We start from the raw sequence: 55,810 nt of genomic DNA, 5'->3' as shown, positions 1-55,810 counted from the left end.
ATGGGGACGTGACCCTTATCGATCAGCTGCCGCAGACCGCAGATCCCGACGCCCTCTACGAAGCCTTCGAGTCGTGGACCGGGGAACGCGGTATCGCGCTCTACCCCCACCAGGAGGAGGCGCTGATCGAGGTGGTGTCGGGTGCCAACGTGATCGTGTCGACACCCACGGGCTCCGGCAAGAGTCTGATCGCCGCCGGTGCGCACTTCGCGGCGCTCGCCCGTGACGAGGTCACCTTCTACACGGCACCGATCAAGGCGCTCGTCTCGGAGAAGTTCTTCGAGCTGTGCAAGCTCTTCGGCACCGAGAACGTCGGCATGCTGACCGGCGACGCCTCCGTCAACGCCGATGCCCCCGTCATCTGCTGCACAGCCGAGGTCCTGGCGTCCATCGCGCTGCGTGACGGCAAGCGGGCCGATGTCGGCCAGGTCGTCATGGACGAGTTCCATTTCTACGCCGAGGGCGACCGCGGCTGGGCCTGGCAGATCCCGATCCTCGAACTGCCGCAGGTCCAGTTCATCCTGATGTCGGCCACGCTCGGCGATGTCTCGATGTTCGAGAAGGACCTCACCCGTCGGACCGGCCGCCCCACCTCGGTCGTCCGTTCGGCGACCCGGCCCGTGCCCCTCTCCTACGAGTACCGGCTGACGCCGCTCACGGAGACGCTTACCGAACTCCTCGAGACCAAGCAGGCTCCTGTCTACATCGTGCACTTCACCCAGGCCCAGGCGGTGGAGCGGGCCCAGGCGCTGATGAGCATCAACATGTGCACGCGTGCGGAGAAGGACCAGATCGCCGAGCTGATCGGCAACTTCCGCTTCACCACCAAGTTCGGCCGCAATCTCTCCCGTTACGTACGGCACGGCATCGGCGTGCATCACGCCGGCATGCTGCCCAAGTACCGGCGACTGGTGGAGAAGTTGGCCCAGGCCGGTCTCCTGAAGGTCATCTGCGGCACGGACACCCTCGGTGTCGGCGTCAACGTCCCCATCCGCACGGTGCTGTTCACTGCTCTGGCGAAGTACGACGGCAACCGTGTGCGGACGCTTCGTGCGCGTGAGTTCCACCAGATCGCGGGCCGCGCCGGACGGGCGGGCTTCGACACGGCGGGATTCGTCGTCGCCCAGGCTCCCGAACACGTCGTCGAGAACGAGAAGGCCCTCGCCAAGGCGGGCGACGATCCGAAGAAGCGTCGCAAGGTGGTCCGCAAGAAGGCTCCCGAGGGGTTCGTCGGCTGGACGGAGAACACCTTCGAGAAGCTCATCTCCTCCGATCCGGAGCCGCTCACCTCCCGCTTCCGCGTCACGCACACGATGCTTCTGTCGGTGATCGCCCGGCCCGGCAACGCCTTCGACGCGATGCGCAATCTGCTGGAGGACAACCACGAGCCGCGCAAGCAGCAGTTGCGGCACATCCGGCGCGCGATCGCCATCTACCGCTCGCTCCTGGACGGCGGCATCGTCGAGAAACTCGACGAGCCGGACGCCGAGGGCCGCATCGTGCGCCTGACGGTCGATCTGCAGCAGGACTTCGCGCTCAACCAGCCACTGTCCACCTTCGCCCTCGCCGCGTTCGAGCTCCTGGAACCGGAGTCCCCTTCCTACGCACTGGACATGGTGTCCGTCGTCGAATCGACGCTGGACGACCCCCGGCAGATCCTCGCTGCCCAGCAGAACAAGGCCCGTGGCGAGGCCGTCGCGGCGATGAAGGCGGATGGCGTCGAATACGAGGAGCGGATGGAGCGGCTCCAGGACGTGACGTACCCCAAGCCGCTGGAGGAGCTCCTCTTCCACGCGTACAACACCTACCGCAAGAGCCACCCGTGGGTCGGCGACCATCCGCTGTCGCCGAAGTCCGTCATCCGTGACATGTACGAACGGGCCATGTCCTTCACGGAGTTCGTCTCCCACTACGAACTCGCGCGCACCGAGGGCATCGTGCTGCGCTACCTCGCCAGCGCGTACAAGGCGCTTGATCACACCGTCCCGGACGACCTCAAGTCCGACGATCTGGAGGACCTGATCGCCTGGCTCGGCGAGATGGTGCGGCAGGTCGACTCCAGCCTCCTCGACGAGTGGGAGCAGCTCGCCAACCCCGAGGAGATGACGGCCGAGGAGGCCCAGGAGAGGGCCGACCAGGTCAAGCCCGTCACTTCGAACTCGCGTGCCTTCCGCGTCCTGGTCCGCAACGCCATGTTCCGCCGTGTCGAGCTCGCCGCCCTCGACCAGGTCGAGGAACTCGGGGAGATGGACGCCGAGTCCGGCTGGGACGCCGACGCCTGGGGCGAGGCCATGGACAAGTACTGGGACGAGTACGACGACCTCGGCACCGGCCCCGACGCACGCGGCCCCAAGCTGCTGCTCATCGAGGAGGAGCCGCAGAACGGCCTGTGGCGCGTGCGGCAGACCTTCGCAGACCCGAACGGCGATCATGACTGGGGCATCAGCGCGGAGATCGATCTCGCTGCCTCCGACGCCGAGGGACGTGCCATCGTCAAGGTCACCGACGTCGGCCAGCTGTGAGCACAGGAGAACCTGACACATGACGAACCCAGCGGAACGACTCGTCGATCTGCTCGACCTGGAACAGATCGAGGTCAACATCTTCCGTGGCCGCAGCCCGCAGGAGTCCCTGCAGCGGGTCTTCGGCGGGCAGGTCGCGGGCCAGGCCCTCGTCGCCGCCGGCCGCACCACGGACGGGGAACGGCCTGTGCACTCGCTGCACGCGTATTTCCTGCGCCCGGGTCGGCCGGGTGTGCCGATCGTGTACCAGGTCGAACGGGTCCGCGACGGGCGGTCGTTCACCACGCGCCGCGTCACCGCCGTGCAGCAAGGCCGCACGATCTTCAATCTGACCGCCTCCTTTCACAAGCCTGAAGAAGGGAGCTTCGAGCACCAGCTGCCACCGGCCCGCGAGGTCCCGGATCCTGAGTCGCTCCCGACCGTCACTCAGGAGATCAAGGAGCATCTGGGCGCGCTCCCCGAGACGTTGGAGCGCATGGCCCGGCGCCAGCCCTTCGACATCCGCTACGTGGACCGGCTGCGCTGGACCCCCGAGGAGATCGAGCACGCCGAGCCGCGCAGCGCCGTGTGGATGCGCGCCGTCGGCCCCCTGGGCGACGACCCACTGGTCCACACCTGCGCGCTCACCTACGCGAGCGATATGACCCTCCTGGATGCCGTCCGTATCCCGGTGGAACCGCTCTGGGGCCCGCGCGGCTTTGACATGGCCTCTCTGGATCACGCCATGTGGTTCCACCGGCCGTTCCGCGCCGACGAGTGGTTCCTGTACGACCAGGAGTCGCCGATCGCCACGGGTGGCCGGGGTCTGGCGCGTGGGCGCATCTACGACCGGGACGGACGGATGCTCGTCTCGGTCGTCCAGGAAGGACTGTTCCGCAAGCTCGAGGCCTGACGGGTCAGGGGTTTCTGCGGCGCAGCCATCCGAAGAGGCCGCGGGAGCGTTCCGGTTCCTCGACGCTCTGCCGCTCCTCGATCAGCCGTGGTTCACGACTCGTATGCGGCGTCTCGGCTCCCCTCGGTGTCGGACGCGGGGCGGGCCGCTCCTCTCGAGCCTCCTCGATCGCCTTCGCCAAGTCACTGCGGAGCCAGCTGATCTCGTCCGGGTCCTGAGCCGTCATGACCCGCGCGGCGACGTGGGTGGCGGGTGAATCGGGTGCGCCGTGGGCCGTCTGCTCGGGGTGAAAGCGGTTCAGATAGGCGCGTTCGTACGGGTCCTCGACGATCTCCGCGACCTGCACGGGATCCAGCAGGGACGCCACGGCCGCGGCTCGCGCCCAGGGATCCTCGGTCTGCCGCAGCAGAAACCCCACGTGCCGTCCCCGCCAGTTGCGTGCCCGTAGATCCACACCCGCGTCCAACTGGTCGCGCAGCCCCTCGGGCGTACGGCCGCTCAACAGCGGGGCGTTGTCCTCGCTCGCGGCGAACTGCCGCAGTTCCTCGGCCAGATACAGCCAGACCACAGCCCTGTAGCGGTTCAGGTACCACTTGACGGGCGCGATCAGGCCGAGGCGCGCGAACCGCGTGAACCGGGCTGCCGACACCCCCATGAGGGCCGCACCCTCCGCGGTGCCCACTGCCTTGACGCGCTCGCGCAGCGCGTCGGGAAAACCAGTTTCGGAACGCACCCGGTCGATTTCCGCGCGGGCCACGCGACGGCCTCCGCCCCCTTCGTCGGTAAGGATCCTGATGCATCCGAGTCGGACGGCGAGGTCGAACTCGCCTCGCTTGAGGCCCAGTTCACGCGCGGCGCGGCTCGGCGCGAATGACGGCCGGACCGTCGCCGCGGCGGCCGCGGCGGTGGTGGGCAGGGCGGACTGCGTGATGGTGTTGCCGGACATGATGGTTCTCCCCCGTACAGCGACGTGCACTTGCGTGCGTTGTCTTGCTTGCGCTGTGTGCGTGCGCTTGCTTCGGGAAAACCGTAGCCGGTTTGCCGCGTCTCCCGCCCGGCCTGTGGATAACTTGGAGCAGGTCAGCGTCTTTGCAGGTCAGGAGTCTATAGAGGGTGCGTGTTCCGGCTGTCGCGCATCGATGTCGAGGTGTTCACCGACGCGGTTGACGAGAAGCGTCATCTCGTAGGCGACCTGGCCGATGTCGGCTTCGGCCGCGCTGAGCACGCACAGGCAGCTGCCGGTGCCCGCCGCCGTGACGAACAGCACCGCGTCATCGAACTCGATCATTGTCTGGCGGACTCGGCCGGCGCCGAAGTGCCGGCCCGAGCCCTTGGCCAGGCTGTGCAGCCCCGACGAGACGGCGGCGAGGTGTTCGGCGTCCTCGCGCCTGAGTCCCGTACTGGCCGCCGTGACCAGCCCGTCGTTGGACAGCACGAGCGCATGTCGTACGTGTTCGACGCGCTCGGTCAGGTCGTCCAGCAACCAGCCGAGTCCCTGGTTCGGCTCCATGATCCGTCTCCCCGTGTTGTGAGTCACCTCTGGCCTGAGGGTCTGACGAGCCAGCCTTCCCCACAGCCGCCGTCCGAGCAAGCAGGATGGGTGTATGGCACAGAAGATGACCGATGAGGAATGGCGGAAGTTCGTCTCGTACGGCACCCGCACTGGCAAGCTGTCGACTATTCGAGCGGACGGAAGTCCGCATGTGGCACCGATCTGGTTCGTGCTCGACGGGGACGACCTCGTCTTCAACACCGGGAAGGACAGCGTCAAGGGGCGGAATCTGGCCCGGGACGGCCGGGTCGCCCTGTGCGTGGACGACGACCGGCCCCCGTACGCCTTCGTGGTCCTGCGGGGGCGCGCCCGGATCTCGGAGGACCTCGATGAGGTTCGGCTCTGGGCCGGACGGATAGGGGCGCGCTATATGGGCGAGGACCGAGCCGAGGAGTTCGCCGCCCGCAACGGCGTGCCGGGCGAACTCCTGGTGCGGGTGAGCATCGAGAAGGTCCTCGCTCAGGCCGCTGTCTCGGACTGAGCGAGCCGAAACGTCAGCCGACGGAATCGAGCAGCCGGGCGGTGTGCATCCGCCCGGCGTACTCGACGAGACGTATCAGCACCTCCTTCCCCGAGTCGCGGTCACGGGCATCGCAGAGCACCACGGGTGTGCCCCGGTCGAGGTCGAGGGCGCGTGACACCTCGTGGGCGCCGTAAGTACGCGCATCCGCGAAGCAGTTGACGGCCACGACGAACGGGATGCGCCGGTGCTCGAAGTAGTCGACCGCGGGGAAGCAGTCCCCGAGCCGCCGGGTGTCCGCGAGGACGACGGCACCGAGGGCGCCCTGCGACAGCTCGTCCCACAGGAACCAGAACCGGTCCTGTCCCGGCGTGCCGAACAGGTAGAGCGACAGACCGGACCTGATGGTGATGCGGCCGAAGTCCATGGCTACGGTCGTCGTGACCTTCTGGTCCACACCGTCGGTGTCGTCGACCGACTGGCCCACCTCACTGAGCAGTTCCTCGGTGCGCAGCGGCCTGATCTCGCTGACGGCTCCTACGAGGGTGGTCTTGCCCACGCCGAATCCGCCGGCGACCAGGATCTTCAGGGCCAGTGGGGCCGTCTCGCCGTTCGGGGCGTCGGAGTGCTCGGAGACCATCGATCACTTCTCTCGGGAGTGCCGGCAACCGCCGGCGTGGGTTCGGGTCCGTCTTCACAGCGCTCTCAGTCCCTCGATGACCTCGCGCAAGATGCGTTCGTCGGGCAGTTGGGCGGGTGGCACCGGGCGGCTGACCGTGACGCAGCCCAGCTCCAGGAGGTCTCCCAGGAGCACTCGGACCACGCCGACGGGCAGGTCGGCGCCTGCGGCCAGTTCGGCGACGGACTGGGTCTCCGCACGGCAGAGGTCGATGAGGGCCAGGTGTTCCGGGCCGAGCGAGGTGTCGTCGCCGACGTCCGGGGCGCCCGTGTCCAGCGTGACGAGGGCGATCAGGTCGAAGCGCACCCCGGTGGGTCCGGGTTTGGTGCGTCCGCCTGTCATCGCGTACGGGCGGACGAGCGGCCCGGCCTCGTCGTCGTACCACTGGCTGCCCGGCTGCTCAGGAGGGCCGGTTCTGTCCTCGGTCATGTCTGCCGCCCTTCGCTCACCCGGACGGGGCCGGTCGCGCGGCGACACGCGGCGCCGTGGAGAGGTGCTCGCCCACCCGCTTGACCAGGAGCGCCATCTCGTAGGCGACCAGCCCGATGTCGGCGGTCACGGCGCTGAGGACGGCGAGGCAGGAGCCGTCGCCTGCGGCGGCCACGAACAGGAAGCCGTCGTCCATCTCCACCATGGTCTGGCGTACGCCGCCGACGCCGAAGTGGCGGCCCGCGCCTTTGGCCAGGCTGTTGAAGCCCGAGGCGACCGCGGCGAGGTGCTCGGCGTCCTCCCGCGCGAGGTCGCCGGATGCGCCCATCGCGAGCCCGTCGTTGGACAGCACCACGGCATGGCGTACCTCACCGACGCGCATCACCAAGTCGTCCAGCAGCCAGTCGAGTTCACCGGTCCGCTGCGTGGTCCCCATATCCCGGTCGTGGATCATGCGAGGTCTCCTTCGCTGCCGTCGCCGCCCGAGGCGGGGTCGGGAATTGCGCCGAGGCCGGGCGAGCGACCGCCGCCGCGGGCCCAGCCGGCGCGGTAGGCCGCCATACGGTCCCGTACCAGCTCGGGGGTGCGCTCCTCGTCGCCCTGAGGGTCCGCCGCTGCCGCGGGCTCGGCGGGGCGCTCCTCACGCAACTGCGGGGCGAGGCTCGCCTGTCGTACGCGCCGTGGGAGCCCTTCGGATTCCTGGGCGTCGTCGGCTGGTCGGTGCAGCCGCAGGGTCGTGACGCCGGGCGGTGGGGCGTCGTGCGGGCCGTTCCCGGAGGCTCCAGGGAGGTCCCCGGAGGCCTGTGTGGCCGCCTGTGCGGGGGCCACCAGAGCGGGCCGTTCGCTCAGGGTCTCTACGGAGTCCTGTTGCAGGGCGGCGGGCACGCGCGCGTACTCGCGTTCCTCGGACGGTCCGGTCTCCTCCCGGTTGGCACCGGAACGTTCCGCGGCCGTTGTGTGAAGCAGTGCGGTGGGCAGCAGGACGACCGCGGTGGTGCCGCCGTAGGGCGAGGTCCGCAGGTGCACCTTGATGCTGTGCCGGGCGGCGAGCCTACTCACCACGAAGAGCCCAAGCCGGTCGCTGTCGAACAGGTCGAGAGCCTCGGACTGCTCGATGCGACGGTTCGCTTCGGCGAGGGTCTCCTTGCCCATGCCGAGGCCCCGGTCTTCGATCTCCAGCGCGTAGCCGTTGCCGACCGGCTCGCCGGTGATGCGCACCTTGGTGTGGGGCGGCGAGAACTGGGCGGCGTTCTCGACGATTTCGGCAAGGAGGTGCGTGAGGTCGGCGACCGCGGCTCCGACGACCGACGTCTCCGGGAGGTGTCGTACCTCCACGCGCGCGTAGTCCTCGACTTCGGATACGGCGGCACGGACCACGTTCGAGAGCGACACCGGCATCCGCCAGGCCCGGCCGGGAGCGGCTCCGGAGAGGATGATCAGGCTCTCCGCATGCCGGCGCATACGCGTGGTCAGGTGGTCGAGCCGGAACAGGTCGCTCAGTTCGTCCGGGTCCTCGGACCGGCGCTCCATGCTGTCCAGCAGGTTCAGTTGGCGGTGCACGAGGACCTGGCTGCGGCGGGCGAGATTGACGAAGACTCCGGAGATGCCGCTGGCGAGTTCCGCCCGTTCCACCGCGGCGCGCAGGGCGGCGCGGTGCACGGTGCCCAGGGCCTCCGCGACCTGGCCTGCCTCGTCCTCCGCGGGCGGGCCGGGAGGAGCCTCGGCATGGACATCGATCTCCTCCCCCGCCCGCAGTCTGCGCATGGCGTGCGGGAGTTTGCGGCGGGCGATCTCCAGTGCGCTGTTGCGCAGGCTCACCAACTCGACGACGAGGCCGCGTCCGATGCGTACGGAGATGACGAGGGAGGCCGCCACAGCGACGAGGCCCAGGAGGACCGCGGCACCGGCCGGCGAGAGCAGGCCGCGCCGGAACGGGTCGGCCCGGTCCGCGACGCCGTGGCCGGCGCCCGCCTCGATCGTCCGCATGGCGTCCTGCACGCGCGCGTGCGCTGCTTTCCAGTCCTCCTCGGGCGCGGCCTGGACCGCCCTGGAGCCGTTTCGGCTCGCGAGCACCTTGTCCTCGGCGGCGCGTATGCCGACGTACGCGCTCCCCTCCGCGAGGCCACCCCACGCGGCCCGCTCGGGTCCGCGCAGGTCCGGGACAGCGGATTCGGTGAGCAATCGGCGTGTGTGGACGGCACCGTTGAACAGTCGCAGCCGCTCGCCGTCGAGGGTTCCGGTGAGCCGGGCGCCGGCGAGCACCGTGTCCTCCTGGGCCAGGGCCTCCCCCGCGCGGGCGAACTCGAGCACCACGCGCGCGTCGGAGCCGAGCTCGGCGTCCTGGATGCCGGTGAGCGCACCGCCCACTGAGAAGGCCGTCGAAATGGTCTGCGTGTACTGCCCATACGTCTCTCTCCATCCCGTCCGCCGTTCGAGCACCGCGGTCCGCAGGGAACGCAGTTGCTCAGCACGGGTGACGAACGTTTCGAGACGCTGTGCCACTCCGGAGGGCAGCTCTTGGCTGTCGGCGACGGTGTTGTGCTCCCCGAGCCGCAGCTTCGCCACGGTCCGGTCTGTGCGTGCCGCCAGTTGCTTGAGGTGGCTCTCCTGCTCGGCGACGGGGTCGGTCGCCCGGCGTACGGCGGCGGTGCGCTCGGCCTGGAGCGCGGCGACAGCGGCAGCCACCGGGGCACGTACCTGGGAGTCCACCCGCTGCAACTGCCGCAGGCGTGCGACGTCCTGGGCCGTGGTGACGGTGGCGTACGCCCACAGCGCGAGCAAGGAGATGACAGGCACCATCAACAGGCAGACGATCTTCGCCCGTACGGTGCGGGGGCGCGGACTCCAACGTCCCGCGCGCGTGGGTATCTCACTCGGCGCGGAGCCGGCCGGCTCTTCCGGGGCGGAGCCTTCGTCGGCCGGTGGTCCGGCGTGCGCGCGGCGGCCCCGTGCGGGAGTCGGGGGCGGCGGCTGGGAGCCGCCTGCTGGGGTCCTACGGGGTGTACGCATGGCCTCCTCGCTCGGAGTGGTTCGGGGCGCGCCTGCAGGTCGCGGTCTCTGCGCTAGCGGGCGGCGCTCTCGACGGGTCGCTGGGCCGATGCGGATGCCTCGCGTTCTCCAGCGGTCGGAGAGAGCGCGACGAATGCCGACGTCAGGAAGAGATAGGACCCGAGGCCGACGGCGAGGGGGAAGATGAACTGCATCGCCGTGGCCCCGGGCAGAGCCTCGCCGGAAGGGGAGACACGCACGCTGACCGCGATCATTCCGGTGTAGTGCATGCTGCTCACCGCCACTCCCATGACGAGGGAGGCGACGGCGACCGCGATGGGCGACTTGATGTTCAGTGCCGCCCAGAGTGCGGCGGTCGCCGCGACCACGGCGATCACGACGGAGATCCCGACAAGCACCGGGTCGTAGTTCACGTCACCGTGCAGCCGCAGAGCGACCATGCCCAGGTAGTGCATGCTCGCCACGCCGATGCCGGTGGTGAGGCCGCCGAGGACCAGTGCCTTGCCTCGGTCACGGCCGTAGCCGACGGCGAAGACACCCGCGCCGACGACGACCATGGCGACGAGCAGGCTGAGGATGGTCAGTGGCACGTCGTAGCGGATCTCGGTGCCGCTGACACTGAAGCCGAGCATTGCCACGAAGTGCATGGTCCAGATGCCCGTGCCGATCGCGGAGGCTGCGGTGAGCAGCCAGTTGCGGCGCGACCGTCCCGAGGCGCCCAGCGCGCGGACCGTGCAGCGCAGCCCCAGGGCGGCGCCTATGCAGGCCATCACGTACGACAGCACGGGGGTCAGCCAGCCGAAGGTGGCGTGGTCCAGGTGTCCCATGGGTCCGGGACGCTAGCCCGGCCCGGAGTGCATGAAGGGGGCGCATTTCGAAAGGTGTTGGAATATGACGCCAAGGTGCACCTGAACGATCGCGTCACGCTCGAACGTGTGCACCGTCTCGCGGTTCACGTCGGTGCCGATCATGCGGCTCGGTGCCGGTGCGAGATCATGCGGAGTATGAGCGACGACCACGCACATGTGCAGGAGTTCTTCTCGGCGCGCGCGGCCGAGTGGGACGCCCGGTTTCCCGACGACGGTCCTGCGTACGCTGCGGCGGTCGCCGAACTGGGCCTGCGGAAGGGCGATCACGTACTGGACGCGGGCTGCGGCACGGGACGGGCTCTGCCGCCGCTGAGGGACGCCGTGGGGCCCTCCGGGGTGGTGCTGGGCGCGGACCTGACTCCCGCCATGCTGGAGGCCGCGGTGCGGGCGGGACGAGACGGTGCGGGACGGCTGCTGCTGGCCGATGTGGCCGCGCTTCCCCTGCGCACGGCCTCGCTCGACGCGGTCTTCGCGGCGGGCCTTGTCGCACACCTGCCGAACCCTGCCGAGAGTCTGCGGGAGTTGGCGCGTGTCGTACGGCCCGGCGGGAAGCTGGCGCTCTTCCATCCCATCGGCCGGGCGGCGCTCGCGGCCCGCCAGGGTCGGCAGATCACACCGGACGACCTGCGCGCGGAGGCCAACCTCGGCCCGCTTCTGTCCGGCTCCGGCTGGCGCATGACGTCGTACGCCGACGAGGACGCCCGGTTCCTCGCACTCGCTGTACGAGACTCCTGAGGACGCTCCGGCGAGGCTGCGCCGGTAACCCCGGCTTGCGGTGCCATGCCGGTTCACCGCACCGTCCCTCTTCTGGTGCCGGGACTTCAAATCTACGTTGATGAGAATCATCGCGGCGCTACCACCTGCGCAAACATGCAGGATGACCGGCTCGATGGCTACTTTGGCGGCTACTTACGTTTCCACCCCGCTCCATGCCTGGCATGGCGGCACCGCCCCAGGCACAGTACCAACGGGGCGCCTGGGCCCGTCGCCTTCCAGGGAACAGGGATGAGGACCCATCATGCAGGCGTGTCATCCCTCGTTAGCGGGCATCCAGCATGTAGACACCATCCGTGGTGTGTGTCACACAGCCGTAGCGACCGGTGCCGTAGGCAGGAATTCCCGGGCGGGGCGTCTGCGGAATTCAGAGCCCCAAGCTGCACCAGGCCATAATTCATCTTGGACGAGCTACCGCTTGACATCGGCTCACGCCGCCTGAACGCAGACGGGTTGATTCGATTCCGGCCCCTGATAGACGCTTGCGGGTCTGCCCTGGAGCATTCCCGACAGTGGGTCACCTGGCTGGACTTTGAGCCGTAGTTGGCGGCGAGGCCGATGAAGTCCGCAAGTGAGCAAGGTTTGTTCGCGCGCTGCAGGACCCTTCGCACAAAGCTGGCCCACACGGGCGATTGGGCAAGTCGAGCGAAGAATCCACACACTACTGAGAACGGACCGACACCCCGCAGCTCTGGCTGAGGGGGCGTCGCTGCGGCCGACTACTCGTTCGGTACGCCCGGCTCCGGCAACTCCGCCCACATCTGCGCCGCCAACAGTTCCGCATCCTCCTGCGACGTGCCGGCCTTGACTAGGATGATCCCGCGTGAGCCGTCAGGGAACGTGACCTTCCGCATCGCCGTGCCCAACGGGCCCGACGTCGACTCATCCGGCACAGTGGCACTCTTCGTTGACCAGGCCGCCAGGCTAACGAGGTCACGGCAGGAAGCGCGTCAACCAGGCCGGGATATGACGGCACGGCGAGTGCTCGACCTGCCGCTCGCTGAACAACGCATCGCGGCATAGCGCTTCCGTTCAGCCGCGCACAGGAGGATCATCCGACCATGGCGAAGAAGAGGCGCAAGCGCCCCAAAGGCTGGTGGGTGAAAGAGCGCATCGCACGCGACGAGGCTGCCAAAGCGAAGACAGCGGAGCGCCTACGCATCCAGCGGGTTTACGGGCGCGCCACTGAGCCAACGCCGCCGGAGACCCCCTCGGAGTCAGTGCGTGCCATACCCACCGGCTTTGAGACCAGCCGCCACCGCCACTGACCACACGCAACGCCCCGCCCGGAAGCCCCTCCGGTGCGGGGAGCATTCGCGTGTCCGGCTATCCCGCGTCTGGCAACTCGCTCTCTGGCAGCACTACCGACGCCGACTCCCCAGCCGCCTGCCGCGCAGCCCGGCGCGCATTCTCCGCCCGCAGCACTGTCAGCCACGGCCACAGATCCGGCAACTGCTGCCCCGCGCACGCCAGCCGATGCTCGATTCGGCACCGCTGAAACGGATCCGGCGGACACACCCCGTACACCGTGACCCGGCCATCCGACAGGGTGATCCACCGATGCTCGGCCGGCGCCAGATGCGCGAGCACATCCAGATTCGGCTCCAGTAGCACCCAGTCGTGCTCCAGCGTCGGCACCCGCTCCTGCGGCAACCCGCAAAACGGGCACGTGAACGCTTGCTCGCCGCCTAACCGCGGCACTTCCCCATCCGCCCCCATACGCTGAGAGTGCGGGCAGAAATGCGGTCGGCACACGGCGGCAACCAGACGAGAACCTTGAGGCGTCGCGGCCAAAGCGCGCCTCCCGAGACGCCCCGCGCACTCGACAAACCCACCCGGCGCGGCAGCAGCGGCCAAGCAGGCGGTCTAGACACAGTGACGCCCCTACCCCATCCGGGCGGATTCCAGGGGGCGTCAACGTGCGTGCGGCTACGCGCTCAGCTGCTCGTCGAGGTATGCCTGCACTGGCCCGAACAACCCGCCCGGCACCAGCATTGGGATCTCCCCGAGCCGCACCCAGGCGACCTCCGCAACCTCCCGCGGACTCGCCGCCCGCACTTCACCATCCAGCAGCTGGCACGCGACGTAGGCCATCGGCTGGCCCGAGTCCGGATGCACCCGCTCACCGAGGTGCTTCACTGCTCCGACCGTCAGCCCGGTCTCCTCCAGGGTCTCCCGCACCGCGGCCTGCTCCGCCGTTTCGCCCGCCTCGACCTTGCCGCCCGGCAGTGACCACAGCAGATCGCCCTCACGCTCGCGGCGGCGGATCATCAGCAGCTGTCCGTCCTTCACGATCACTGCGGCGGCGATCGGCGGAGCATTAGACGTCATGCGGCGTCGTCCATCGGTTGCTGAAGGGTTCCACCAGGGCGGCCAACGGCTCGTCGCTCATTGCGGCTCGCAGCTCGGCAGCAGCCTCTTCGGGACGGCCATTGATCGGCAGTCGGAGCCATGCGTACTCGACCGGCGGCGGCGCTGGTGGAACTCGGTGGCCGTGGCCCCGTTGAAGGAGCCCCACATCCGCGAGCCTATCGCAGGCACTTTTAACCGTTTCTCTGCTCACGCCGAACTCGGCGGCGTATGCCGTATGGGAGACCTTGGACCCTGACGGTAACTCTCCGGACGCGATCTTCTTCCGGATAAGTTCGGCGACGCGCTTGTAGTGCTTGCCGGATTCTTCGTGAGGCAGGCTCGGTCCTCGCTGCATGAACTTGCTGAACACGCTGAATGTGACCCGGGCTACTGAGGGTTCGACCAAAGCGGCACGGACACCCAGGTCACATCTCCAGCTTCGTCGCCGCGGTACTGCCCGATGTCGTCGGTGAGGCGGTGTACGAGGAACAGCCCCGGCTCCTCCTCGGGCGCCGGTAACGGCCGGTTCATCTCTCCGACCGTGATCAGGACATGATCCTCGTCATACGAGACCCGGCCGCTCAGGTCGATGCTGGCACGGTGCCGGGCGGTGACGTCGACGAGTTCGGTCAGGACGGCAAGCGTCGCTTCCTCGACGGCTTTGGCATTGGGCGCGCCAGCGAGGAGTGCCGGCAGCACCTTCGCGACGAAGCCGCGGGCGCGGCGCATGCTCTGGACTGGGGTGTGCTCCGGGCCGAGACGGAACTCGATCGAGTTCTCTACGTCAGGCAGCCCGAGGGGCGCGGCAGTGCCTTGCCTGGCGGAGATGGTCTGTAGTCCGGAGGTCGAAAGCGGAGAGATGGCGTCGGAGATCGTCACTAGCTGTCCGTCCCGCCAAGAGACACTTATTCGAGTACTAGTTCGATGCGGCGTCGGGCGCGACAGGACACAGGCATAGTCCCGCGACGTGGGGGCGGAGCAAGGCGCCGAGGAGTGACGGCACGTCACGGCCTTCCGTTAGTCATGGCTTTGGGGTGTTGCGGAGAGAGGGATGCACCACGCTGGCCACCCAGCGCTTCCGGATGATCCCGCTCCGGGTTCGCGGGAATCCTGCTACGTTCAAGCGTCAACTGTCAACGATCGTTTAGATTTGGCAACGATCGTTTCTCGAGCGTGGGTGTGGCGCGTACTGTCGTCTCGCACCACAGCAACCGAACCCTCAACACCCGGGAGCACACTGGTGAGTGAGTCCTTCGCTCCTCTCCAAGAGACTCTGGCTCGCATCGCCGAGCAAGGTCTCGTCCTCGACGCGAAAGACCTGTCCCGTAAGACACCGTGGATCTCTGCGGAGGACATTCAGACCCTCCTCGACGGGGAAGAACTCGCAGACGAGGACGTAGACACGCGGATTCGCGAGCGCGTCCGGTTCCTGTGCAGCCGGCGCCTGGCCAAGGACGGCAAGGGCTACGACGACAGGGAGGCCGTGAACGCCCTTGCGAAGGACATCGCCAGCGGCATCGGCGTCTCCGTCGTCTGGGCACGGCAGCTGGTGCTCGGCGAGAAGATGCCGAGCATGGTGCACGGGCATGAGCTCACGCGGTACTTCGGGGTACCCGACGGTTTTCTTACTGAGACACCCGCCGCAGCACTGACCAGGGCGCTCCAGCCGTACCTCCAGCACGACCCGGACGCCAGCGGGAACTTGGACGATCCGCTCGCCGAACTGAAGTCCCGCTTCGGACTCGTGGGTCTCGCGCGCAGGGGCGAGCCGCTGAGCAGGGACGAAGCCGCCCGTTTCGCCGGAATGATCGCTGATGTGCTGGAGCAGAACATGGAGGGCAGGTCGTGATCAGTTCCGCGCTTCAGATGCGGAAGTTCCTCGCCGACATCACCAAGGCGGTGACTCAGAGGGTTGACGTGCCAGCAAACCCGCGTGACCTGTTCGAAGCGATGTGCGCGGCCGTAAGCGAGTTACAGGACAAGGAAGTGAAGCTGCGCTTCGCGGCCTTCCCGGACGACACCGGTTCAGGACTGCTGCTCGACTTCGGCGACAAGTCACTCGTCGTGATCGAGGAACGCACCAGCCCGGAACACCAGTTGGTGATCCTCGGCCACGAGCTATGGCACGAGAAGGCCGGGCACTGCTCCCACGACGCCGACGGCACGGCAATGGCCGCCCGACTGCTGTCAACCGGCGATACAGACTGGGATGAGCTGGCCCCCCAACTCTTGGCGGTCGCCGCGCGTACGGAGTTCGCCGAGAACGACGAGAACCAGGCCGAGAAGTTCGGGCTCAAGCTCGCAGGCAAGTTCCGCTCGTTGATGTCGGGCCCTCACGCCCGTGGACCGGTACGCACGGACACCGTGGAAGACCGGATGTCGGCCTCTCTCAACTACCGCGGGCAGATATGACGCTCGCTTCAGAGACCTTGATCTACGGAATCCCCGCGACCCTCTTAGGGTTCGCCTTCCTCATCAAGGCTCCCAGTATCTTCCGGTTCTGGCGTGACGTCCTGCTGCGTGCCGTGGGCGGCCTGCTGCTCCTGGCGTGCCTCGTCTTCGTCCTGCTGGACCCGAGAAACATTCACCGGATGAATGTGATCACTGGCGTTCCGAACATCGCGGCCCCCATCTGCTACACCATGGTCACGGCGTTCTGCGGCTCCTGCCTGCTGCTGATCATCGTCTGGCTCGTCGAGCCGTCAAAGAAACGCACGCACGCCCTGCGGCTCGTGATCACCGTCTACATCCTGGTGATCGCAGGCCTGTGGACCACGTTCGCTCTGGCCGATGTCCCCGTCGAGCGCATCCTGGACCTCGACACGTACTACGCGAACACGCCATTCATGCGCGAGCACATCGTGCTGTACCTGACCGGCCACTTCGTCGCCGTGGTCGCCACCTCGATCCTCATCTGGTCCTACGTCGGCAGAGTCAAGGGATGGCTGCGCGGAGGCCTCTTCCTCCTGGGCAGCGGCTACCTGCTGAACCTGGGCTTCACCGCGACCAAGGGCACCGCGGTCGTCGCCCGGTGGAACGGCCAGAACCTGGACTGGCTGAGCACCGGCGCAGCCCCGCCCATCGCGGTGCTCTCCGCGCTCCTCATCGCCGCCGGATTCATCACGCCCCACGCCGGGCCCTACCTGCAGGAGCAGCGGAAGGAACGCCGCGCGTACCGCAATCTGGGCCCACTGTGGCGCACGCTGCACGCCGCCAACCCCAGTGCGCGCCGCGTCCGTATCGGAATCTGGTCCCCCTGGGCAGTGCGCGTGGTGCAACGGGAAGCAGACATTTTCGATGGCCTCTTGAAGGTGGGCCCGCACCTGAACAGGAACATCCGCGACCGCGCACGTACCGAAGCCCTCAACGCCGGAAGCTCCGACGACAAGGCCGCCAGCATGGGCGCAGCCGTCGACATCGTCAACGCCCTCGAAGTCATGGCACAAGCACGGCTCAGCACGGGCGAAGCCAGTGCACCCGCCAAGTCGAGCCAGGAGGACCTCGAAGACTTCAAAGAACTCATATCCATCTCCCTCGCCCTTCGTGACTCCTCCGCGGTCGACGAGATCCGTCACCGCCTGCCCCTGCAAGAGAGCGTGCCTACCTCATGAGTCATCCGCCCGTCGCCGCCCACGACCTGAGACCCGCGGTCGTCCTCGGCGGAAGCCTCGCCGGCATGCTCGCCGCCCAGGCCTTATCTGAATTCGCGCACGTCACCATCGTTGAGCGCGATGTCCTCCCCCAGGGACCCGAACCCCGCAAGGGACTTCCCCAGGCGCAGCACGTCCATCAGATGTGGTCCGGTGGCGCTCACGCGCTGGAACAGCTCCTGCCCTGCACCACGGATCGCCTCAAGTCGGCTGGAGCCCGTCACCTTGCCGTACCGACGGACGTGGTCGCCTTCAGTACGCAGGGCTGGTTCCGCCGCTGGGCCGAGTCGCACTACATGATCCTGTGCAGCCGCGACCTACTCGACTGGACTGTCCGCCAGCAGGTCCTCAACTCCGACCGCATCACACTCATCGAGCGGGCCGAAGTGCTCGGACTCGAGGGCACACAAACCGCCATCACCGGCGCCCGCATCCGCGGCCACGACGCCGAGGAGCGCGTACTCCCGGCGGATCTCGTCGTCGACGCCACCGGCCGCGGATCCCGGGCCCCGGACTGGCTCCAGGCCCTCGGCATCCCGGCGGCAGCCACGCGCAGGGTCGCATCGGGACTCGTGTACGCCAGCCGCACGTACAGCGCACCCGAGCGGGCCCGCGAGAAGTTCCCCGTCGTCAACGTCCAAGCAGATCCACGGGGGCAAGGCCCCGGTCAAGCCGGCGTGCTCCTCCCGATCGAGGACGGCCGCTGGCTTGTGACGCTCGCCGGCACCCGCGGCGGCGAACCGACGACCAACAACGACGACTTCCGCGCCTTCGCACTGGGACTGCGCGATCCGGTCATCGGCCAGCTCCTCGCGACTGCGCAGCCGCTCACCGACGTCGTACGCACCCGGACCACCGCGAACGTCCGGCACTACTACGAGAACGTCCGGCACTGGCCGGAGGGCTTCGTGGCGCTCGGCGACTCGGTCGCCGCGTTCAACCCTGTCTACGGGCACGGCATGTCGGTCAGTGCCCAAAGCGCCGTCCAACTGCGCAAGATCGTCGGGCGTCATGGCCTGGGCAGCCTCGGATTGGCCGCCAGTGTCCAGAAGGCCGTCGGACGGACCGTCACCACGGCGTGGGACTTGGCCACCGGCCAAGACGTTTTCTATCCGGGCGCGACAACGACCGGCCCGACCCTCCGGGAAAGGGCGGCTGCTCGCTACGTTGACCGGCTGATGTATACCGCTACCGGAAACGGCCGAGTCGCCCGCACGGTCACTGATGTGACGTCACTTCAGCGAGGGATTCCGGTACTTCTCCGCCCGAGCATCCTGATAGCTGCCGCACGGGGACCGCTCAAACCCCAGCTCAAGGAACCGCCTCTCACCGGCGCCGAGTGGAAAGCAGCCGCCGAGTAGCCCGGATCAAGATCATTCTTGCCCAACTGGGTAACCAGTCGGGGCCCGTACGAGTGACGTGCGGGCCCCACCCCGCGTCGCAGCCGGTACTGATACGGGCTTGCTGCCCGAAACGGGGCCACGGTCTGACTCATCGTCCTCCCGTTTCCGCAATCTGCGGCTCAGAACAGCGGAGACTGCCCGGCGTCCTCGAGAACCTGCAGCTCTGCTGTAACGCGCTCCCGGGCGAGCTGACTGCGGAGCATCGCGCAGAGCGGCCCCTGACAGAAAAGGGGGAACCCACGAAAACGGAGACCGCCCGACCGGACGGCCCCCGCAGCACTCAGCTCTCGTCGGTGACCAGACGCGCCGCCGTCGTCCCGTCGTCCTCGACCACCCGCACCGAGGACGTCACGACCGCGGTCACCCTGGTGCCGTCGCTGAGGACCGTGCTGTCCGGGCCGCCCGGCCACGGCGTACGGTCCACCTTGAGCCGGATCGTCCGCGGCTCCCCTCCGCCGGCCAGCATCGCCTCCACCACGTCACCGTCCTTGATTTCCGGCAGATCGCGGCGCCCCTGCACCTGCCTCACCAGGTTGGCCATCTGGAACGGCGCGAACCCAACCGCGGCGAGGCTCCGCACGAACGTGGACCCGAAGGCCGCCAGGTCGGGCTCCCGCTCGATCAGCTTCTCAACCTCCTCGGCGGGCAGGTCCCGGCCGCGCCTCCACTCCCTCGGCGCCCACCGCTCGACCTTCGCCCGCCTGTCGAACTCGGTGAACCGCTCCGCCAGGTCGTAGCCCGCGTTCGCCCGCTCCTCCAAGACCTTGACCTGCTCCCAGGTCTCCGAACCGGGCGCCATGGGCTTCACCGCTGCGGCGGTGAGCCCCCGCAGCGCTTCAAGCTCGTCGTCCAGGTCCAGCTCGGGCTTCTTCTCGGTCATCGTCATCTCTCCGTCGTCGGATCGGTGGGGTGTCGTCTTGCAGGGGTGTTCAGCACGGGTGAAGTTCGGTGGCCGGCGCCTCGGTCTCCCGGTAGTCCAGCCTGTTGTCGGCGAGGGATGGACGAGCACCGCACCGCGCGAAGTCACCGGCCGGGTGGTCGGCGCGGCACTCCTCGGTACGGGGCTCACGGCACCACCACCGCGGCGACCGGCACGCCTTGCCGTGCCACCGGCGACAGTCGTCCGTACGGGCCGCGAAGTACAACCGCCGCCGACAGCACCTCGTACACCGCATACGGGGCCTGGTCCAGCGACAGCGCGAACGCGAACGCGTCCAGTACCGCGGTGTTCCGCCCGTCGTCCGTGAGCCGCTTCCTCAGAGATTTCGTGCCGTACAGTGCCTGCCGCTCGTTCAGGGCCTGGGAGACGTACTCCATGCGCAACACGTCGGCCGCGACGTGCGGATGGGCCCTCAGCCGCTCCTCGTGCGCGTCCCTGGAGGCACAGACGCCACTGAACGGGCAACTGTGCGCAGTAGCTCTTGCGTATGGGCTCGCCGAGCCGCTCGAGGACGTACGCCTCCACGGCGGCCCGCTTCATGCTTGTTTGCGCAGCGAGTGTGTCCCGCACTGGTCGTGTCTCGTTCAGCCAGATCAGAGCGGGGCTCCATGTCCCGCCGAAGCGGGCGTTCATGCCGCTCTGCAGGCTGTGCGCTCGGCCCGGACCGGGTCGCGGAGCTGGTCCGGGCCGAGGGCAACGAACGCCCCCTGCGCACCTTCCTGAACCAGCCCGCCCAGCAGGGCCGCACCGCCCAGCAGCAGCTGCGACGCTTCTTCGGTACGACATCGGGACGGAAGATCCATTACGGCAGGGTCCTCGTCGAAGCCCTGGCACCGGATCGCGTACCCGCACCGCTGGACGGCCTGCTCAACGGCCTCTGACCCAGCCCGGATCCGGAGCGGATCAGTACCGCCGCAGCACCGCCCGGCGCCGCCGTCGGCTCCGCCACGCCGCGACCCCGCCCACCACCGCCAGGCCCGCGGCCAGCGCGGCGAAGAGGGCTGTCGTGGCGCTGATGGCGCCGGCTCCGTCGCCCTGGGCCTTGGTCGTGGCGGACGACGACGGGACGAGGTCCTGGCCGAACGCCGATGCCTCGGAGGTGCTGCCGCCCAGCCAGGTGGTGCCGGTGTCACGGTAATCCGTCACCTGGGCACGGGAGTTGGCGGCCGTGCCCGGCATCCCTGGCTCCTCCTTGGTGAACTGGGCCCGGCTGATGTCCTGTTTCGGCGACTTGGAGAAGTCGACGCCGCCGACGGTGTACGTGTAGATCCAATTGCCGGACCGGCGCTCGAACTTGTAGTCGCCCTGGTTGAACGACTTCAGGTAGCGCTGATAAGTGTCCTGCTCCGACCAGTTCTTGTCGTGGCGCAGCGGCCAGCGGGAGACGTCGTCGCTGCCGATGATGTCGTGGTACGGGCCCGGCTTCACCTCGTCCTGCTGCGCGACCCACTCCGCGGCGACCCTGCTGGCATAGACGCGGCGCAGATCGGCGTACTCCGGCGCGGTGTTGACCCGCTTCTCGACCACCGGGCGGATCATCGTCTCCACGAGCCGCTGGTCGTGCTCGCGCTGCGCCGTCGTCTTCCGGCACTGGTCGCCGGGGATGGTGCCCTCGTACGGCACCGAGTTGACCTTCAGCGGGGCGTCGAGGATATAGATGCCGCCGTCCTGCTCGCGGACCTTGGCGGTGTTCGGCACGATCCAGTTCCGGATCACCGGCATGCACGGCTGGCCGCCGACGTGGCTGAGGGCGTTCCAGAACCGGGCGCCCAGCGCGGTCTTGGGGTTCACCGTCTTCGCGAAGTCGTGCTTCATGGAGAGGTCCGCTTCGAGCAGCACGCGCCCTGCGTCGGTCTTCGCGAACGTGGTGTCCATGATCTGGTCCGGCTGGGTGGGGTTGAGGTTCACCCAGAACTTGTCCGGCGTGAGCGCCAGCCAGGTGAAGAACGCGTCCGAGGCGAGGTGCGCCTTCGCCATGCCGCCCCAGGAGGGGTTGGTGTCCTCGTCCGGGTTCTGGGCAGCCTTGAAGGAGTAGTCCAGGCCCTTGCCGTCCTTGGACGTGCCCACGTAACTGAGCTGGAGGGTGGAGAAGTCCACACCGCCCGGGCTGCTCGACTCGCCTTCTGCGTCCGCAAGTTGCTGTTGGTTCGCGCGTGCCTCCGCCTCGGTGTCGGCGGAGCCGCGGATCGTGTTGACGCCGTCCCCGGCGGAGGGGGCGGTCTTCGCGTCCGGGCTGAAGAGTTCGAGATCCTTCGGGGCGGTGTTCTCGTTCGGCGTGAACTCCGGTATCGCGGCTGACCTGTGCACATGGACCTTGATCCCGGCCGCCTTCAGCTCGGCGGCCGTCGCCTCGTCGGGCTCCTCACCGAAGACGTACCGCACGTCCCAGCCCTGCTCGACCAGCTTCTTGTCCTCCTCCAGCTGCCCCTTCTTGTAGGACCCGTCCGACTTCACCTCGATCAGGATCCGCTGTTCGGGATTGACGAAGTCGCCTCTGCGCTTGCTGCCGGGAATTTTCTGCTCGCACTGCCACTCCGGACCGCCGATGCCGAAGTCTTCGGCGACCTTCTTGTGGAAGGCGTCGCCGCGCTGGCGGATGACCTCGTTGCCGATGTACTGCTTGATCAGCCACGTCCGGAAGCTGCCGGCCCAGGGCCTGCTGCCAATGGTCTGGTTGCGGTTCCAGGCGGCGTAGGCCCGCTCTGGGGAGTCCTCCGCGAGGCCCTTGGTGCTCCTGCCGTACTTCTCCAGCAGCGCGGCCTCATCCATGCCGGGCGGCAGGTCGATGCCCGAGACGGTGCGCTTGGGGTTCGGGTACATGTACCTGCGGTTCTCGTCGGGCGGCGAGCCGTTCGGGTACTTGTCGGACCCCGGGAGGTCGTTGTAGTCCGGGTTCTTGTCCGGTGTGCCGAAAACTTTCGAGCACGGCCCCGACTTGGGGCTGGCCAGCGCCGCCTGCTGCAGCACGGGCAGCCCTCCGGCGAGCAGCCCTACACCGACCGCGAGCACGGCCACGCGTGTCGCGATCCAGTTCCTCGTCCTCATTGCGTGTCCCCCTAGGGGCCTGAACGACCCTTCACGCAGCGGTGCGGCCCCCGTGACATGACACCGCCAAACAACACTCTAGGGGCTAAATTGCCCATATCCTGTGTCGATACGGTAAAGCCTGACCCTCAATTCGCGTACACCGAGCGGGACTTGCGGGACTTGAGCGCCGTACGGAGCGGTCGGCAACCCGAGGCCGCCAGCGGCGCCTACAGTGGCGTCCATGAGCGAGATGCATCCGGAACTGGCAGCATGGCTCGCCCGTCAAGAGGCGGACTTCCCGGCCTGGGCGGAGGCGACCGGCACCCCGGAGACGTGGGACTTCTCCCCCGCCTCCCTCGACGCTCTGGAGACGCTCGTCCGCGAACGGTACGCCGACGCAGATGCCGTCGACGACGCCCTGGACAGCACGTTCGTCCAGGGCGCCAGTTGGTACGTCGGCGAGATCGCCCGGCGCGTCAACGACGGGGCCGCCTGGCACTACCTCCCCGCGGACCCCGCGGCTCTCCCCGGGGCCCCCGGGTCGCCGCAGAGTGTCTGGACCAGAACGCCCCGCGTCGCGCAGGGACCCGAGGTCGAGACCCCCCGGGTGTTCCCCCTTAACGCCCTCCGTGCCCTCCTCGTCGAACCGGACGAAGACGACGACGAGGAGATGGCCTCCGAGTGGGGCGGACCGCTGCGCGATGCGCTGATCCTGAAGGCGTAGTGCGCTGATCCGGGAGGCGCAGTGCTCCGTCGGCCGCAACCACTCGTTGGCCACCGCCGTCGCGCACACCCCGGCTGTCCTCGAACAAAAGGTCTTCATCGACGAGGAACGCCATCCCCTAGGGAATCGTCGGCTTCCCCGACAGCTCCCAGGACTCCCAGCCCTCACTGGAGTAAAACGCCAGCTCCATGCCCCCGACCGTACGGACGAGACACAGCTCACCGCACCCCACAGGTGCGTTCGAGCCTTGGCCTCCACATCCCTTACGAGACACGGCAGATGTGCGTAAACAATCATGCGCGCGTGGATCAGCGGGTAGTACGGCTCGCAGATCGTCCGGCTGGCCTCGGTGTTCAGGCCCCGCTGGATCTCGGTGTCCTTCTCGCCCGGTCCAACTCGCCCGCGTGGTAGCCGATGACCCGGCGAAACGACGACGTGCCGAACTCGGCGGCCGCCCACTGGTTCAGGCACCAGCCTTTGAACTTGATCGAGCACGTCCGCTTGCCCCGCGCCATCTGGGGGACGGTCCCGGCCGCGCGCAGCTCGTCGGACAGCCTCCACGGACCCTGAGCGAAGATCCGGCGCGGCTGGCGGGAGTCGTCCAGGATCACCACCCCGTCGGCGTCCGGGCCGCCTCGCGCGATCTGCACCAGCCGCACCCTGGCCCGGCGCAGCAACGACAAAACGAGACGGTCCACGTAACTCAGGGAGTCGGGCCACTCGTCCCCGGTCACGGCGTGCGCGACCACCAGGTCGGCCAGGTCCGGCCGGAGTCCGTACCGCTCCGGGGCGGCGAGGAACTGCAACAGGATCGCCGTACTGTCCGTGCCCAGCCCGTACGACAGAACGGTGATGCCGGACGCGCGGAACGTGGCAGGCACGGCGGCCGCGGAGTGCTCCGGCGCGGCGGGCAGGTCGAACAGGGCAGGGGCAGACACGGCGGATCCTTCGGCAGGGCAGAAGACGGGCGGGGAGCTGCGCGAGATACGGGGGCCGACTCAGCGGCGGAGGACACGGGCCAAGCGACAGCGGCGACGCTCACGGCGTCCACGGCGCACGTACGCGCGGATCAGCAGAGCCGGGAGAACGGGATTCGAGGGCGCCGCCCACCCGGTCGGCGGGCGGCGCCGGGCGGGGTCAGCGCCTCTGAGCGGGCGGGATACCGTCGTTGGCGTCCCAACTGGCGATCTCGGCGCGGATGAGCGGGTACAGCTCCCGCTTCGGCGGCTTCACGCACGTCGCGAACGCGACCTCGAGCACCTCGTCGGTCGGTTCGTCCGGCTGGCCTGTCGCGCGCTGGTATTCGGTCTCGGCGCGCCACTTCCCGGAGAACGCGAACGCCCGGGTACGTGCCTTCAGCTCCAAAGCCTCCAACCGGCGCTTGCCCTCCAGGACCATCTCCTTGGCCAACTCGTACGGAGGGGTTACGGACAGGTGCGCACCGAATCGGACGGAACGGCCTGCCGTGGTGGACCAGCCGGACGCGTCGAGCAGTTCCTCGTACTCGTCCATGGCGTCCTGCCAGGTCTCCCCGTTGGCGTACTCGGCACGCACGCGCACGGCCAGGTGGTCGACGTCGAACCGGTACCCCTCACGCCCCTCAGCACGGGCCGTGTGTCCCGCCTCGGCCAGAAGGGAAGCGGCCCGCTCGGCGATCACCTCATTCGTCGCCCGCTGCTGCGCCTCCAGACGCTCGCCGAACTCCCGGGAGCTGATGTTCAGTCCAGGGATGAGCGGAGCGCCCTCACGGGCCCACCACGGGGCCCCAGCACCCCCGGATGCGCCTTCCGCGCGCGTGGGCTGTTTGGCGACGACAGACACCGATTCGGTCTCCGCACCTGCGTACTCGCTGCGAGACGTCGAGCTGCTCATCTGGGTGTTCCTCTCTTCGAGTACCGGCGTGCTCTCGCCGGGAAGTTGGGCCGGACGGCCCGGCTTACGTCGCCCACCCCACGAGGGCGGACAGACGCGGTTTCTGGACTTTCTGGACCGTCCACACGCGCGCGGGCGCGTGCGGGGTCTCGAGGGCGCCGCCCGACCCGTCCGGCCGGGCGGCGCCGTGCCGGTCAGATCCGGCGGTCGCCGTGGAAGCTCACGGGCACCTCGACGCGCAGCCGCTTGGGCGTGAAGACCTTCCGGGCGTTCGCGATGGGGTCCTGGCGGCCGTCGAGCCGGGGGAAGCGCACCACAACCGGCGGGTGAGCGGCGATGTACCCGACGGGGCTGTCGATCCCGGCGGTGATCCGCACGAAGATGTGCGAGCCGGTCGGCAGGGTGGAGCGGGCGTTCACGCGGACGCTGGGCGTGCCGGTCTCGATGGCGGACAGCTCCTCGGCCGTGCCGTCGGTGGCGAGGTAGGCGCGGGCCGCCGCGCGGATCTCCTCGGCGGTCCTAGGAAGGTCAGTGCCTCGCATGTGCTCGGCGTGCGGCGCGATGGCCAGGATCACGGCCTTGGCGCGCCTCGCTGCGCCCTGGGCCATGCCGAACGCCTTGGTGCGGCTCGAGACGTCCCCAGCGGTGCGCAGGGCCTCCCACGCGTCCTCGATGTCGGCGAGGGTCTCAACGATCTCGAGGTGGTGTTCGCCGGGGGCGGCCGGTCCGAGGGCGCGCAGTCGGTGGGCGAGGGTCTCGATGCGGTTCGGAGTGGGCGTGAACAGGGCGTCGCGGGCGGCCTCGTGCGCGGCGAGGGCGGCGAACAGCGGCGCGGCGTCAGCCGGGGTGGTCTCCTCGACACGGTGCAGAACGTGAGGGGCGACCAGGTCGGCGCCGCCGTCGTCCCAGCGGACGGCCTGGAAGGCGTAGGCGGCGGCTCCCTCGGCCATACCGAAGGTGACGCCCGTGCGCTCGGTGCCCTTGGCGCGCATGACCACGGGGGTGCTGTCGGCGTAGTAGATCAGGGCGGGGTCGAACATGGTGGCCGGGCGGACCTCGTCGGTGTCCAGGTGACGTACGCGGGCCTCGGTGTCGGCGACCTTGGCAGCCTGAGTACGGATGCGGTCAGCCTCCGCCGCGATCTCCTCATCGGTGGCCGGGCGCAGTTCCACGGTGCCGCGCTCGTCGCGGTAGACGATGCAGGCGCTCGAGCGGGCGGAGGACATCTCGCGGACGTCGCGCTTGCCCTCCATCTGCGCGGTGTTCATCTCGGCCAGGGCGTCACGGGTGGGGATGACCTCGGGAGTGCCGCCGTTGGCGATGCGGACGTGCTTACGGTCGTCGGCGGGCGCGTCCTCGGCGGCAGCCGGAGACAGCGGGACGTAGCGGCGGTCATCGGTGCAGATGGCGTTCTCGTCGTCCTGGTGGACGAGCCAGCCCCGGAAACGCCGGTTGCTGACGATCCGGCGGACGTGCGCAGCGGGGATGCCCTTGTGGACCTGGCGGCCGTCGACGAACTGTTGCCCGGCGCTGAAAATGCCGACGAGCGCACCCAGTGCGTACTGCACGGCCACGGCCGCCGCGAGGCCCTCATCGAGATGCAGACCCGCGGCATGTCCCTCCCCGGCGGTGTCGTCCTCGACGAGGACGGCGGCTGGCTCGTCCCCCTGCTACGCGGCTGGTCCTCCAAGTCCGACGCCGAGGCCGAGGCCCTGGCCATCAAGCTCAACCGACTGCCCGGAGAGGGCGGTTGGGATCCCCGCGAGTTTGCCGAGGTCCTCGAAGACCTGGCCACCGGCGATGCGGAGCTGTTCGACAGTCTGGCCATCCCGCACGACGAGATCGACCGGCTTCTGGCTCAGGTCGACCCCGAGACCCTGCCCGGAGGCGGCCGCGAGGACGAACCCCCTCTGCTGCACCTGCCCGACGACGGAGAGCGTGGCGACGAACTCAGCCCAGATGACGAGGGTCGCTCCCCGCAGACGACGTGCCCCGCCTGCGGGCACATGTTCACGTCCAGCCGCTGATCCCGCCTCTGAGGAACCCCATGTCCACCCGACGCAAGGCACGCCGGCCCCAGAGCCGCAGCGGTCGCCCGCGCCTGCTCTCCGAAGAGGTCGAGGCGCGCCTCGTCGCAGCCTCGCGCACGGGCGTCGCCGTCGAGCTGGCCGCCGAGGTGGCCAGGGTCTCCCGCATCCAGCTTCCTGGCGTGGATGGCCCGCGGCCGCACGGAAATTGAGGCCCGTGAGGGCGGCGCAGACCCAGACCCGGACGAGGAGGAGTACGCGGCCCTCTACGAGAAAGTCCGCACCGCCCGCGCCACCGCGGCCGCGCGCGCCATGATGAACATCCGCAGGGTCGCTGACGGCGGCATCGTCACCAAGGTCACCACCCGCAAGTTCCGCGACTCCGCGAGCGGAGAGATCGTCGAGGAGACCATAGAAGACCGCACCGCGCCCGACTGGCGCGCCGATGCCTGGTACCTCGAGCGACAGCACCGAGAGCACTACGGCAAGGACGCGGTCGTCGCCCTTGAGATCACCGGCCTGGACGGCGCGCCCGTCGGCCAGAACGACCAGCCCGTCGACCTCAGCGAGCTCGCCGAGCGCCTCGACCGGACACTGTTCGCGGTTTCCTACCCGCCAGAACTGGAGGACGGCAGTGTCGTCGACGCCGAAGTTGTCGACTGACGTCCAGCCGTGCCGCGCTACAGTCCGGCATGGGTATCGCAGACACCTCAATCGCCGCTGTTTCGGCTGCTCTCAGCGGCGCCGCGGCCGTCGCCGCATGGCGGGCTTCTCGGGAAGCCAACAGCATTGCCTCGTCGGTCGCGCAGATCGAACGTGACCGTTGGCACCGAGAGTTGACCGGCTCTTCGCAGTTGAGGGTGTAGTCGGGGGTGTTGGCGGGTAGGCGTGGAGGTCTTCCAGGATGGAAGTTCTTCCTACACTGCCCATCCGAAAGACCTCGACATGCTCCACGCTATCTTCGCCGCGCCCTGTCTGACCACGTTCTGCCGTCTCGATAAGCTCGGTCTGGAAGCCGTCGGGCAACGCCTTGAGCCGGATCAGGCGGTGAGCGAGTGCCGGGTCGCCGAGCCGCGTTCACCGATTAGCGGCCAGCACTGCCGCGAGGCCCTCTTGTAGATCTTTGACGAAATACTCGGGAACCTCCAGCGACGGGAAATGTCCCCCGATTTCGGGCGACCTCCATCGGACGATTTGTCGGTACCGCTCCTGTGCCCAGGGGCGCGGACACTTCTCGATGTCGCGGGGATACATACTGATTGCTGACGGGACGTCGACCCGAAGTTCGGGATCGAGCGAGTTGTGGCTTTCGTAGTAAATGCGGGCCGACGATGCGCCGGTCCGCGTCAGCCAATACAGGGTGACGTTGTCAAGAACGCTGTCTCTGGAAATCGTCTCGAACGGGCTATCTTCGGTGTCTGTCCACTCGGCGAACTTGTCAAGGATCCAGGCAAGAAGCCCGACCGGTGAGTCGACGAGCGAGTAGCCGATGGTCTGCGGTCGGGTCGCCTGCTGCTTCGCGTACGCCGCGCGGTGGCGCCAGAAATCGCGGGTTTCCTCGGTCCACTTGCGCTCGGTCGCCGTCAGCCCGTCCGTTGTCAACCCGGGCGGTCCCTCCGCGAACGTTGTGTGGATGCCGAGAACGTGCGCCGGGAACCTGCCGCCGAGAACCGTGGTGATGTTACCTCCCCAGTCGCCGCCGTGGGCTGCGAACTTGCTGTAGCCGAGCCTTCCCATCAGTTCCACCCATGCGGCCGCGATCTTTTCGGTTCCCCACCCGGTGGTGGCCGGCTTGTCGCTGTAACCAAAGCCTGGTAGCGACGGGGCCACGACGTGGAACGCCGGCGCGTCTGCATCTTTCGGATCTGCCAGCTCGTCTACTACATCGATGAACCGAGCAATGCTGTCTGGCCAGCCGTGCGTCAAGATCAGAGGAGTGGCATCCGGGCGCGCGGATCGGCGGTGCAGGAAGTGGATTCCCAGATCATCAATGGTCGTGCGGAACTGGCCGATGCGGTTGAGGCGCTCTTCGAACGACCGCCAGTTGTACCCGGTGCGCCAGTAGTTCACGACATCGACGAGGTCGGCAAGAGGAACGCCCTGTTCCCATCGGCGAGGGTCGGGCGCGGCGCGATAGACCGTCTCAGCCTCCGGTAGTCGCGCCGCGGCCAGTCGCGCGCGCAGATCATCGAGGTCAGCGTCAGTTGCGTGGGCTTCAAATGCTTGCACGTCGCTGGTTAGACGGGGCATGAAACCTCCTGGCCATCGCGGAACCGGCTACGCCCCATCGCGAACCGGCTAAGACGGTTCTAGCATGCCCCCATACCAGCGAGCAACCAGCTAAGGTGGTTCCATGCGTGCTGGCTTCCCTGACTTCCGCCTCGGCAACGTGCTAGCGACCAGCTTCACGGGAACTCTGTCGGAGCGTCATGGCAACGCTGTGGAGCGCATTCCCACGCCGCAGCGACTCATCGACTGGCTGGCAGTGAACGGCCTCGCCGTGGACTCCTGCACCACCGCCCAGCTCGAACTCGCTCGGGAACTGAGGGAGTCGATTCACGCCGCCGCGACAGCGGCCGCGATCCAGGACGCTCTCCCTGCGTCTGCTGTCCAAGTCATCAATGACTGCAGCGCTCAGGGTCGGGCCGCGGCGATCCTGACGCCCGAGGGTAAGCGGCGATGGCGGCTCAGCTCGGCTTCCTGTGTGGAAGATGCCCTCAGCGTGATCGCCGCCGACGCGATCAGCATCATCGCAGGCGAACGAGACGGAAAATTGGCCTTGTGTGCATCACCAACCTGCCAAGCCGCCTTCTTCGACACCAGCCAAAGTCGCACCCGCAAATGGTGTGACATGAACACGTGTGGGAATCGTCAGAAGAAAGCGCGCTTCAATGCCAACCAGCGCAAAAACCCCAGATCAGCGGAGTGATCGTTACCTCGGTACATCCAAGTGGGCCCCACGCCTACGACACATCTGTCGCGTTGGGTGCACCCCAACGGCACCACTAAGAGCCATCCGTCGCCTTCTCCCCCACTGGGGCAACCAACGCCTACGGACCATCAAGAAGGCGCAGGTCGAAGCCTGGGTTCAGGAGATGGAGGCCAACGAGCACATCGCCAACTCCACCGCGGAGAGCCACTGGAAAGTATTCAAGATGGTCATCAAGGACGCCCTCCAGAACGGGAAGATCAGCTTCAACCCCACCTACGAGGTCGATGGGCCGTACGTAGGCGAGTCAACCTCATACGTCTTCAGCACGGACGAGTGCTGGGCGCTCTACGACACGTTCCCTGCGCGGTACCGCCCCATCCCCATGCTCGGCTTCGCCTGTGGCGTCCGTCAGGCAGAGGCGTTAGCCGTGTGCGACGACGTCATCGACACCGACAGAAGACTGCTCACCGTTCGTCGACAGGTCCTCAGGACCCTGGAGACGCGCTACAAACCCACCGTCGTGGACCGCCTCAAGACGAGCCCGCGCATCAACGCGAAGGACGCACCGATGCCTCCGTACCTCCTGGAAGTCCTCCAGGAGTACATGGAGCGTCACCCGCCACGGCCCACGGAGAACATCCTGTGGGAGCAAAAGAAGACGATCAACGACTGCAAGCGCGGCTCGGTGCGGGCACTCTTCTGGACGCCACGCAAGAATCTTCTGGATCAGAGCCATTTCAACGAGGGCATGTGGAAGCCCACGCTGCTGAAGCTGGGCATCAAGGACGAGGAGGGGAACCTTCCGACCTTCCATGACCTCCGGCACACCTTCATCTCCACGTGCCTCCAGAACGGAATCCCCGAGCACACCGTGGCCGCGTGGGTAGGCAACTCCGTCGAGGAGCTGCGCCGCACGTACAGCCACCTCCTGAAGGACCACGCCGACACGCACGGCGCGGTACTCGCCGGCCTGATGGCGCGGCCGAAGCTGTCCCGCGTGCGCAACGCGGCGTGACGCCCCTCCTCTCGTAGGCCCAGCGCCACAGGAGGACCCTCAGCGGGGCTGAGGCCGGCAACCGGCCTCCGCCCCGCTTCTGCTTTCCGGCCCTTGCCACGTCGTCACAGATCGCGCCACAGCCACCAGCCTCGACACCTTCCGACAGATCGCTCCCGGCCGCTTACGATCAGTCGAGGAGTGCTCCCACGCCCAGCAGGGCTATCGGAGAGGTACAGGCTGCGGGAGGCTTCACTGCATGCTGTGGCATCGCGGCAGGCCACCCGGATGCCCCAGGACAGAGGCCGCCTGCACTCGACCCGACCGACCCCGACGCCCGTCTCCGACCCCACAAGTCATGGCTACTCTCGCGGCTACGTACGTAGCCGCGCGGTCCCGTTTGAACCGGTGTGGAACGGGGTCGGGTTAGGCCCTTCGATCTACCCACCAGGTCCCCTGACCTGCAATTTAGCTGGTCATAGGCCCTAGCGGCTGACGAGTTGAGCTGTACGTTGATTACCAGCAGGTGAGCGATCAGCGATGGCACTCACACAGGGGGAAGGTGGTCCGCATGTCCAGCATGTCAGCCAGACTCCGCAAGTTCCTTTCGCGCCCGGAAGCGGCCGGGTCTCAGGAGGACCGGCGTCCGCAGAAGCGCACTCACAACCTGTTCGAGGCGGCCGCGGCTTATGTGTCGGCCTGCGCCGACGACGACCAGGACCGGATCGACGAGGCCGCGGCCTGGGTGTCGCCGGAGGCGTTGTCGTTCGGCGTGAACGAGCTGGCGTGCCGGGCGGTCATCGCCCTCGCGCGGGAACGCGACGAGACGCCCACGGCGGTGGCGCGGACGCTCCTCGGTCTGCCTGCAGTCTGACACCGACGCTGGTACCGGACAGAGCCCAAGGGACGCGACGGACGACCGACCCGGGTCGTGACGGACGGCCGTTTCGCCTCTGGCCAAGCCGGATACCTGCAGCCCCGCGCGCGCCCAGGACCCGTGACAACCGCGGAGCGATCGCACTAAGGTGCGCCGACGGACGTAGCAATGGGGAGGCTGGGATGGCCGGGACGGATGAGACCACCGTCGCCGCCGTGGACGACGACGCGCTGTATGTGCTGACGGCGGTGCTCTTGACGCCCGCGCAGTTCCCCAGCGTGCTGGGGGACGACTACCCGGAGGCCTGCGCGGCGCTCGGACTGGCACCCCTCACCGACGGCTACGGCCTGGTGCTCGGGCAGGACGGGGACGGAGCGCGGTGGACGGTCGTCGTCGACGACGTGTCGCTGGTCGCCGTCGCCATCGCGTCGTGGGACTGCGGCATGGAGTACGACCTCTCGCCCGACGAGCGCTCGATGGTCGCGGCGCTGCCCGGGTGGCCGCTGGCCGTGGCCGTCGCGGCACCCCATGTGCCCGCCCCGCACGACCCCGCGCCCGAAGTCGCCGAACAGGAGCCGCTGTCTCCGCCGGACACCTCGGTCTGGGGTCCGGCCCAACGGCGGCTCGGGGCCGACGAGATAGCGCTCCAGTGGGCGGCCTGGCGGGAGCAGATCGACGACGAGGAGTTCGTGCGTCCGGGCGGCGAGGCTCCCGACGAGGCGGCGGCGCAGAGCGACGACGACACGAAGGAGGGCGACGACGGCGGGAGCGAGCGGCCCAGCGGTGTCCGGCGCGTCCTCGCGGAGGTCCGCGCGTACGTGGACACGCCACCGCCCCTCGGCCGCGTGCGCTCGTCGTTCGCGCCGGGTGGCGCCCGGACGCTGCGGGCCGACGGTCCGGGCTGGTCGATGGTGGCCAGGACCGACGACATCGCCTTCGTACTGCTCGACGAGAAGCCGGGAGAAATCCTGCCCGTGGGTCGTGGACCGGAACTGCCCGGTCTGCTGGCCGCACTGGACAAGATGGCCGTACGCCCGCTCTGACCCGTCCGCATTCATCGCCGGGATGGAGCGCCGCTCGCGAACCGTGCCGTCGGCAGGCCCGCGAGCGGCGATGTGGTCAACTCCTGTGCACTGGAAGGGATCTGACCCGGTCGGTGAAGTCTCAGCGGCCGAGCTCCTTGCGCGTGACGCGGCGCAGCCTGCGCCGCTGTGAGGGGTCCAGCGTCAGATACGCTGCCGCCGGAACTCCCACAATGATCAGAAATGCGGCCCACCAGGGCAGCACGATCCACAGGATGAGCCCGGCTGCCACGCCTCCCGCGGCGATCTTCGCTTGCTTCGACATCTTGTGTCGCCTCCTTCGCGGCCACTGCCGCTCTCTGTCCTGAGAACGGGTCCGTGCCCTTTGCGGTTCCAGGACGCGCCCCTGATACGACCCTGAGTCGCGACCCCTACTCGCCCCTGAGGGGCTCCCCGACCTCGTACATGTGGCGCAGCGCCTCACGGTAGGAGTCCACGAGACCCGTCTCCGCGTAAGGGATACCCAACTCTCGGCAGTGAGCGCGCACCAGGGGCTGGGCCAGCCTCAGGTGGGGGCGCGGCATGCTCGGGAACAGGTGGTGCTCGATCTGGTAGTTGAGGCCGCCGAGGAGCCAGTCGGTCAGAGCGCTGCCGCGAATGTTGCGGGAGGTGAGCACCTGGCGGGGCAGATGGCCCCAGCGCTCGCCTTCGGGGTCGGGCATTTCCATGCCCTTGTGGTTCGGCGCGAAGGCCATGCCCAGGTGGAGGCCGAAAAGTGCCTGATGGAGTGCGGCGAAGGCAAGGGCCTGACCGATGGACATGGAGGTGAGCAGCAGCGTCGCGTAGGCGGCGACATGGACCACCAGCAGGAAGCCCTCCACCATGCGCTCGCGCGGAGGCTGCCGACGCAGGTCCTGGAAGCCGTAGATCTTCAGGGCAATGCCTTCGAGGAGGGTGAGCGGAAAGAACAGCCAGGCCTGGTTTCGGGTGAGCCAGCGACGGAAGCCGGTCCGGCCCCTAGCCTGTTCGCTGGTGAAGACCAGGACGTCGGCGGCGACGTCGGGATCCTTGTCGATGTGGTTGGGGTTGGCATGGTGGCGGTTGTGCTTCTCGTTCCACCACGAGTAGCTCATGCCCAGCAGCAGGTTGGCGTGGACGAGCCCGATCAGGCGGCTCACGGTCCGGTTGGCGGTGATCTGAGAGTGGCCCGCGTCGTGACCTATGAAGGCCGTCCGGGCAGACAGGAGGGCTAGCAGCGGGGCCAGGAGAAGCACCCACCAGGAGTGCCCGATCAGGACGACACCGACCGCGACAGCGGCCAGGGCCAGTGCGTTGACGGTAATGCCGAGGGCGTACCAGCCGTGCCTGCGGTCGAGGAGACCCTGGCCCTTGACGGTGCGCAGGAGCGGTGTGAACTCGCTTCCGACAGCAACTCGGGGAGGGTGTTCCGCGACGGCTGCGGCGGTCTGGGGCATGGTGGTCTCCGGTCTCTCCGGGAACGGGCTGACCTGAAGAAACGTACGGATCAGTGACCTTGGGCGACCATGGCGGCACCACCCGTGTCCACGCTGGGGCCTCCACCCGCCTTCAGGTGGATCTGACAACACCCCCAGAGAAAGTGGCCTACGTCACAGCTACACCACGCCTCTCGAATGCCCACGGTGCTGTATCCTCGGCCACCCTGTCCTCCAGTAGTCAAATTTGAGGAATAAGCTATTCCTGTGCAGAGGAATCCCGCGGCAACTCCCTCCGAGATCTCCGAACTGGCCCGCTGCTGCGCAGTATTCGTGCCCGCCGAACCGGCCCGCACCGGCAGCGTCGCCTTCTGGCGCCCCGACGGCGACGATCCTCCTGCCGTCGGATCAGGCTCCGTCGAGGAGCTGACCGTCGTGCTGCCCGGCGAAGGCGGTGTCGAGCTGGTGAGCGTGCCGGCCGTGCTGTTGCCGGTACGGGCCGCGCTGCCGGTCCTCACGCGCGCGCGTGCCGCCGCGTACGCACACAGGGCGGCCGCCTTCTGGGGTGCGGCGACCCTGCTCGCGCTTCAACTGGCGGCGCGCGGACTATTGTTGCCCGGTCTGAGCGCCGCAGACCATGACACGTGGCGTGTCGGTCCACTGCGGGCGGAGGACGTCGAAAGGATCCGCGAACTCGCCGCCGCGATGCCACCGCACGCGCACGCGGTGCCGGTCGAGGAGACCGAGCCGCTGCGCCTGCCAGACCCGGAGCGGCTGGTGCGCGCCTTCCTCGACGCGGTCGCCGACACGCTCCCCCGGTCCCCTGCGGCGCCGCTCGCAACGAGCGGTTCGGCCTTCGCGGCGCCGGCACCGCAGCACATCCCCGAGCAGCGGGCGTGGGCCGCCGACGTCGCCGCGGGGCACGACGCGGGCGTACGGATCTCGCTGCGCATCGAGATTCCGGGCCTGGACTCGGCCATGGCGGACAAGACACGGCTGCCCTTCCGTGCGGTGCTCCAGCTGCACAGTGTGAGCGACCCGGCTCTGATCGCGGACGCCGCCGAAGTGTGGGCCGGAACGGGCGCCTCAGGTCCGGCCTTCGGTCCGCGCGCGCGTCTGGACGCCCTGCTCGCCCTGCGCCGAGCCGCACGGGCCTGGGCTCCGCTCACGCCCCTGTTGTCGGCGGCCGTGCCCGACGCGATCGACCTCGCCGACGAGGAGATCACCGAACTGCTCGGCGAAGGTGCGCGGACACTCGCGGCTGCCGGGGTCGAGGTGCACTGGCCCAAGGAGCTGGCGCGCAAGCTGACGGCCCGCGCGGTCATCGGACCACCGGATGACGAGCAGGGCCCGGAGCGGCTGTCGTCGGACGTTCCGTCGTTCCTGTCGGCCGATGCACTGCTGGCTTTCAACTGGTCGTTCGCGCTGGGTGATCAGCAGCTGACGCGGCAGGAGCTGGACCGGCTCGCCGAGGCGAACCGCCCCATGGTGCGGCTGCGCGACCAGTGGGTGCTCGTCGACCCGCAGGAGGTGCACCGCGCCCGTGTGCAGCAGGATCACAAGGTCACTCCCATCGACGCGCTGAGCGCCGCTCTGACGGGCTCCACGGAGGTCGACGGCCGCCGGGTCGACGTACGGCCCACAGGGTGGCTGGCCACACTGCGGGAGCGGCTCGCGGACCCGGAGGGGCAGGAGCCGATCGGTCAGCCCGCCGCTCTCGCCGCGACTCTGCGGGACTACCAGCTGCGGGGCCTCAACTGGCTGGCCCGGATGACCTCGTTGGGGCTCGGCGGCTGCCTGGCCGACGACATGGGCCTCGGCAAGACGATCACGCTGATCGCCCTGCATCTGCACCGGCAGAGCGACGAGTCGGCGGCGGGTCCCACACTCGTCGTCTGCCCGACGTCCCTGATGGGCAACTGGCAGCGCGAGATCGAGAAGTTCGCTCCCGGCACCCCTGTGCGCCGTTTTCACGGGCCGCTGCGGAGTCTGGAGGACCTGGCTGAGAGTGAGTTCGTCCTCACGACGTACGGCACGATGCGGCTCGACGCCGAGCAGTTGGCCGCAGCGTCATGGGGCATGGTCGTCGCGGACGAGGCGCAACACGTGAAGAACCCGTACTCGGACACGGCACGCCGGCTGCGGACGATCGGCGCACGCGCGCGCGTGGCACTCACCGGGACTCCGGTGGAGAACAATCTCTCCGAGCTGTGGGCGATTCTCGACTGGACGACTCCTGGGCTGCTCGGCAGGCTCGGCACGTTCCGCAGCCGGTACGCGCAGGCAGTCGAGGGCGGACAGGAACCCGGCGCGGCGGATCGGCTCGCCCAGCTCGTACGGCCGTTCCTGCTGCGCCGTCGCAAGTCGGACCCGGGCATCGCGCCGGAGCTGCCGCCGAAGACCGAGACCGACCGTGCCGTGTCGCTCACCAAGGAGCAGGCAGGTCTGTACGAAGCGGTGGTCCGCGAGACGCTCGCGGAGATTTCGGGCGCCGACAGCATGGCGCGCCGCGGCCTGATCGTGAAGCTGCTCACCGGGCTGAAGCAGATCTGCAATCACCCGGCACAGTTCCTCAAGGAGGAGAGCCCGAAGATCGTGGGCCGCTCCGGAAAGCTGGAGCTGCTGGACGAGCTGCTCGACACCATCCTCTCCGAGGGAGCGAGTGTTCTGGTCTTCACGCAGTACGTGCGGATGGCGCGGCTGATCGAGCGCCACTTGGCAGCGCGTGGGGTGCCCACTCAGTTCCTGCACGGTGGCACGCCCGTCGCCGAGCGGGAGGCGATGGTGGAGCGCTTCCAGGAGGGCGAAGTGCCGGTCTTCTTGTTGTCGTTGAAGGCCGCGGGCACGGGTCTGAACCTGACGCGGGCCGAGCATGTCGTGCACTACGACCGCTGGTGGAACCCGGCCGTCGAGGCGCAGGCCACCGACCGCGCGTACCGCATCGGGCAGACCCAGCCGGTGCAGGTGCACCGGCTGATCGCCGAGGGCACGATCGAGGACCGGATCGCGGACATGCTGCTGCGCAAGCGGGAGTTGGCGGACTCGGTGCTCGGCGCCGGGGAGTCTGCGCTCACCGAACTGACCGACACCGAACTGGCCGACCTGGTGGAGCTGCGAGGAGGCGCCCGATGAGCGATCCGTACGAAGACAGCCCGGAGCGCACCTTCGCCGCGCTGCCGCCCGCGCGCGGACGGGGATTCGCACAGACGTGGTGGGGGCAGGCCTGGCTGAAGGCACTGGAGGACGCGGCACTGGACTCGGAGCAGGTGAGGACGGGCCGCAGGCTCGCGCGCGCGGGAGCCGTGGGAGCCGTGTCGGTGCGTCCCGGACGCATCACCGCGGTGGTCCAGGACCGCGACCGAACTGCGCATCGCGCCGATGTCCTGCTCCAGCAACTGTCCGAGGACCAGTGGGACCGTTTCCTGGACATGGCCGTGGAACGGGCCGGGCACATCGCGGCGCTGCTCGACCGTGAGATGCCACCGCATCTGGTCGAGGACGCGGCGACCGCCGGCGTCGAACTCCTGCCGGGACTGGGCGATCTGGAGCCTGAGTGCGATTGTGATGCTTGGGACCACTGTGGTCACACGGCGGCGCTGTGCTACCAGATGGCGCGGCTGCTGGACCAGGACCCGTTCGTGCTGCTGTTGATGCGCGGCCGGGCCGAGCGTGAGCTGCTGGACGAGTTGCAGGTACGCAGCGGCCCGCGGGTCGAAGCGGCGCCCGTGCGGGATGAGCCGTACGAGGGCGTGGACGCCGCTGAGGCGTACGCGGCGGCGGACATCCTGCCGCCGCTGCCCGCCGCGCCTGTTCTGCCCGGAGAGCCAGGACAGCCGCCCTCGCTGGACACGGAGACAGAACCCGCCCCCGGCGTCGATCCGACCGCCCTGGCGTTCTTGGCGACGCAGACGGCTCGCGAGGCCCACCGGCTGCTCGCCGAGGCGCTCCGGGCCGGGCACGAAGCGCATCCCGTGGAGGCGGAGTTGACGGCCGCACAGGATGCGGTGCGGCTGGCCGTGGGCGCCCCTGAGTCCCCCCTGGCCGATCGGCTCGGCGAAGGGTCGGGCCGCGACCGGGAGGGGCTGGAGCTCGGCGTCCGTGCCTGGGAGTACGGGGGTGTGGCCGCGCTCGACGTGCTCGAGGCGGAGTGGACGGTGGAGGCGGAAACGCTCGCACGCGCGCGTGCCGCCCTTGAGTCGGCCTGGGAGGAGGACGAGCGGCCGCAACTGCGTGCGTCCCGCAATCGCTGGACCGTCGTCGGTGGGCAGGCGCAACTGCGACTGGGGCTCGACGGCCGCTGGTGGCCGTATCGCAAGGAACGGGGACGATGGGCTCCCGTGGGCCCCGCCGCACAGGACCCGGCGACTGCCCTCGCTCTTGCGGAAGGCCGCGACTGAGCCCAACACCGCCCAGCGGATGAGTGGTTGACGCTCGGCGTTCACCTGTCGGTCGTACGGCGTTCGGTACGGGGGCGAAATCTGGCCGCTGTCCACGAACCTGTGCCTCAGGAGGCCCGATGTCCCCGCACGCCGACGGTCGGCGCCGCGTCCACCGCTCCGTCGCCGCGGGTGTGCCGCTGGCCCTGCTGGCCACCCTCGTGGTGGCAGGCACGGCTGTCGGCACCCCCTCAGGGGACGCGCGGGTCACGCACACCGCGACGCTCGGCGACATCCCGCTCGGCGCGTTCAGCAACGCGTCGCTGCCGGGCACGGTGGACAACGACCGCGGTGTGGACCTCGGTGGCATCGGCAGCGACATCTACCCGGCCGGCCGCAAGGGCGAGTTCTGGACGGTCACCGATCGCGGCCCCAACGGCCAGATCACGGTCGACGGCAAGAAGCGCCGTACGTTCCCCGTGCCCGGCTTCGATCCGGCCATCGTGAAGATCCGCGTGTCCGGGGACACCGTGAAGGTGCTGGACGCGATCCCGGTCACCACCTCCTCCGGGAAGCCCGTCACCGGTCTGTCCAACCAGAAGGGGCGCGACGAGGCGCCGTACTCGTACGACGCGGCTCTCGTACAACCCGAACGGTGTGGACACCGAGGGCATCGTGCGCGCCGAGGACGGCAGCTTCTGGCTCGCGGACGAGTACGGGCCCTCGCTGATCCATGTCTCCGCGCGCGGGAAGGTCCTCACCCGCTATGTGCCCGAGGGGCTGGACCTGACCGGCACGGACTACCCGGTCGTCGAGGCACTGCCCTCGATCCTGCTGCACCGGAAAGCCAACCGGGGCTTCGAAGGGTTCGCCCAACTCCCGGGCGGGGACCTGGTGATGGCCGTGCAGAGCCCGCTGTCGGTGCCGGACGAGGACGCGGGTGAGGCGTCGCTCACGACGCGCCTGCTGCGCTTCTCGCCGAAGAAGCGGGCCGTCACGGCCGAGTACGCGTACCGCTTCGATCCGGTGCATGTGGTCGACCCGAGCGAGGACGACACCTCCGAGCTGAAGATCTCCTCCCTGGTGGCCGTCGGCCATGACCGGCTGCTCGTCGAGGAACGCACCGACAAGGCCGCCAGGTTGCAGGTCGTGAAGCTGAGCCGCGGCGCGGACATCCTCGGTGACAAGTGGGACGACGACACCACGTCCCCGTCCCTGGAGCAGCTCGACGACCCCGCCGCCTCCGGGGTTCCGGTGCTGCGCAAGCGCCTTGTCGTCGACCTGGGCAAGGTCGAAGGGGTGCCCGGGAAGATCGAGGGCATCGCGCGCGTGGACCACGACACGCTCGCCCTCATCAACGACAACGACTTCGGGATGACGGACGGCGAGGGCGCGTTCGACGCACAGGGACGCCTGGTGGACAGCGGGGTCGAGACGACGGTGACGTACGTAAGGCTGCCGCGCGGGAGCAGAATCTGAACGCCCGGCTCGCGTTTTCATCCGGTACGCGCGCGTAGCTGACGTTCGTGCGCTACGCGCGCGTGGTTCATGTCAACGGCTTGGTGAGCTTGCGGTTCCCGCCGGGGTCCGCGGACAGGCTGCACGCGACGTTGTCGATGCCGAGCTTGAAGCCGGTGGAGTCCGGATACTGCACCAGGGTGCCGCGCACGGTCCCGGCCGGCTGCTTGACCGCCTTGGCCTGCAGGGGCTTCTCGCACAGGTCCGATGCCGCCTTCTTGAGGGCGGCATCGGTCGAGTAAGTGCCTTCCAGCTCGGTCACCTTCACGACTTCGGCGTCATGCACCGTACGGCACGACCGCTTCGCGGCCTGGCCGGGCCTGCTGTTGTCGACGTTGAAGCAGTCACCGGCCTTCAGCATGTAGTACGGCACTTCGTTGCCCGCGGGAGTGGGGAGCAGTGACTCCAGGTCGGTGGGCAGGCCGCTGGGCAGGTCAGTCGGCAGATCGGGCACGCCGGAGGGCAGCGACGGCAGTTCGCTGGGCAGCTCCGAGGGGATGCTCAGCGACGGCGTGGGCGTACCCCCTGTGGTGTCGCTGCTCTCGGCAGGCGACTGCTTCCCCGATGAGCCGTCGTCGCTGGTGGCCACCAGTACCACCGCGGCGACGGCCCCGATCGCCACGATCACGGCGAGCACGATGAACAGCGCGTTGCGGCGCCCTCCCGGACCGCCGGGTGGGCCAGGGGGCGGTGGTGGCTGCCAGTCCCCGCCGCCCTGCCATGGCGGGCCACCGCCTCCGGGCGGCGGCCCGTAGCCCCCAGGGGGCGTGCCGTAACCCCCGGAAGGCGTGCTGTAACCCTCGGGAGGCGGACCGAAACCTTCGGGCAGCGGGCCGAAGCCGCCGTTGCCCGGAGGCGGCGTGTCGTCCGGCGGCCGGGGAGGCTGGGGCGGTAAGGGCGGCATGGCCATACCGACAAGAGTCGCCTCGAGCCGGTCACCATGCGAGCCCTGCGCGGAACTTGATACGGACTCATGGCATGGATCGCACGATTCCGCTGAATTCCGCGCAGAGCCTCACCCGCGGAGGCGCATCAGCCCCGGGCGCCCAGCAGATGGTCCATGGCCAGCTGGTCCAGGCGCTCGAACGCCATCCCGCGCGCGGCAGCAGCCTCCACGTCGAACTCCTCGAAGGCCGCGCGGTCGGCGAGCAGCGCCTGAAGGCCGTCCGCGGCGGTGGGCTGTGCCAGTTCGTCCAGGCGTGAGGCGCGCAGGGCCTCCTGGACCTCCGGGTCGGCGCGGAAGGCGGCCGAACGCTCCTTCAGGATGAGGTAGTTGCGCATACAGCCGGCGGCCGACGCCCACACGCCGTCGAGGTCCTCGGTGCGCGGGGGCTTGAAGTCGAAGTGCTTCGGCCCGGCGTAACCGGCGCTCTCCAGGAGGTCCACCAGCCAGAACGCCGCCCTCAGATCACCGGCTCCGAAGCGCAGGTCCTGGTCGTACTTGATGCCGGACTGACCGTTGAGGTCGATGTGGAAGAGCTTGCCCGCCCACAGGGCCTGGGCGATGCCGTGCGGGAAGTTCAGCCCGGCCATCTGCTCGTGGCCCACTTCGGGGTTGACGCCGTACAGCTCCGGCCGCTCCAGGCGCTCGATGAACGCCAAGGCGTGGCCGACCGTCGGCAGGAGGATGTCGCCGCGGGGCTCGTTCGGCTTGGGCTCGATCGCGAAGCGCAGATCGTATCCCTGGGAGGTCACGTACTCGCCGAGAAGGTCGAAGGCCTCCTTCATGCGGTCGAGTGCGAGGCGTACGTCCTTGGCGCCGCCGGATTCGGCGCCTTCCCGGCCGCCCCAGGCGACGTAGATCTGGGCACCCAGCTCGACCGCAAGGTCGATGTTGCGGATCGTCTTGCGCAGCGCGTAGCGGCGCACGTCACGGTCGTTGGCGGTGAACGCGCCGTCCTTGAAGACGGGGTGAGTGAACAGGTTCGTGGTGGCCATCGGCACGGTCATGCCGGTCGTGTCGAGCGCCTGACGGAAGCGCTTGATGTGCGACTCGCGCTCGGTGTCCGAGGACCCGAAGGGGATCAGGTCGTCGTCGTGGAAGGTCACTCCGTAGGCACCCAGTTCCGACAGGCGCTGCACCGACTCGACGGGGTCAAGGGCACGCCGGGTGGCATCGCCGAACGGGTCCCTTCCCTGCCAGCCGACGGTCCACAGGCCGAAGGTGAACCTGTCCTCGGGGGTGGGCTGGTAGTTCATGCCGCGGCTCCTTGTTCGCTCCGACTATTTCGTCATGGCGCTTAACAAATTAGTATGCGGAGGCATCTCTGGGAAGAGACGAGGTGTGAAAGCCGGACCGTGTCGGTCCGGGCGCCCGGAAGCAGGCCGTATCCCGCGGAGCCGCGGAAAAGAGGGAGAGAGCCCGATGTCAGCAGCCGAGGGTCCGCTCGTCGTCGGCGTGGACACGTCCACCCAGTCCACTAAAGCACTGGTCGTGGACGCGGCCACCGGAGAGGTGGTGGCGAGCGGACAGGCGCCGCACACCGTCTCCTCCGGGGCGGGCCGGGAGAGTGACCCACGGCAGTGGTGGGACGCGCTGTGTGAGGCCCTGCACCAGTGCGGCGACGCGGCTCACGAGGCCGCGGCGGTGTCCGTGGGCGGCCAGCAGCACGGGCTTGTCACGCTGGACGCCCAGGGCGTTCCGGTGCGCCCTGCCCTGTTGTGGAACGACGTGCGGTCGGCCCCCCAGGCCCGGCGCCTGGTGGAGGAACTGGGCGGCCCGAAGGCCTGGGCCGAGCGCACGGGCAGCGTGCCGGGCCCTTCCTTCACGGTCACCAAGTGGGCGTGGCTGGCCGAGCACGAGCCCGAGGCGGTCCGTGCCACCGCGGCCGTGCGGCTGCCCCACGACTACCTCACCGAGCGCCTCACCGGACTGGGCACGACCGACCGGGGCGATGCCTCCGGTACGGGCTGGTGGGCGTCCGGGACCGAGACGTACGACGAGGAGATCCTCCGCCACGTGGGCCTCGACCCGGCCCTGCTGCCCCGGGTCGTCCGGCCCGGCGAGGTGGTCGGAACCGTGCGCGACAGCGGCGACCTGCCCTTCTCCAAGGGCACGCTGGTCGCCCCGGGCACCGGGGACAACGCCGCCGCCGCACTCGGACTCGGGCTGCGCCCGGGCACCGCGGTGCTCAGCCTCGGCACGTCCGGCACGGTGTACGCGGTGTCGACGCGACGGCCCACCGACCCGACCGGGACCGTGGCGGGCTTCGCCGACGCGCGCGGCGACTGGCTGCCGCTGGCCTGCACCCTCAACTGCACGCTCGCCGTGGACCGCGTCGCCACCCTGCTGGGCATCGACCGCGAGGCCGTCGAGCCGGGCACGAGCGTGACCTTGCTCCCCTACCTGGACGGCGAGCGCACCCCGGACCTGCCGCATGCCTCGGGGCTGCTGCACGGACTGCGCCACGACACGACGCCCGGGCAACTGCTGCAGGCCGCGTACGACGGCGCGGTCCACTCGCTGCTCGGCGCCCTCGACCTGGTGCTCGACGCGGACGCGGACCGCTCGGCTCCGCTGCTGCTCATCGGCGGCGGCTCGCGCGGAACGGCCTGGCAGCAGACCGTACGCCGTCTGTCGGGACGCCCCGTTCAGGTGCCCGAGGCCAAGGAACTGGTCGCGCTCGGCGCCGCCGCGCAGGCCGCGGGCGTACTGACCGGCGAGGACCCGGCGGCGGTGGCCCGGCGTTGGGACACCGCGCGCGGACCGGTGCTCGAGGCGGTGGAGCGGGACGAGGCGGCACTGGCGCGGATCGCCGGGGTACTCTCCGACGCGGCCCCGCTGCTGGAGCGCCAGCCGGATCAGCGCTGACGAGACCCACCTCTGCGGGCGTCGGCCCGCACTGACCAGGACAGCCCTGACAGGGCCGGCCGGACGAGGACTGACGCAGGCATGACCACACCGCTGCACGAGGCCCACCCGAGCAGTCCCGGCCGCCGCCTGCCCGACACCCAGCAGGGCATGCGCCGCCGCAACCTCTCGCGCGTGATGCACACCGTCAGCGCCGAGGGGCCGCTGTCCCGTGCCGCCGTCGCCTCCCGCATCGGGCTGACCCGGGCGGCCGTCTCCACGCTCGTGGACGAGCTGATCCGCTCGGGGCTCCTCGAAGAGCTCGGCCCCGAGCGTCCCGGCCGGGTGGGACGGCCCGGTTCGGCGCTGGCCGTCAGCGGGCATGGTCCCGCCGGGATCGGCGCGGAAGTGGGCGTCGACCACCTCGCCGTGTGCGCGGTGGATCTGCGCGGCGAGGTGCGGGCACGGGCGGTGCGGCACACCGCCAACCGAGGCCGGTCGCCCGAACCGGTGCTGAGAGACCTGACCGCGCTGGTACGCCAGGTCATCGCCGACGCGGACCGGGAAGGCCTCTGGCCCGCGGGTCTCGCCGTCGCCGTGCCCGGACTGGTGGCCCGCGACGCCCGGACCGTGGTACGCGCCCCCAACCTCGACTGGCATGACACGGACCTCGGTGCGCTGCTGCCCGGCGAGCTCCCGCTGACGGTCGACAACGAGGCGAACTTCGGCGGGCTCGCCGAACTCTGGCTCAACGAGGCGGCACCGCGCGACTTCCTGCATGTCTCGGCAGAGATCGGTATTGGTGGAGCGGTGGTCGTGGACGGTCGGCTGCTGCGCGGCAGGCACGGGTTCGCGGGCGAGTTGGGGCATGTGCCGGTACGTCCCGATGGGCCGGCCTGTGCGTGCGGCGGGCGGGGCTGTCTCGAGCAGTACGCGGGTGAGGAGGCCGTACTGCGCGTGGCCGGCCTGGAACCGGGCGAGGACCGCGTCGGACTGCTGGCCGAGCGAGCCGCGCAGGATGACCAGGACGTACGGCGGGCTCTGCACGACGCCGGAACCGCGCTGGGCATCGCGCTGACCGGAGCGGTCAATCTGCTGGACCCTGAAGCCGTGGTGCTGGGCGGGGCGCTGTCCGAGCTCGCGCCGTGGCTGCTGCCGTCGCTGGAACGGGAGTTGGCGCGGCGCACGGCCGGTCCGGCGTGCGCGGTGGCCGTCTCGCGGCTCGGGTCCGAGGGTCCGCTGCTGGGCGCCGCGCACTCGGTGGTACGGGCTGTGCTCGATGATCCGGCGGCGGTGGGGAGCGGGGCGTAGGCCTGGGCTCGCCTGCCCGTGTGGAGTCTCTCCGGCCCCTCCCCCGGCCGTGCCTCCTGTCCCAATCACCCTTGTGAGTGACCGAGTTATCCACAATGCCCGTGTTGTCCACGGATCTGGCCGGACCGCTTCCTCCTCAACCGGCAAGCGCCGTACCGTAATTCACGCGAGGCGCCGCTGTCAGGGCGACGGAGACTTGTCCATGGACCGTGTTGTCCAGGACTGGGGATCGGGGGATTCACATGTCAGGAGTAGTACTGCTGCGGTGCCGGAACGGGTCGGAGGCGGGCGGATTTCCGTGCGTGGCCAAGCTCCGCAAAGAGCGGCTGTCAGAACGCGAGATACCTCGCGGGCTGCACGCTCGGCTGCGCGAAACGACTCACCACCACTAACCACCGAAAGGCAGTTCTCCTTTGAACCGTCCCGGCTTCCTGCCCACGTCACTTCCCAGCAGGCGGCGCATCCTGCAGACAGCCGCCCTCGCCACACTCTCCACCGCGTTACTGCCCAGCACACGGGCCGGCGCCAGGACCCCGGCGTTCGACTACTCGCTCGCCGAATGGGTCCCGGCGAGCCTCTCCAACTACACGGTCTCCGACCGTCCGAGGAGCCATCCCATCGACTTCGTGATCATTCATGTGGCGCAGGCGACCTACGCGAACACTCTGCGCATCTTCCAGAACCGGGAGAAGAACGTGTCCGCGCACTACGTCGTGCGGTCGGCCGACGGCAATGTCGCGCAGATAGTGCGGGAGCGCGACACCGCCTGGCACGCGGGCAACTGGGACTACAACACACGCAGCATCGGTATCGAGCACGAAGGGTGGGTGGACAAACCCGCGTACTTCACCGACCGCATGTACGAGGGGTCGGCGAGGCTGACCGCGGCGATCTGCACCAAGTACGGCATCCCCAAGGACCGCTCGCACATCATCGCGCACTATGAGGTGCCGGGCTCGGACCACACCGATCCGGGGCCGCACTGGGACTGGACACGGTATATGAGGCTGGTCAACTCCGCCTGATGGACGGGCCGTTGAGGGGCGGAAGGCAGCGGGGCCCAGGGCGAGCTCATACCGAGCCCGTACCGAGCATGGTCGGGACGCTTGTCCACGCTCGTCACCGGAGTGACGATGTCCCCAGCCGCATTGCCTTCCGGGGAGGCCGAGTTGTCCGATCCATGGGTGGCCCTGGAGCCGGGGTCCGATCCCGTCGAGAGGGTGCGGGTGCTGCGCCGCGCCCACGAGACGTTCACGGAAGCGGGCACGGTGACGCGGCCGGTGCGTTCCGTGGTGGCGGATTCGTGGCGTCGCTCGGCGCGGGCAGGGGTGGGCCCTGACGGCACCGCGCGCGTGGAGCTCACGGACGGTGACCTGGGCTCCTACCGTGCGGAGCACCCGTTGGCCCGGGTGATGCCGCTGTTCCGTGAACTCATGGGCACGTTCGCGTCGGACGGCGAGCATCTCCTCGCGGTGTGCGACGCGCAGGGCAGGCTGCTGTGGGTCGAGGGCCACGCGGGGACCCGGCAGAAGGCCGACGGGATGAACTTCGTACCGGGAGCGCGCTGGGCGGAGTCGGCGGTCGGTACGAACGCTCCGGGTACGGCGGTCGCTCTCGACCGGCCGGTGCAGGTCTTCGCGGCCGAGCACTTCATCCGGCGTGTGCAGCCGTGGACGTGCGCGGCGGCTCCCGTGCACGATCCGCGCACGGGACGGCTGTTGGGCGCGGTCGACATCACGGGCGGGAACGGGCTCGCGCATCCGCACAGCCTGGGTTTCGTGCAGGCCGTGGCACGAGCGGCGGAGTCCCAACTGGCGCTGCTGGCACCGGCCCCGACCACCACCGACGCGCTCGAGCTGACCGCGCTGGGCCGTGATGAGGCGCTGCTCATGGCGGGCGGCCGCACGCTGCGCCTGAGCCGCAGGCACAGCGAGATCGTGGTGCTCCTGTCCAGGCACCCCGAGGGGCTGACCGGCGACGAGCTGCTGTGTGCGCTGTACGAGGACGAGTCGGTGACGCCAGTGACGTTGCGTGCGGAGCTGGCCAGGTTGCGGCGGCTCCTCGGCGCGGGGCTGCTCGGCTCGCGGCCGTACCGGCTGACGGTTCCGGTGGAGTGCGATGTCGAGGTCGTGGAGCGCGGGCTCAGCGCTGGGGCGGTCACGGCTGCGGCGAGGGCGTACGTGGGTCCGCTGCTGCCCGGTTCGCAGGCGCCGGAGGTGGTGCGGCTGCGCCGAAGGCTCGCCGACGGGCTGCGCGCGGCGCTCGTGGCCCGCCGCGACCCGGACCTGCTGGCGGACTGGGCGCACGCACCGTGGGGCGAGGACGATCTCGACGTATGGCGGACGCTCGCCGCGATACGCCCGACGGCGCCCGTACGGGCTCGGCTGAAGGAGCTGGAGGCCGAGCAGTCGGCACCGCGCGGGTGGCCGGGACACTGACGGCCCTCATCCGCCGCCACGGCCTCGCCTTCGCCGGCACCGCGCCCGCTCCCCCGCCGTACTCGCGCAACGTACCTGCAACCTCTCCCCTCCTACGCTCGCGCCGAGAGCCGCCCAACGGCGGGCGGTCCTTCCCCGGGAGGCAGAACAGCATGACCCGTTACGCAGCGCCCGGCACCGACGGCGCGATCGTCTCCTACCAGGCACGGTACGACCACTTCATCGGCGGCGAGTACGTGCCGCCGGCCCGCGGGCAGTACTTCGAGAACCCGAGCCCGGTGAACGGGCAGCCGTTCACGGAGATCGCGCGGGGCACGGCGGAGGACGTGGAGCGCGCGCTCGACGCGGCACACGCGGCCGCCCCCGCCTGGGGCAGCACGTCGGTGACCGCACGTGCCGACATCCTCCTCAAGGTCGCCGACCGGATGGAGGCGAATCTGGAAAAGCTGGCGGTCGCCGAGAGCTGGGAGAACGGCAAGCCTGTCCGCGAGACGCTGGCCGCCGACATCCCTCTCGCCATCGATCACTTCCGCTACTTCGCGGGGGCGATCCGTGCCCAGGAAGGGTCGCTCGGCGAGCTCGACGACGACACGGTGGCGTACCACTTCCATGAGCCGCTGGGTGTCGTGGCGCAGATCATCCCGTGGAACTTCCCGATCCTGATGGCGGTGTGGAAGCTGGCCCCGGCGCTCGCCGCGGGCAACACGGTCGTCATCAAGCCCGCCGAGCAGACTCCGGCGTCCATCCACTACTGGATGAGCCTGATCGCGGATCTGCTGCCGCCGGGCGTCGTGAACATCGTCAACGGGTTCGGGGTCGAGGCGGGCAAGCCGCTCGCGTCCAGCCCGCGCGTTGCGAAGGTCGCCTTCACCGGGGAGACCACGACGGGGCGGCTGATCATGCAGTACGCCTCCGAGAACATCAAACCGGTCACGCTCGAACTCGGCGGCAAGTCCCCGAACATCTTCTTCGACGACGTATGGGCGCGGGACGACGACTTCCGGGACAAGGCCCTCGAAGGCTTCACGATGTTCGCGCTCAACCAGGGCGAGGTGTGCACGTGTCCGTCCCGGGCGCTCGTGCAGCAGGGCCACTACAGCGAGTTCCTCGACGCGGCGGTCGCCCGCACCGAGCAGATCAAGCCCGGTCACCCGCTCGACACCGAGACGATGATCGGCGCCCAGGCCTCCAACGACCAGTTGGAGAAGATCCTCTCCTACCTGGACATCGGCCAGCAGGAGGGCGCCAAGGTTCTGACGGGCGGTCATCGCATCGAGTACGACGGTGAGTTGGCGGGCGGCTACTACGTCCAGCCGACGATCTTCCAGGGCGACAACCGGATGCGGATCTTCCAGGAGGAGATCTTCGGCCCGGTCGTCTCGGTGACGTCGTTCGCCGACTTCGACGACGCCATCAAGATCGCCAACGACACGCTGTACGGGCTCGGGGCCGGCGTATGGACGCGGGACATCAACACGGCGTACCGCGCGGGCCGTTCGATCCAGGCGGGCCGAGTATGGACGAACTGCTACCACGCGTACCCGGCACACGCGGCGTTCGGCGGCTACAAGCAGTCCGGCATCGGCCGCGAGACACACAAGATGATGCTGGAGCACTACCAGCAGACGAAGAACCTCCTGGTGTCGTATTCGCCGAAGAAGCTGGGCTTCTTCTAGGCACAGAAAAAGGGCGCCTGACCAGGACGTATGCCCGCCAGGCGCCCTTCTGGGCGCACTCCTATGCCGCGAGTCGAAACGCGGCCTCACTCCCGATATCTCCCACCCCTGTTCCAGCTCTGACCAGCAGTTCCGAGGCATTTCCGGGCCAGGGACCCTAAGACACCCTCCGGGTTATCTGTCCGGGCCTCCCACCGCTGCATGCAACACCATTGCACACAGCGGGACGCCATCGATCGTTTCATGGCCGCAGCAAGCCGGTCGCCGCCCCCATTACCGTTTCCCTCGACCCGCAACGGGGTTCCCGGCCTCCGGGACCGGCATGACTTTGCCCCCCTGCCATTGATGATCTGGGGGTTGATGTCACCGGGCCCAGAGGCACTGGTAGACCGCTGATTGGGGGCATAACCACCGGCTCCCCTCGGGGAGGTTGGGAGGCTCTTCGTCATGTGGATGCCGCCGGCTGGGACGTGACTCACCGAGCGACGGAACGGTCCCCCTTGTGCGCAGGACTGGACCAATGCCGCACAGTCCCCCATGATGACGGTGCCATGACAATGCATGCCTCAGGGTGGTGACCGTGCGCGGATCCTTCATCAAGGCCATGGCCACACTGGCCGCCGTACTCCTCCTGGTGGCCCTGGCACCCATTGCCGAGGCAGCAGTCGGGCGAGAGCCCGCCCCCGAGGCCGGCGCCCGACCTGAGATCGCCGCGACCGCGGCGGACTGGACGCCGCCGCTCAGCACGCGGGGTCGTTGGATCGTCGACGCGGACGGCGACCGCTTCAAGCTGCGGTCCGGCAACTGGCACGGAGCCAGTGGCACTTGGAACGGTTCAGGAAGCGCGGACGAGGACGCCAACCACCACGCGGGCGAGAACTCCGGCCGGATACCGCTCGGCCTGGACCGTGCCCCCATGGCCGAGATCATCGCCGGTTTCCGGGAGATCGGGATCAACAGCATCCGGCTGCCCTTCTCCAACGAGATGATCCACGACAGCCGTCCCGTCACGGACGATTCCGTGGCCGCCAATCCCTCCCTGCGCGGCAGGTCCCCGCTACAGGTGTACGACGTTGTGGTACGGGAACTCACCGCCGCCGGGCTCGCGGTGATCCTCAACAACCACACCAACACCACCCGCTGGTGCTGCGGAGTCGACGGCAACGAACGCTGGAACGCGAGCCAGTCCGCCGAGACCTGGGAGAACGACTGGCTCTTCATGGCCCGCCGCTACCGGGACAACCAGCGCGTCGTCGGCGCCGACCTCTACAACGAGGTGCGCCGCAATGTCTGGGACGACCCCAACTGGGGGCTCGGTGACCACCACGACTGGTTCGCCGCCTCGCAGCGCGTCGGTGACCGCATCCTGACGGAGGCCGACCCCGATCTCCTGATCATCGTGGAGGGCATCAACTGGACCGGCATCCCCGTCGACGGACTCCCCCACGAACGCCCCACCCTGGAGCCCGTACGCCGCCTCTCGCACACGCTTGTCGACTCCGGCAAGCTCGTGTACTCCGCTCACTTCTACGACTACACAGGCCCGAACCACAGCGGCGCCACCGGAACCGGCGAGACCACCGACCCCCGCTACCGCGACCTGGCTCCCACCGAACTGGTCGACGTACTGAACCGCCAGGCGTTCTTCGTCACCGCCGAACAGGACCGGCACTTCACCGCCCCCGTCTGGATCAGCGAGTTCGGCATCGGAGGCCGTGACGAGACCGGCCAGAAGCAGCGCGCCTGGTTCGAGAACTTCGTCGACCATCTGATCCGTACCGACGCCGACTTCGCGTACTGGCCGCTCGTCGGCTGGCACGAGAACCGCACCGGCAACGGCTGGGCCCTTCTGCACTGGGACGCCGGGGGCCGCCGCATGGGCCTCTACGACGGCGACGACTGGCGGGCCGCTGCCTGGACCCGGCTCATCCAGGCCCAGGGTCGCACCGGCCCGGTGGAGCCCGTGGCGGACTGGTCGATGCTCAGCCCCGATCACGGCGACTTCGTCCAGTCGCGGCGGATACGGGCCCTGCCCGACTGGGACTCCGGCGCCCGCAAGGCTGTGTGCCCCGACGGCCAGCGGCTGCTCGGCCTCAGCCACACCGGCAATCGGGGCCTGTGCTCAGACGTGTCCGTCGGCCCCTTGTGGGACCCGGCCGGCGGACATGTGGTGGTCGTCGACGACCGGTACGTCAGGCCGGGCCACGACTGGGCGTCCGGATACACCAAACTCCAGTGCGCCGACGGCCACTTCCTGACCGGCTACAGCGTCCGCGGCTCCGCCGTCTCCGCCGCCCTGTGCGCGGCCGCTCCGGCCGACGGGCTCGGCACGGGCGGCCGTACCGTCTGGTTCGACCGCGGCGACAACAGGGGCTCGGCCGCCAAGGGCGGCGACTTCGCGCAGGGCCACTACAAGGGCCAGTGCGCGGACGACGAGTACGCGGCCGGGATCGCGTACACGGGCCGGGTGGGCTCAGCACGGACTCCGGACGCGCTGTACTGCCGAAAACTGCGCTGACCTGCTGCGTCATTAGGGTCATCGTGCCGGGCTCCCCGAGCGGTTCGGGGCGCCGCCGGGTCCTACGGTCCCCGGTCGGCTCGTCTCGTCCCGTACCCGCCGCCCGACAGGGTCCGCAGCGCCGAGGTCACGGCATCGGCCATCGCCCGCCGCGCCACGGTGAGGGCCGGGCGGGGGTCGACCGCCGCGGGTGCCGCGGCGAGTGCGTCGCGGACCGCGCCGGTGAAGGCGACATTCAGTGCCGTACCGATGTTGATCTTGACCATGCCGGCCGCCACCGCCTGCCGGAGCTCTGCGTCGGGCACGCCCGTCGCGCCGTGCAGGACCAGCGGCACGGGGACCGCCTTGGCGAGGCGGGCGATGAGGCCGTGGTCCAGCCGGGAGGTGCGTGTGGTCATCGCGTGGGAGCTGCCGACCGCGACGGCCAGTGCGTCGACCCCGGTGGCGGACACGAAGTCGCGCGCCTGATCGGGGTCCGTACGTGCCGAGGGGGCGTGCACTCCGTCCTTGCCGCCGATCTCGCCGAGTTCCGCCTCCACCCACAGGCCCTGAGCGTGTGCCCACCGCGCCGCGGCGCGCGTGGCGGCGACGTTCTCGGCGTGCGGCAGCGCGGACGCGTCGAACATGACGGATCCGAAACCGCAGTCCGCGGCGCGGTGCAGCAGCGCTTCGTCGGTGACGTGGTCGAGGTGCAGCGCCACTGGGACGGCGGCCGCCTCGGCGAGCGCGGCGGTGGCGCGGGCTATCGGGGCGAGCCGGCTGCCGTGGAACCGTACGGCGTTCTCGCTGATCTGGCAGATGACCGGGCAGCCCACGGCTTCCGCCCCGGTGACCACGGCCTCGGCGTGCTCCAGGGTGATCACGTTGAACGCGCCGACGGCCCGTCTGTCGCGGCACGCGGAGCTCACCACGTCGGCGGTGGGAGTCAGCGGCACGGACGACCTCCGATCGTGGCGTGTGGGGGCCGCGACAGCGGCATGGACTTATGGAGAGTGCAGGGTTTTGCTCGTTTGGCGACCATAAAACACCCAATCAAGCACTGTGATTTCATGGAGGTGCGCACATCGTGGCGCACACCATCGACAGGGAGTTGTGAGACATGGCGGGACCGCAGGCCCGGTGGAGCGCGCTGCTGGAGATGCTGACGCGCGACGGGCGGATCGAAGTCGAGGCGGCTGCCGAGGAGTTGGGGGTCTCCGCCGCGACGATCAGGCGAGACCTCGACGAGCTGGCCCGCCAGCAGATGGTCACCCGCACGCACGGCGGAGCCGCGCTCAACGCCATCGCCTACGACCTGCCACTGCGCTACAAGGCCGCGCGCAACGCTCCGGAGAAGGAGCGGATCGCGCACGCGGCCGCCGGGCTGGTGAAGGCCGGCGCCGTGGTGGGGTTGAACGGCGGCACCACGACCACCGAGGTGGCGCGGGCACTGGCCACCCGCGCCGACCTGAGTTCCGGCGGCGCGGAGACGGCGGTCACCGTGGTGACCAACGCCCTGAACATCGCCAACGAGCTGGTCGTGCGGCGCCACGTCAAGCTCGTAGTGACCGGTGGAGTGGCCCGGCCGGCGTCCTATGAGCTGATCGGGCCGCTGGCCACCGAACTGCTCGCGGAGATCGCACTGGACCAGGTCTTCATCGGGGTGGATGCCATCGATGTGGCCCACGGGGCGACCGCCCACCACGAGGGCGAGGCCAGCATCAACCGGGCGCTGGCCCGCCGCGCGCAGCGGGTCGTCGCGGTCGCCGACTCCTCCAAGCTGGACCGGCAGGCCTTCGCCCGCATCTGCCCGGTGGAGGAGATCGACGTCCTGGTGACCGACAAGGCCGCCTCGGACGAGCTGACCAAGTCGTTCGTGGCGGCCGGTGTGGAGGTCATCCGCGCCTGACACCGCACGCCGCTCCCGTGCCGGCCCCGGCCGCGATGCGCATCCCGTCGTCATCCCCGAACGCCGCCCGCGGTCAGGCCGGAGACGAGGTGGCGCTCCACGAAGACGAACAGCACCACCACGGGCACGATCGAGACGAGCGAAGTGGCGAACAGGTACTGCCACTGCTCGTGGTACGAGGTGACGAAGCCGGGAATCGCCCTGGTCAGGGTCATCCGGTTGCTGGACGAGGTGATGGTGAGCGCCACCACGTACTCGTTCCACGCGGCGATGAAGGTGTAGACGAGCGCGGTCACCACACCGGGCATCGCGAGCGGCAGTACGACACGGGTGAGGGCGCCGAACCGCCCGGTGCCGTCGAGCCAGGCCGCCTCCTCCAGTTCCCGGGGGATGCTGGCGAAGTACGCGTTGAGGATCCACACGCAGAACGGCAGGTTGAACGCGGCGTTCACCAGGATGAGGCCCTCGGCGGTGTCGGTCAGGTCGAGGCTGACCATCTCCCGGTAGATGCCGACCAGCAGTGCGGTCGGCGCGAACATCTGAGTGACGAGTACGAGCAGCAGGAAGACGCCGCGCCCGCGGAAACTGTGCCGGGCGGTGTAGTACGCGGCGGGCAGCCCGACGGCCAGGGCGAGCAGCGTCGCCGCCCCGGCGACGTACAGCGAGAAGACCAGCGCGTCCGCGACGCGCGGGTCGGTGAGCGACCAGATGTGCGTGAAGTTCGACCACTCCCATCGGGAGGGCAGATAGGACGGCGGGGACTTCATCAGTTCGGGCGTCGGTTTGAGCGCCGTCAGCAGCATTTCCGCGTAGGGCGCGAGAAACGCCAGCGCCACCAGCCATCCGACGGCGGTGAGCAGGACGGTGCGCAGCTTCATCGGTCTTGGCCGCCTCCTGCGCGGCGCGGCTTTGCGGGGGATGACGGTGGTCCTGCTCACGCGGTGTCCTCCTGTCGGCGGACGACGCGCAGATAGACCAGCACCACAGCCAGGATCAGCCCGAAATTGACGACGGCCATGGCGGCCGACTCCCCCACCGACTGGTTGTCGAAGGCGAGTTTGTACAGGTAGGTGGTGGTCGTGTCGGTGGCGAACCCGGGGCCGCCGCGCGTCATGGCCCAGATGATGGGGAACGAGTTGAACACGTTGATGACGTTGATGATCGCGGCGACCACCAGCGAGGGCCGCAGCAGCGGCAGGGTGATGCCCAGGTAACCGCGGACCGGGCCGGCGCCGTCCACCCGCGCCGCCTCGTACACCTCGGCGGGGATGCTCTGCAGACCGGCCAGCAGGACGAACGAGGTGAACGGCAGCGAGACGAACACCGCCACGCCCATCATCGCGGCGAGGGCCGACCCCGGATTGGCCAGCCAGTTGACGGGCGCGTCCAGCACACCGAGGTCCATGAGCAGCCGGTTGACCACGCCGTAGAAGTTGTTGAGCATCCAGCGCCAGATGAGGGCCGTCATCAGCACGGACGAGGCCCAGGGCACGATCAGCGCCCACCGCACCAGCCTGCGCCCGGGGAACCGGGAGTTCAGCAGCCCGGCCAGGCCGAGAGAGAGCACGAGCGTGACGGTGACGACTCCGACGACCCACACGAGGGTGCGCAGCAGTACTCCGGGCAGGTCGCCCTCGGCGAACAGGTCGGTGTAGTTGCGGACGCCGGCGAACCCCTGGGACTGTCCGGTGGAGCTCACCCGTGTCAGGGACGTACGGATCATCTCGATGACCGGCCAGACGACCATGGTCAGGATGAGGAGGGTCGCGGGACCGAGCCACAACACGGGCTCCAGCACGCGCCAAGTCCTGCGACGGCGGCGCGGCGAGGGTGGC

The 55,810-nt window shown here is 69.1% G+C and carries 50 protein-coding genes and 2 pseudogenes; 27 read left to right on the top strand and 25 right to left on the bottom strand.

Annotation, left to right across the window (positions count from 1 at the left end):
* Positions 1-8: 8 nt before the first annotated feature.
* Both ACYVO6_RS14995 and ACYVO6_RS14990 read left to right on the top strand, forming a co-directional pair.
* Positions 9-2,522 carry a DEAD/DEAH box helicase gene (locus ACYVO6_RS14995; RefSeq protein WP_461061277.1) on the top strand — a complete coding sequence of 838 codons (2,514 nt, stop codon included), beginning with the start codon at positions 9-11 and terminating at the stop codon, positions 2,520-2,522.
* A 19-nt stretch (positions 2,523-2,541) separates the two neighbouring features.
* A complete protein-coding gene (locus tag ACYVO6_RS14990) occupies positions 2,542-3,414 on the top strand; it encodes an acyl-CoA thioesterase (RefSeq protein ID WP_352373326.1) in 873 nt (290 codons plus the stop codon).
* 4 nt (positions 3,415-3,418) lie between these two features.
* Here ACYVO6_RS14990 and ACYVO6_RS14985 read toward each other — a convergent pair whose 3' ends face one another.
* On the bottom strand, positions 3,419-4,360 hold the full coding sequence (locus ACYVO6_RS14985) for a DUF6397 family protein (RefSeq protein WP_461061275.1): 942 nt from the start codon (positions 4,358-4,360) through the stop codon (positions 3,419-3,421).
* A 150-nt stretch (positions 4,361-4,510) separates the two neighbouring features.
* Positions 4,511-4,924 carry a roadblock/LC7 domain-containing protein gene (locus ACYVO6_RS14980; protein WP_461061273.1) on the bottom strand — a complete coding sequence of 138 codons (414 nt, stop codon included), beginning with the start codon at positions 4,922-4,924 and terminating at the stop codon, positions 4,511-4,513.
* A gap of 94 nt (positions 4,925-5,018) precedes the next feature.
* On the opposite strand from ACYVO6_RS14980, the gene ACYVO6_RS14975 reads away from it, so the two are divergent.
* Entirely contained in the window at positions 5,019-5,447 is a 429-nt protein-coding gene (locus ACYVO6_RS14975; protein ID WP_461061271.1) for a PPOX class F420-dependent oxidoreductase, read from the top strand.
* A gap of 13 nt (positions 5,448-5,460) precedes the next feature.
* Here the strand turns inward: ACYVO6_RS14975 and ACYVO6_RS14970 are convergent, their stop codons facing one another.
* From ACYVO6_RS14970 to ACYVO6_RS14950, 5 genes are read right to left on the bottom strand one after another with little or no spacing between them, the layout of a single operon-like run.
* Positions 5,461-6,066, bottom strand: coding sequence for a GTP-binding protein (locus ACYVO6_RS14970; protein ID WP_461061269.1), 606 nt, complete (start codon positions 6,064-6,066; stop codon positions 5,461-5,463).
* A gap of 54 nt (positions 6,067-6,120) precedes the next feature.
* A complete protein-coding gene (locus tag ACYVO6_RS14965; protein WP_461061267.1) occupies positions 6,121-6,534 on the bottom strand; it encodes a DUF742 domain-containing protein in 414 nt (137 codons plus the stop codon).
* 16 nt (positions 6,535-6,550) lie between these two features.
* Positions 6,551-6,988 (bottom strand): roadblock/LC7 domain-containing protein, encoded by a 438-nt coding sequence (locus tag ACYVO6_RS14960; protein ID WP_461061265.1) that lies wholly within the window; start codon positions 6,986-6,988, stop codon positions 6,551-6,553.
* Complete coding sequence (locus tag ACYVO6_RS14955) at positions 6,985-9,543, bottom strand: sensor histidine kinase (protein ID WP_461061263.1); 2,559 nt, start codon at positions 9,541-9,543, stop codon at positions 6,985-6,987. Before ACYVO6_RS14955 ends, ACYVO6_RS14960 begins: the two co-directional genes overlap by 4 nt.
* 53 nt (positions 9,544-9,596) lie before the next feature.
* A complete protein-coding gene (locus ACYVO6_RS14950) occupies positions 9,597-10,370 on the bottom strand; it encodes an MHYT domain-containing protein (protein ID WP_461061261.1) in 774 nt (257 codons plus the stop codon).
* 177 nt (positions 10,371-10,547) lie between these two features.
* On the opposite strand from ACYVO6_RS14950, the gene ACYVO6_RS14945 reads away from it, so the two are divergent.
* Positions 10,548-11,147 carry a class I SAM-dependent methyltransferase gene (locus ACYVO6_RS14945; protein WP_461061259.1) on the top strand — a complete coding sequence of 200 codons (600 nt, stop codon included), beginning with the start codon at positions 10,548-10,550 and terminating at the stop codon, positions 11,145-11,147.
* 1,365 nt (positions 11,148-12,512) lie between these two features.
* Here the strand turns inward: ACYVO6_RS14945 and ACYVO6_RS14940 are convergent.
* The 4 genes from ACYVO6_RS14940 to ACYVO6_RS14925 all read right to left on the bottom strand — a co-directional run bounded on the left by ACYVO6_RS14940 (position 12,513) and on the right by ACYVO6_RS14925 (position 14,417).
* A complete protein-coding gene (locus ACYVO6_RS14940; protein WP_461061257.1) occupies positions 12,513-12,905 on the bottom strand; it encodes a DUF6083 domain-containing protein in 393 nt (130 codons plus the stop codon).
* 210 nt (positions 12,906-13,115) lie between these two features.
* Positions 13,116-13,517 (bottom strand): NUDIX hydrolase, encoded by a 402-nt coding sequence (locus tag ACYVO6_RS14935; protein ID WP_461061255.1) that lies wholly within the window; start codon positions 13,515-13,517, stop codon positions 13,116-13,118.
* On the bottom strand, positions 13,507-13,908 hold the full coding sequence (locus tag ACYVO6_RS14930) for a GntR family transcriptional regulator (protein ID WP_461061253.1): 402 nt from the start codon (positions 13,906-13,908) through the stop codon (positions 13,507-13,509). The genes ACYVO6_RS14935 and ACYVO6_RS14930 overlap by 11 nt, the downstream gene beginning before the upstream one ends.
* Positions 13,909-13,925: 17 nt before the next feature.
* Positions 13,926-14,417, bottom strand: coding sequence for a hypothetical protein (locus ACYVO6_RS14925; RefSeq protein ID WP_461061251.1), 492 nt, complete (start codon positions 14,415-14,417; stop codon positions 13,926-13,928).
* A 361-nt stretch (positions 14,418-14,778) separates the two neighbouring features.
* On the opposite strand from ACYVO6_RS14925, the gene ACYVO6_RS14920 reads away from it, so the two are divergent.
* From ACYVO6_RS14920 to ACYVO6_RS14905, 4 genes are read left to right on the top strand one after another with little or no spacing between them, the layout of a single operon-like run.
* Positions 14,779-15,387 (top strand): hypothetical protein, encoded by a 609-nt coding sequence (locus ACYVO6_RS14920; RefSeq protein ID WP_461061249.1) that lies wholly within the window; start codon positions 14,779-14,781, stop codon positions 15,385-15,387.
* The gene (locus ACYVO6_RS14915; protein WP_461061248.1) at positions 15,384-15,950 is read left to right on the top strand and encodes a toxin-antitoxin system, toxin component; all 567 of its coding nucleotides are present in this window, start codon (positions 15,384-15,386) and stop codon (positions 15,948-15,950) included. The genes ACYVO6_RS14920 and ACYVO6_RS14915 overlap by 4 nt, the downstream gene beginning before the upstream one ends.
* Complete coding sequence (locus ACYVO6_RS14910) at positions 15,947-17,149, top strand: MAB_1171c family putative transporter (RefSeq protein ID WP_461061246.1); 1,203 nt, start codon at positions 15,947-15,949, stop codon at positions 17,147-17,149. Before ACYVO6_RS14915 ends, ACYVO6_RS14910 begins: the two co-directional genes overlap by 4 nt.
* The gene (locus ACYVO6_RS14905; RefSeq protein ID WP_461061244.1) at positions 17,146-18,549 is read left to right on the top strand and encodes an FAD-dependent oxidoreductase; all 1,404 of its coding nucleotides are present in this window, start codon (positions 17,146-17,148) and stop codon (positions 18,547-18,549) included. Before ACYVO6_RS14910 ends, ACYVO6_RS14905 begins: the two co-directional genes overlap by 4 nt.
* Positions 18,550-18,871: 322 nt before the next feature.
* Here the strand turns inward: ACYVO6_RS14905 and ACYVO6_RS14900 are convergent, their stop codons facing one another.
* Positions 18,872-19,471, bottom strand: a complete 600-nt coding sequence (locus ACYVO6_RS14900; protein WP_461061242.1) for a hypothetical protein — start codon at positions 19,469-19,471, stop codon at positions 18,872-18,874.
* Positions 19,472-19,656: 185 nt separating this feature from the next.
* Positions 19,657-19,908: a hypothetical protein gene (locus ACYVO6_RS14895; RefSeq protein ID WP_461061240.1), complete on the bottom strand. Its 252-nt coding sequence runs from the start codon at positions 19,906-19,908 to the stop codon at positions 19,657-19,659.
* 273 nt (positions 19,909-20,181) lie between these two features.
* Here ACYVO6_RS14895 and ACYVO6_RS14890 point away from each other — a divergent pair.
* Positions 20,182-20,412, top strand: a pseudogene (locus tag ACYVO6_RS14890) (ATP-dependent endonuclease); the annotation flags it as partial.
* Positions 20,413-20,434: 22 nt separating this feature from the next.
* On the opposite strand, the gene ACYVO6_RS14885 reads toward ACYVO6_RS14890, so the two are convergent.
* Complete coding sequence (locus tag ACYVO6_RS14885; RefSeq protein ID WP_461061238.1) at positions 20,435-22,576, bottom strand: hypothetical protein; 2,142 nt, start codon at positions 22,574-22,576, stop codon at positions 20,435-20,437.
* A gap of 223 nt (positions 22,577-22,799) precedes the next feature.
* On the opposite strand from ACYVO6_RS14885, the gene ACYVO6_RS14880 reads away from it, so the two are divergent.
* Positions 22,800-23,282, top strand: a complete 483-nt coding sequence (locus ACYVO6_RS14880; RefSeq protein ID WP_461061236.1) for a hypothetical protein — start codon at positions 22,800-22,802, stop codon at positions 23,280-23,282.
* Positions 23,283-23,635: 353 nt separating this feature from the next.
* On the opposite strand, the gene ACYVO6_RS14875 is transcribed toward ACYVO6_RS14880, so the two are convergent.
* The 3 genes from ACYVO6_RS14875 to ACYVO6_RS14865 form a co-directional block, all read right to left on the bottom strand.
* A complete protein-coding gene (locus ACYVO6_RS14875) occupies positions 23,636-24,220 on the bottom strand; it encodes a hypothetical protein (protein ID WP_461061235.1) in 585 nt (194 codons plus the stop codon).
* Positions 24,221-24,419: 199 nt separating this feature from the next.
* Positions 24,420-25,154: a hypothetical protein gene (locus ACYVO6_RS14870; RefSeq protein ID WP_461061233.1), complete on the bottom strand. Its 735-nt coding sequence runs from the start codon at positions 25,152-25,154 to the stop codon at positions 24,420-24,422.
* A gap of 194 nt (positions 25,155-25,348) precedes the next feature.
* On the bottom strand, positions 25,349-26,722 hold the full coding sequence (locus ACYVO6_RS14865; RefSeq protein WP_461061231.1) for a hypothetical protein: 1,374 nt from the start codon (positions 26,720-26,722) through the stop codon (positions 25,349-25,351).
* Here ACYVO6_RS14865 and ACYVO6_RS14860 point away from each other — a divergent pair.
* From ACYVO6_RS14860 to ACYVO6_RS14850, 3 genes are read left to right on the top strand one after another with little or no spacing between them, the layout of a single operon-like run.
* On the top strand, positions 26,675-27,181 hold the full coding sequence (locus tag ACYVO6_RS14860) for a ParB N-terminal domain-containing protein (RefSeq protein WP_461061229.1): 507 nt from the start codon (positions 26,675-26,677) through the stop codon (positions 27,179-27,181). The two genes, ACYVO6_RS14865 and ACYVO6_RS14860, sit on opposite strands and share 48 nt — an antisense overlap.
* Before the next feature lie 20 nt (positions 27,182-27,201).
* The gene (locus ACYVO6_RS14855) at positions 27,202-27,393 is read left to right on the top strand and encodes a hypothetical protein (RefSeq protein WP_461061227.1); all 192 of its coding nucleotides are present in this window, start codon (positions 27,202-27,204) and stop codon (positions 27,391-27,393) included.
* Complete coding sequence (locus ACYVO6_RS14850) at positions 27,368-27,844, top strand: hypothetical protein (protein WP_461061225.1); 477 nt, start codon at positions 27,368-27,370, stop codon at positions 27,842-27,844. The genes ACYVO6_RS14855 and ACYVO6_RS14850 overlap by 26 nt, the downstream gene beginning before the upstream one ends.
* Before the next feature lie 414 nt (positions 27,845-28,258).
* Here ACYVO6_RS14850 and ACYVO6_RS14845 read toward each other — a convergent pair whose 3' ends face one another.
* Positions 28,259-29,431, bottom strand: coding sequence for an epoxide hydrolase family protein (locus ACYVO6_RS14845; RefSeq protein WP_461061223.1), 1,173 nt, complete (start codon positions 29,429-29,431; stop codon positions 28,259-28,261).
* A gap of 103 nt (positions 29,432-29,534) precedes the next feature.
* On the opposite strand from ACYVO6_RS14845, the gene ACYVO6_RS14840 reads away from it, so the two are divergent.
* The 4 genes from ACYVO6_RS14840 (at position 29,535) to ACYVO6_RS14825 (ending at position 33,027) form a co-directional block, all read left to right on the top strand.
* Positions 29,535-30,110: a CGNR zinc finger domain-containing protein gene (locus tag ACYVO6_RS14840; protein ID WP_461061221.1), complete on the top strand. Its 576-nt coding sequence runs from the start codon at positions 29,535-29,537 to the stop codon at positions 30,108-30,110.
* A gap of 166 nt (positions 30,111-30,276) precedes the next feature.
* Positions 30,277-31,128 (top strand): tyrosine-type recombinase/integrase, encoded by an 852-nt coding sequence (locus ACYVO6_RS14835; RefSeq protein WP_461061219.1) that lies wholly within the window; start codon positions 30,277-30,279, stop codon positions 31,126-31,128.
* Between the two features lie 559 nt (positions 31,129-31,687).
* The gene (locus ACYVO6_RS14830; protein ID WP_461061405.1) at positions 31,688-31,981 is read left to right on the top strand and encodes a hypothetical protein; all 294 of its coding nucleotides are present in this window, start codon (positions 31,688-31,690) and stop codon (positions 31,979-31,981) included.
* 185 nt (positions 31,982-32,166) lie between these two features.
* Positions 32,167-33,027 (top strand): hypothetical protein, encoded by an 861-nt coding sequence (locus tag ACYVO6_RS14825; protein WP_461061217.1) that lies wholly within the window; start codon positions 32,167-32,169, stop codon positions 33,025-33,027.
* A gap of 121 nt (positions 33,028-33,148) precedes the next feature.
* Here the strand turns inward: ACYVO6_RS14825 and ACYVO6_RS14820 are convergent, their stop codons facing one another.
* Positions 33,149-33,331: a hypothetical protein gene (locus ACYVO6_RS14820; protein ID WP_461061215.1), complete on the bottom strand. Its 183-nt coding sequence runs from the start codon at positions 33,329-33,331 to the stop codon at positions 33,149-33,151.
* Positions 33,332-33,437: 106 nt separating this feature from the next.
* Positions 33,438-34,481, bottom strand: coding sequence for an acyl-CoA desaturase (locus ACYVO6_RS14815; RefSeq protein ID WP_461061213.1), 1,044 nt, complete (start codon positions 34,479-34,481; stop codon positions 33,438-33,440).
* Between the two features lie 246 nt (positions 34,482-34,727).
* On the opposite strand from ACYVO6_RS14815, the gene ACYVO6_RS14810 reads away from it, so the two are divergent.
* From ACYVO6_RS14810 to ACYVO6_RS14800, 3 genes and pseudogenes are all read left to right on the top strand, one after another.
* Positions 34,728-37,592: a DEAD/DEAH box helicase gene (locus ACYVO6_RS14810; RefSeq protein ID WP_461061211.1), complete on the top strand. Its 2,865-nt coding sequence runs from the start codon at positions 34,728-34,730 to the stop codon at positions 37,590-37,592.
* Entirely contained in the window at positions 37,589-38,857 is a 1,269-nt protein-coding gene (locus tag ACYVO6_RS14805) for an SWIM zinc finger family protein (protein WP_461061209.1), read from the top strand. Before ACYVO6_RS14810 ends, ACYVO6_RS14805 begins: the two co-directional genes overlap by 4 nt.
* Before the next feature lie 119 nt (positions 38,858-38,976).
* A pseudogene (locus ACYVO6_RS14800) lies at positions 38,977-40,315 on the top strand (esterase-like activity of phytase family protein).
* Between the two features lie 67 nt (positions 40,316-40,382).
* On the opposite strand, the gene ACYVO6_RS14795 reads toward ACYVO6_RS14800, so the two are convergent.
* Complete coding sequence (locus tag ACYVO6_RS14795) at positions 40,383-41,264, bottom strand: hypothetical protein (RefSeq protein WP_461061207.1); 882 nt, start codon at positions 41,262-41,264, stop codon at positions 40,383-40,385.
* 122 nt (positions 41,265-41,386) lie between these two features.
* On the bottom strand, positions 41,387-42,553 hold the full coding sequence (xylA, locus tag ACYVO6_RS14790) for a xylose isomerase (RefSeq protein ID WP_189322633.1): 1,167 nt from the start codon (positions 42,551-42,553) through the stop codon (positions 41,387-41,389).
* A gap of 166 nt (positions 42,554-42,719) precedes the next feature.
* Between xylA and xylB the strand changes: the two genes are divergently transcribed.
* The 6 genes from xylB (at position 42,720) to ACYVO6_RS14760 (ending at position 52,087) form a co-directional block, all read left to right on the top strand.
* On the top strand, positions 42,720-44,165 hold the full coding sequence (xylB, locus tag ACYVO6_RS14785) for a xylulokinase (RefSeq protein ID WP_461061205.1): 1,446 nt from the start codon (positions 42,720-42,722) through the stop codon (positions 44,163-44,165).
* 81 nt (positions 44,166-44,246) lie between these two features.
* Complete coding sequence (locus ACYVO6_RS14780) at positions 44,247-45,455, top strand: ROK family protein (RefSeq protein ID WP_461061203.1); 1,209 nt, start codon at positions 44,247-44,249, stop codon at positions 45,453-45,455.
* A gap of 413 nt (positions 45,456-45,868) precedes the next feature.
* The gene (locus ACYVO6_RS14775; protein ID WP_461061201.1) at positions 45,869-46,480 is read left to right on the top strand and encodes an N-acetylmuramoyl-L-alanine amidase; all 612 of its coding nucleotides are present in this window, start codon (positions 45,869-45,871) and stop codon (positions 46,478-46,480) included.
* A 108-nt stretch (positions 46,481-46,588) separates the two neighbouring features.
* Positions 46,589-47,893, top strand: coding sequence for a GAF domain-containing protein (locus ACYVO6_RS14770; RefSeq protein WP_461061199.1), 1,305 nt, complete (start codon positions 46,589-46,591; stop codon positions 47,891-47,893).
* A 152-nt stretch (positions 47,894-48,045) separates the two neighbouring features.
* Entirely contained in the window at positions 48,046-49,569 is a 1,524-nt protein-coding gene (gene exaC / locus ACYVO6_RS14765) for an acetaldehyde dehydrogenase ExaC (protein ID WP_461061197.1), read from the top strand.
* A gap of 604 nt (positions 49,570-50,173) precedes the next feature.
* Complete coding sequence (locus ACYVO6_RS14760; RefSeq protein ID WP_461061403.1) at positions 50,174-52,087, top strand: glycoside hydrolase family 5 protein; 1,914 nt, start codon at positions 50,174-50,176, stop codon at positions 52,085-52,087.
* Between the two features lie 62 nt (positions 52,088-52,149).
* Here ACYVO6_RS14760 and ACYVO6_RS14755 read toward each other — a convergent pair whose 3' ends face one another.
* On the bottom strand, positions 52,150-53,022 hold the full coding sequence (locus tag ACYVO6_RS14755) for a class II fructose-bisphosphate aldolase (protein ID WP_461061195.1): 873 nt from the start codon (positions 53,020-53,022) through the stop codon (positions 52,150-52,152).
* Between the two features lie 164 nt (positions 53,023-53,186).
* On the opposite strand from ACYVO6_RS14755, the gene ACYVO6_RS14750 reads away from it, so the two are divergent.
* Positions 53,187-53,975, top strand: coding sequence for a DeoR/GlpR family DNA-binding transcription regulator (locus ACYVO6_RS14750; protein ID WP_461061193.1), 789 nt, complete (start codon positions 53,187-53,189; stop codon positions 53,973-53,975).
* Positions 53,976-54,025: 50 nt separating this feature from the next.
* On the opposite strand, the gene ACYVO6_RS14745 is transcribed toward ACYVO6_RS14750, so the two are convergent.
* Positions 54,026-54,913, bottom strand: coding sequence for a carbohydrate ABC transporter permease (locus ACYVO6_RS14745; RefSeq protein WP_461061191.1), 888 nt, complete (start codon positions 54,911-54,913; stop codon positions 54,026-54,028).
* On the bottom strand, positions 54,910-55,810 hold a 901-nt coding region (locus tag ACYVO6_RS14740; protein WP_461061189.1), incomplete at its 5' end, for a carbohydrate ABC transporter permease. The genes ACYVO6_RS14740 and ACYVO6_RS14745, both read right to left, overlap by 4 nt.

This window comes from Streptomyces pseudoechinosporeus, assembly GCF_054783935.1.
This window is presented reverse-complemented; position numbering and strand designations above follow the sequence as displayed.

What these genes read in the sequence shown, in the direction of transcription:
- ACYVO6_RS14840 (WP_461061221.1), top strand. Translation starts at nt 29,535, where the DNA reads ATGCGTGCTGGCTTCCCTGACTTCCGCCTCGGCAACGTGCTAGCGACC.
- ACYVO6_RS14905 (WP_461061244.1), top strand. Translation starts at nt 17,146, where the DNA reads ATGAGTCATCCGCCCGTCGCCGCCCACGACCTGAGACCCGCGGTCGTC.
- ACYVO6_RS14900 (WP_461061242.1), bottom strand. Translation starts at nt 19,471, where the DNA reads ATGACCGAGAAGAAGCCCGAGCTGGACCTGGACGACGAGCTTGAAGCG.
- ACYVO6_RS14970 (WP_461061269.1), bottom strand. Translation starts at nt 6,066, where the DNA reads ATGGTCTCCGAGCACTCCGACGCCCCGAACGGCGAGACGGCCCCACTG.
- ACYVO6_RS14855 (WP_461061227.1), top strand. Translation starts at nt 27,202, where the DNA reads ATGTCCACCCGACGCAAGGCACGCCGGCCCCAGAGCCGCAGCGGTCGC.
- ACYVO6_RS14750 (WP_461061193.1), top strand. Translation starts at nt 53,187, where the DNA reads ATGGCGGGACCGCAGGCCCGGTGGAGCGCGCTGCTGGAGATGCTGACG.
- ACYVO6_RS14850 (WP_461061225.1), top strand. Translation starts at nt 27,368, where the DNA reads ATGGCCCGCGGCCGCACGGAAATTGAGGCCCGTGAGGGCGGCGCAGAC.
- ACYVO6_RS14935 (WP_461061255.1), bottom strand. Translation starts at nt 13,517, where the DNA reads ATGACGTCTAATGCTCCGCCGATCGCCGCCGCAGTGATCGTGAAGGAC.
- xylA (WP_189322633.1), bottom strand. Translation starts at nt 42,553, where the DNA reads ATGAACTACCAGCCCACCCCCGAGGACAGGTTCACCTTCGGCCTGTGG.
- ACYVO6_RS14910 (WP_461061246.1), top strand. Translation starts at nt 15,947, where the DNA reads ATGACGCTCGCTTCAGAGACCTTGATCTACGGAATCCCCGCGACCCTC.
- ACYVO6_RS14950 (WP_461061261.1), bottom strand. Translation starts at nt 10,370, where the DNA reads ATGGGACACCTGGACCACGCCACCTTCGGCTGGCTGACCCCCGTGCTG.
- ACYVO6_RS14975 (WP_461061271.1), top strand. Translation starts at nt 5,019, where the DNA reads ATGGCACAGAAGATGACCGATGAGGAATGGCGGAAGTTCGTCTCGTAC.
- ACYVO6_RS14955 (WP_461061263.1), bottom strand. Translation starts at nt 9,543, where the DNA reads ATGCGTACACCCCGTAGGACCCCAGCAGGCGGCTCCCAGCCGCCGCCC.
- ACYVO6_RS14830 (WP_461061405.1), top strand. Translation starts at nt 31,688, where the DNA reads ATGTCAGCCAGACTCCGCAAGTTCCTTTCGCGCCCGGAAGCGGCCGGG.
- ACYVO6_RS14820 (WP_461061215.1), bottom strand. Translation starts at nt 33,331, where the DNA reads ATGTCGAAGCAAGCGAAGATCGCCGCGGGAGGCGTGGCAGCCGGGCTC.
- ACYVO6_RS14885 (WP_461061238.1), bottom strand. Translation starts at nt 22,576, where the DNA reads ATGAGGACGAGGAACTGGATCGCGACACGCGTGGCCGTGCTCGCGGTC.
- ACYVO6_RS14805 (WP_461061209.1), top strand. Translation starts at nt 37,589, where the DNA reads ATGAGCGATCCGTACGAAGACAGCCCGGAGCGCACCTTCGCCGCGCTG.
- exaC (WP_461061197.1), top strand. Translation starts at nt 48,046, where the DNA reads ATGACCCGTTACGCAGCGCCCGGCACCGACGGCGCGATCGTCTCCTAC.
- xylB (WP_461061205.1), top strand. Translation starts at nt 42,720, where the DNA reads ATGTCAGCAGCCGAGGGTCCGCTCGTCGTCGGCGTGGACACGTCCACC.
- ACYVO6_RS14960 (WP_461061265.1), bottom strand. Translation starts at nt 6,988, where the DNA reads ATGATCCACGACCGGGATATGGGGACCACGCAGCGGACCGGTGAACTC.
- ACYVO6_RS14825 (WP_461061217.1), top strand. Translation starts at nt 32,167, where the DNA reads ATGGCCGGGACGGATGAGACCACCGTCGCCGCCGTGGACGACGACGCG.
- ACYVO6_RS14880 (WP_461061236.1), top strand. Translation starts at nt 22,800, where the DNA reads ATGAGCGAGATGCATCCGGAACTGGCAGCATGGCTCGCCCGTCAAGAG.
- ACYVO6_RS14835 (WP_461061219.1), top strand. Translation starts at nt 30,277, where the DNA reads ATGGAGGCCAACGAGCACATCGCCAACTCCACCGCGGAGAGCCACTGG.
- ACYVO6_RS14780 (WP_461061203.1), top strand. Translation starts at nt 44,247, where the DNA reads ATGACCACACCGCTGCACGAGGCCCACCCGAGCAGTCCCGGCCGCCGC.
- ACYVO6_RS14985 (WP_461061275.1), bottom strand. Translation starts at nt 4,360, where the DNA reads ATGTCCGGCAACACCATCACGCAGTCCGCCCTGCCCACCACCGCCGCG.
- ACYVO6_RS14845 (WP_461061223.1), bottom strand. Translation starts at nt 29,431, where the DNA reads ATGCCCCGTCTAACCAGCGACGTGCAAGCATTTGAAGCCCACGCAACT.
- ACYVO6_RS14990 (WP_352373326.1), top strand. Translation starts at nt 2,542, where the DNA reads ATGACGAACCCAGCGGAACGACTCGTCGATCTGCTCGACCTGGAACAG.
- ACYVO6_RS14980 (WP_461061273.1), bottom strand. Translation starts at nt 4,924, where the DNA reads ATGGAGCCGAACCAGGGACTCGGCTGGTTGCTGGACGACCTGACCGAG.
- ACYVO6_RS14815 (WP_461061213.1), bottom strand. Translation starts at nt 34,481, where the DNA reads ATGCCCCAGACCGCCGCAGCCGTCGCGGAACACCCTCCCCGAGTTGCT.
- ACYVO6_RS14945 (WP_461061259.1), top strand. Translation starts at nt 10,548, where the DNA reads ATGAGCGACGACCACGCACATGTGCAGGAGTTCTTCTCGGCGCGCGCG.
- ACYVO6_RS14895 (WP_461061240.1), bottom strand. Translation starts at nt 19,908, where the DNA reads ATGGAGTACGTCTCCCAGGCCCTGAACGAGCGGCAGGCACTGTACGGC.
- ACYVO6_RS14760 (WP_461061403.1), top strand. Translation starts at nt 50,174, where the DNA reads ATGGCCACACTGGCCGCCGTACTCCTCCTGGTGGCCCTGGCACCCATT.
- ACYVO6_RS14795 (WP_461061207.1), bottom strand. Translation starts at nt 41,264, where the DNA reads ATGGCCATGCCGCCCTTACCGCCCCAGCCTCCCCGGCCGCCGGACGAC.
- ACYVO6_RS14940 (WP_461061257.1), bottom strand. Translation starts at nt 12,905, where the DNA reads ATGGGGGCGGATGGGGAAGTGCCGCGGTTAGGCGGCGAGCAAGCGTTC.
- ACYVO6_RS14870 (WP_461061233.1), bottom strand. Translation starts at nt 25,154, where the DNA reads ATGAGCAGCTCGACGTCTCGCAGCGAGTACGCAGGTGCGGAGACCGAA.
- ACYVO6_RS14770 (WP_461061199.1), top strand. Translation starts at nt 46,589, where the DNA reads ATGTCCCCAGCCGCATTGCCTTCCGGGGAGGCCGAGTTGTCCGATCCA.
- ACYVO6_RS14965 (WP_461061267.1), bottom strand. Translation starts at nt 6,534, where the DNA reads ATGACCGAGGACAGAACCGGCCCTCCTGAGCAGCCGGGCAGCCAGTGG.